37 protein-coding genes, 1 tRNA gene and 2 pseudogenes are annotated in these 41491 nt (G+C 72.0%); 22 read left to right on the forward strand and 18 right to left on the reverse strand.

The window, feature by feature from the left end; all coding sequences use genetic code 11:
- Window positions 1-80: 80 nt before the first annotated feature.
- The 3 genes from pfkB to EBH09_RS15205 all read right to left on the reverse strand — a co-directional run bounded on the left by pfkB (window position 81) and on the right by EBH09_RS15205 (window position 3492).
- Window positions 81-1028: a 1-phosphofructokinase gene (pfkB, locus tag EBH09_RS15195; protein WP_121747542.1), complete on the reverse strand. Its 948-nt coding sequence runs from the start codon at window positions 1026-1028 to the stop codon at window positions 81-83.
- Entirely contained in the window at window positions 1025-1786 is a 762-nt protein-coding gene (locus EBH09_RS15200) for a DeoR/GlpR family DNA-binding transcription regulator (RefSeq protein WP_121747543.1), read from the reverse strand. The genes pfkB and EBH09_RS15200 overlap by 4 nt, the downstream gene beginning before the upstream one ends.
- A 188-nt stretch (window positions 1787-1974) precedes the next feature.
- A complete protein-coding gene (locus tag EBH09_RS15205) occupies window positions 1975-3492 on the reverse strand; it encodes an MFS transporter (RefSeq protein ID WP_121747544.1) in 1518 nt (505 codons plus the stop codon).
- A gap of 62 nt (window positions 3493-3554) precedes the next feature.
- Between EBH09_RS15205 and EBH09_RS15210 the strand changes: the two genes are divergently transcribed.
- Window positions 3555-4526, forward strand: a complete 972-nt coding sequence (locus tag EBH09_RS15210) for a YafY family protein (RefSeq protein WP_121747545.1) — start codon at window positions 3555-3557, stop codon at window positions 4524-4526.
- Between the two features lie 116 nt (window positions 4527-4642).
- Here the strand turns inward: EBH09_RS15210 and EBH09_RS15215 are convergent, their stop codons facing one another.
- Window positions 4643-5320, reverse strand: a complete 678-nt coding sequence (locus tag EBH09_RS15215; RefSeq protein WP_121747546.1) for a TetR family transcriptional regulator — start codon at window positions 5318-5320, stop codon at window positions 4643-4645.
- 559 nt (window positions 5321-5879) lie between these two features.
- The gene (locus EBH09_RS15220; RefSeq protein WP_121747547.1) at window positions 5880-6878 is read right to left on the reverse strand and encodes a sigma-70 family RNA polymerase sigma factor; all 999 of its coding nucleotides are present in this window, start codon (window positions 6876-6878) and stop codon (window positions 5880-5882) included.
- Between the two features lie 234 nt (window positions 6879-7112).
- Between EBH09_RS15220 and EBH09_RS15225 the strand changes: the two genes are divergently transcribed.
- Window positions 7113-7631, forward strand: coding sequence for a GNAT family N-acetyltransferase (locus EBH09_RS15225; protein ID WP_121747548.1), 519 nt, complete (start codon window positions 7113-7115; stop codon window positions 7629-7631).
- 97 nt (window positions 7632-7728) lie between these two features.
- Here the strand turns inward: EBH09_RS15225 and EBH09_RS15230 are convergent, their stop codons facing one another.
- Window positions 7729-8514, reverse strand: a complete 786-nt coding sequence (locus EBH09_RS15230; RefSeq protein WP_238697320.1) for a class III extradiol ring-cleavage dioxygenase — start codon at window positions 8512-8514, stop codon at window positions 7729-7731.
- A gap of 99 nt (window positions 8515-8613) precedes the next feature.
- On the opposite strand from EBH09_RS15230, the gene EBH09_RS15235 reads away from it, so the two are divergent.
- Entirely contained in the window at window positions 8614-9132 is a 519-nt protein-coding gene (locus tag EBH09_RS15235; RefSeq protein WP_121747549.1) for a MarR family transcriptional regulator, read from the forward strand.
- 106 nt (window positions 9133-9238) lie between these two features.
- On the opposite strand, the gene EBH09_RS15240 is transcribed toward EBH09_RS15235, so the two are convergent.
- On the reverse strand, window positions 9239-10780 hold the full coding sequence (locus tag EBH09_RS15240) for an MFS transporter (protein WP_121747818.1): 1542 nt from the start codon (window positions 10778-10780) through the stop codon (window positions 9239-9241).
- A 116-nt stretch (window positions 10781-10896) separates the two neighbouring features.
- Window positions 10897-11550, reverse strand: coding sequence for a TetR/AcrR family transcriptional regulator (locus EBH09_RS15245; protein ID WP_121747550.1), 654 nt, complete (start codon window positions 11548-11550; stop codon window positions 10897-10899).
- Window positions 11551-11863: 313 nt separating this feature from the next.
- Between EBH09_RS15245 and EBH09_RS15250 the strand changes: the two genes are divergently transcribed.
- From EBH09_RS15250 to EBH09_RS15285, 8 genes and pseudogenes are all read left to right on the forward strand, one after another.
- Window positions 11864-13156 carry a M6 family metalloprotease domain-containing protein gene (locus EBH09_RS15250; protein WP_121747551.1) on the forward strand — a complete coding sequence of 431 codons (1293 nt, stop codon included), beginning with the start codon at window positions 11864-11866 and terminating at the stop codon, window positions 13154-13156.
- Window positions 13157-13421: 265 nt separating this feature from the next.
- Window positions 13422-15101 carry an IclR family transcriptional regulator C-terminal domain-containing protein gene (locus tag EBH09_RS15255; RefSeq protein ID WP_121747552.1) on the forward strand — a complete coding sequence of 560 codons (1680 nt, stop codon included), beginning with the start codon at window positions 13422-13424 and terminating at the stop codon, window positions 15099-15101.
- A 74-nt stretch (window positions 15102-15175) separates the two neighbouring features.
- Window positions 15176-15248, forward strand: a tRNA-Arg gene (locus tag EBH09_RS15260).
- Window positions 15249-15429: 181 nt separating this feature from the next.
- On the forward strand, window positions 15430-15696 hold the full coding sequence (locus EBH09_RS15265; RefSeq protein ID WP_031016074.1) for a hypothetical protein: 267 nt from the start codon (window positions 15430-15432) through the stop codon (window positions 15694-15696).
- Window positions 15693-16139, forward strand: a complete 447-nt coding sequence (locus EBH09_RS15270; protein WP_121747553.1) for a hypothetical protein — start codon at window positions 15693-15695, stop codon at window positions 16137-16139. Before EBH09_RS15265 ends, EBH09_RS15270 begins: the two co-directional genes overlap by 4 nt.
- 149 nt (window positions 16140-16288) lie before the next feature.
- Window positions 16289-16420: pseudogene (locus EBH09_RS15275) on the forward strand (IS256 family transposase); the annotation flags it as partial.
- Window positions 16421-16460: 40 nt separating this feature from the next.
- A pseudogene (locus EBH09_RS15280) lies at window positions 16461-16694 on the forward strand (serine/threonine protein kinase); the annotation flags it as partial.
- A 307-nt stretch (window positions 16695-17001) separates the two neighbouring features.
- Window positions 17002-17568, forward strand: a complete 567-nt coding sequence (locus EBH09_RS15285; RefSeq protein ID WP_121747554.1) for a Uma2 family endonuclease — start codon at window positions 17002-17004, stop codon at window positions 17566-17568.
- A 254-nt stretch (window positions 17569-17822) separates the two neighbouring features.
- Here EBH09_RS15285 and EBH09_RS15290 read toward each other — a convergent pair whose 3' ends face one another.
- The 3 genes from EBH09_RS15290 to bagM form a co-directional block, all read right to left on the reverse strand.
- Window positions 17823-18908 carry a prephenate dehydrogenase gene (locus EBH09_RS15290; protein ID WP_121747555.1) on the reverse strand — a complete coding sequence of 362 codons (1086 nt, stop codon included), beginning with the start codon at window positions 18906-18908 and terminating at the stop codon, window positions 17823-17825.
- A 137-nt stretch (window positions 18909-19045) separates the two neighbouring features.
- Window positions 19046-20617 (reverse strand): bagremycin/ferroverdin biosynthesis UbiD family decarboxylase BagN/FevL, encoded by a 1572-nt coding sequence (bagN, locus tag EBH09_RS15295; RefSeq protein WP_238697321.1) that lies wholly within the window; start codon window positions 20615-20617, stop codon window positions 19046-19048.
- Window positions 20614-21261, reverse strand: coding sequence for a bagremycin/ferroverdin biosynthesis UbiX family decarboxylase BagM/FevK (bagM, locus tag EBH09_RS15300; RefSeq protein ID WP_121747556.1), 648 nt, complete (start codon window positions 21259-21261; stop codon window positions 20614-20616). Before bagM ends, bagN begins: the two co-directional genes overlap by 4 nt.
- Window positions 21262-21323: 62 nt before the next feature.
- Here bagM and bagL point away from each other — a divergent pair, with 62 nt between their 5' ends.
- The 3 genes from bagL to bagJ all read left to right on the forward strand — a co-directional run bounded on the left by bagL (window position 21324) and on the right by bagJ (window position 24705).
- Window positions 21324-21779: a MarR family transcriptional regulator BagL/FevM gene (gene bagL / locus EBH09_RS15305; RefSeq protein WP_121747557.1), complete on the forward strand. Its 456-nt coding sequence runs from the start codon at window positions 21324-21326 to the stop codon at window positions 21777-21779.
- 124 nt (window positions 21780-21903) lie between these two features.
- Window positions 21904-23280 carry a bagremycin/ferroverdin biosynthesis FAD-dependent oxygenase BagK/FevA1 gene (gene bagK, locus EBH09_RS15310; protein ID WP_121747558.1) on the forward strand — a complete coding sequence of 459 codons (1377 nt, stop codon included), beginning with the start codon at window positions 21904-21906 and terminating at the stop codon, window positions 23278-23280.
- Window positions 23281-23346: 66 nt separating this feature from the next.
- On the forward strand, window positions 23347-24705 hold the full coding sequence (gene bagJ, locus EBH09_RS15315) for a bagremycin/ferroverdin transporter BagJ/FevB (protein ID WP_121747559.1): 1359 nt from the start codon (window positions 23347-23349) through the stop codon (window positions 24703-24705).
- Between the two features lie 142 nt (window positions 24706-24847).
- On the opposite strand, the gene bagI is transcribed toward bagJ, so the two are convergent.
- From bagI to bagA, 7 genes are all read right to left on the reverse strand, one after another.
- Window positions 24848-25834: an AfsR/SARP family transcriptional regulator BagI/FevR gene (bagI, locus tag EBH09_RS15320; protein ID WP_193776326.1), complete on the reverse strand. Its 987-nt coding sequence runs from the start codon at window positions 25832-25834 to the stop codon at window positions 24848-24850.
- A 182-nt stretch (window positions 25835-26016) separates the two neighbouring features.
- Window positions 26017-26940, reverse strand: a complete 924-nt coding sequence (bagH, locus tag EBH09_RS15325; RefSeq protein WP_121747561.1) for a bagremycin/ferroverdin biosynthesis o-aminophenol oxidase BagH/FevF — start codon at window positions 26938-26940, stop codon at window positions 26017-26019.
- Between the two features lie 34 nt (window positions 26941-26974).
- Window positions 26975-27346: a bagremycin/ferroverdin biosynthesis copper chaperon BagZ/FevE gene (bagZ, locus tag EBH09_RS15330; RefSeq protein WP_238697322.1), complete on the reverse strand. Its 372-nt coding sequence runs from the start codon at window positions 27344-27346 to the stop codon at window positions 26975-26977.
- Window positions 27347-27478: 132 nt separating this feature from the next.
- Window positions 27479-28855 (reverse strand): bagremycin/ferroverdin biosynthesis FAD-dependent oxygenase BagG/FevA2, encoded by a 1377-nt coding sequence (gene bagG, locus EBH09_RS15335; protein WP_121747563.1) that lies wholly within the window; start codon window positions 28853-28855, stop codon window positions 27479-27481.
- Window positions 28856-28986: 131 nt separating this feature from the next.
- Window positions 28987-30009, reverse strand: a complete 1023-nt coding sequence (bagF, locus tag EBH09_RS15340; RefSeq protein WP_238697323.1) for a phospho-2-dehydro-3-deoxyheptonate aldolase BagF/FevY — start codon at window positions 30007-30009, stop codon at window positions 28987-28989.
- 15 nt (window positions 30010-30024) lie between these two features.
- The gene (bagE, locus tag EBH09_RS15345) at window positions 30025-31353 is read right to left on the reverse strand and encodes a bagremycin/ferroverdin synthetase BagE/FevW (protein WP_238697324.1); all 1329 of its coding nucleotides are present in this window, start codon (window positions 31351-31353) and stop codon (window positions 30025-30027) included.
- Entirely contained in the window at window positions 31350-32939 is a 1590-nt protein-coding gene (gene bagA / locus EBH09_RS15350; protein ID WP_121747821.1) for a bagremycin/ferroverdin biosynthesis tyrosine ammonia-lyase BagA/FevW, read from the reverse strand. The genes bagE and bagA overlap by 4 nt, the downstream gene beginning before the upstream one ends.
- A gap of 169 nt (window positions 32940-33108) precedes the next feature.
- Here bagA and bagB point away from each other — a divergent pair, with 169 nt between their 5' ends.
- From bagB to EBH09_RS15390, 8 genes are all read left to right on the forward strand, one after another.
- Window positions 33109-33882 carry a bagremycin/ferroverdin biosynthesis DhnA-type aldolase BagB/FevI gene (gene bagB, locus EBH09_RS15355; RefSeq protein ID WP_121747565.1) on the forward strand — a complete coding sequence of 258 codons (774 nt, stop codon included), beginning with the start codon at window positions 33109-33111 and terminating at the stop codon, window positions 33880-33882.
- An 18-nt stretch (window positions 33883-33900) separates the two neighbouring features.
- Window positions 33901-35007: a bagremycin/ferroverdin biosynthesis 3,4-AHBA synthase BagC/FevH gene (gene bagC / locus EBH09_RS15360; RefSeq protein ID WP_121747566.1), complete on the forward strand. Its 1107-nt coding sequence runs from the start codon at window positions 33901-33903 to the stop codon at window positions 35005-35007.
- A 4-nt stretch (window positions 35008-35011) separates the two neighbouring features.
- Window positions 35012-35374, forward strand: coding sequence for an SAV_915 family protein (locus tag EBH09_RS15365; protein ID WP_121747567.1), 363 nt, complete (start codon window positions 35012-35014; stop codon window positions 35372-35374).
- 119 nt (window positions 35375-35493) lie between these two features.
- Entirely contained in the window at window positions 35494-36600 is a 1107-nt protein-coding gene (gene bagY, locus EBH09_RS15370; protein ID WP_121747568.1) for a LuxR family transcriptional regulator BagY/FevT, read from the forward strand.
- 243 nt (window positions 36601-36843) lie between these two features.
- Entirely contained in the window at window positions 36844-37533 is a 690-nt protein-coding gene (locus EBH09_RS15375) for a hypothetical protein (RefSeq protein ID WP_153182664.1), read from the forward strand.
- Between the two features lies 1 nt (window position 37534).
- Window positions 37535-39217, forward strand: a complete 1683-nt coding sequence (locus EBH09_RS15380) for a GH3 auxin-responsive promoter family protein (protein WP_121747570.1) — start codon at window positions 37535-37537, stop codon at window positions 39215-39217.
- A gap of 197 nt (window positions 39218-39414) precedes the next feature.
- The gene (locus EBH09_RS15385; protein WP_121747571.1) at window positions 39415-40281 is read left to right on the forward strand and encodes an SAM-dependent methyltransferase; all 867 of its coding nucleotides are present in this window, start codon (window positions 39415-39417) and stop codon (window positions 40279-40281) included.
- On the forward strand, window positions 40278-41417 hold the full coding sequence (locus EBH09_RS15390) for a hypothetical protein (protein ID WP_121747572.1): 1140 nt from the start codon (window positions 40278-40280) through the stop codon (window positions 41415-41417). The genes EBH09_RS15385 and EBH09_RS15390 overlap by 4 nt, the downstream gene beginning before the upstream one ends.
- The last annotated feature ends 74 nt before the right edge of the window (window positions 41418-41491 follow it).

Here is a 41491-nt window from a genome sequence, read left to right on the forward strand (position 1 = left end):
GTCCGGGACGGGGTGGGGGTCAAGGAGGGAGCCGGGGAGGCAGTCGGGGTGGGAGCCGGGGAGGCAGTCGGGGTGGGAGCTCATGACGCCGGCTCCTTCAGTGCGCGGTCCACCGGCACCTCCGCCGTGACCGTCACCGCCCCCAGGTCCAGGTCGGCCGGCGTCGGCATCACGCTGCCGGGCAGCTGCACGGCGGCGGCGCCGTGCGCGACGGCGGAGGCGAGCGCGCCCGGACCGGCACCGCCGGCGACGAGGAAACCGGCGAGGGAGGCGTCACCGGCGCCGACGTTGCTGCGTACGGCGTCCACGCGGGCGCTGCCGAACCAGGCGCCCGCGTCGTCCACGAGCAGCTGGCCGTCGGCGCCGAGGCTGGCGAGCACGGACCGGGCGCCCAGCTCCCGCAGTTCCTCGGCGGCCTTCACGGCGTCGCCGACGGTGGCCAGGGGGCGCCCGACGGCTTCCGCGAGCTCCTCGGCGTTCGGCTTGACCACGTCGGGCCGCTCACGCAGCGCCTGGAGCAGGGCGGGCCCGGAGGTGTCCAGGGCGATGCGGACGCCGGCGGCGTGCGCCCGGGCGACCAGGTCGGCGTACCAGGAGGGGGCGAGTCCGCGGGGCAGGCTGCCGCAGCAGGCGATCCAGTCCGCGCCGCGCGACTGCCGCCGTACGGTCTCCAGGAGCAGTTCCCGTTCGGCCGCCGACAGCTCGGGGCCCGGCGCGTTGATCTTCGTCAGAACGCCGTCGGCCTCGGCGAGGGCGATGTTGGCCCGGGTGACCCCGGCGATCGGCACCGGTGCGACCTCGATGCCCTGGGCGTCGAGCAGTTCGGTGACGAGCGCGCCGGACGGGCCGCCGAGCGGCAGCACCGCGACGGTGCGCCGGCCGGCCGCCGTCACCGCGCGCGAGACGTTCACGCCCTTGCCGCCCGGGTCCACGCGCTCGCCCGTGGCGCGGACGACCTCGCCGCGGTCGAGGGAGGGAACCTCGTAGGTGCGGTCCAGAGACGGGTTGGGGGTGACGGTGAGGATCATGCGCGTACTACTTCCGTGCCGGCGCGCTCGATGGCGGTGGCGTCTTCGGGGCTCATCCCGCTGTCGGTGATCAGCAGGTCCACATCGCTCAGGGCACCGAAGCGGGCGAAGTGCTCCTGGCCGTGCTTGGAGGAGTCGGCGAGCAGCACCACGCGACGGGCGGCGGCGACCGCGGCCCGCTTCACGGCGGCCTCGGCGAGGTCCGGGGTAGTCAGACCGTGCTCCACGGAGAAGCCGTTGGCCGCCACCACCAGCACGTCCGCGCGGATCTCGCCGTACGCGCGCAGCGCCCAGGCGTCCACGGCGGCGCGCGTACGGTGCCGCACGCGCCCTCCGACCAGGTGGAGCTGGATGCCGGGGTGGTCGGCGAGCCGGGCCGCGATGGGCAGGCTGTGGGTGACGACGGTCAGCGAGGTCTCCGGCGGGAGCGCGGCGGCCACGCGGGCCACCGTCGAACCGGCGTCGAGGATCATCGTGCCCTCGGTCGGCAGTTCCGCCAGGGCCGCCTTCGCGATCCGGTCCTTCTCGTCGGCGGCCGTCGACTCACGTTCGGCGAGGTCCGGCTCGAAGTCCAGCCTCCCGGCGGGGATCGCGCCGCCGTGCACCCGGCGGAGCAGACCGGCGCGGTCGAGCGCCTTGAGGTCGCGGCGGATGGTCTCCGCCGTCACCTGGAACTCCTCGGCCAGCGACACCACGTCCACCCGGCCGCCGTCCCGGGCGAGCCGGAGGATCTCCTGCTGCCGCTCCGGTGCGTACATCACCGATCGCCTCCGACCTGTGCCCGAACCTGTGGTTTCACACGGAGATTACGCCCGGTATTCCAGAAAGTAAACAGGAAACCGGAAGTGCTCGGGCCCAAACAGACACGAACAGACATCGTGGAAGAAGGGGCGGGCCCGACACCGAAGTACCGGACCCGCCCCTCCGTCCCCGGACCAGCGTGGGCTCAGACCAGCGTGGGTTCCCTCTCCTCCGCCCGCGCCTCCTCCTGGGCACCCTCCACGTGCTGGGCCGGCCGCCTGGGCAGCGCGAACATCAGCAGGAAGATGACGCCCATCACCCCGGCCACCCAGCCCAGCGCGTTCTGGAAGCCGTCCGCGTAGGCCGCGCCGATCCGCGCCGGTGCCAGGTGGTCGCTCATCGTGCCGAAGAAGACCACCGAGACCAGCCCCAGCCCCAGCGCGTTGCCCATCTGCTGGACCGTGTTGATGAGCCCCGACGCCGCTCCGGCGTGCTCACGCGGCACCTGGGACAGCACCGCGTCCGTCAGCGGGGCGACGATCAGCCCCATGCCGACGCCCATGACGACGAGCGGCAGCGCCATCTGCCAGGGCGTGATGCCGAGCCCGTACCGCTCCGACCCCCAGATGTAGAGCAGTACTCCGGCCGCCATCACCAGCGCCCCCGCCTGAAGTACCTTGCGCCCGAAGCGGGGGACCAGCTTCTGCACCGACACCCCGGCCGCCACGGAGACGGCTATCGAGAACGGTACGCCGGTCAGCCCGGCCCGCAGCGGGCTCCAGCCGAGCCCTTCCTGCATGTACAGCGTCCAGACCAGGAAGAAGATGCCCAGCGCGACCCCGAAGACGGTCTGCACCGCGATGCCCGCCGCGAAGCTCTTCACCTTGAACAGCGACAGCTCGACCAGCGGCGAACCGTCCCGGGCGGTCTTCCGCCTCTCGTACGCCACCAGCACCGCGAGGACGACGACCGAGCCGGCCATCGACAGATGTCCCCACAGCGGCCAGTCCAGCTCGCGGCCCCGAGTGAGCGGGTAGACCAGCATCAGCAGACCGAGGGTGACCAGGACGACCCCGACCAGGTCCAGCTTGAGGGCGCGCGGCGCCTTGGACTCCGTGATGAAGCGGCTGCCGAGGACGAGTCCCGCGATGCCGACCGGCAGGTTGATGAGGAAGATGGGCCGCCACTCGAGGCCGAAGAGGTTCCACTCGGTGAGCAGGGCGCCCAGCAGCGGTCCGGAGACGGCCCCCAGTCCGACGATCGCGCCGAACAGCCCGAACACCTTGCCGCGTTCGTGCGCCGGGAACGTCGCGTGCACGATCGACAGCACCTGCGGCACCATCAGCGCCGCCATGGCGCCCTGGAGGATGCGGGAGGCGACCAGCATCTCCGGGTTCACGGCGAGGCCGCACAGCGCGGACGCGACGGTGAAGCCGCCGATGCCGATGAGGAACACCCGCTTGCGGCCGTGGATGTCGCCGAGCCGCCCGCCGGTGATCAGGCCGGCGGCGAAGGCGAGGGCGTAACCGGCGGTGATCCACTGGATCTGGCTGAAGGTGGCGCCCTCGTCCTGCCGGATCGACGGGATCGCGATGTTGACGATGGTGACGTCGACCAGGTCCATGAAGGCCGCGGTCATCACGATCGCGAGGGCGAACCAGCGACGTCGGTCGCCCGCGGCGGGCCGGGCTGGTGACGGGTCCGGGGTGTGCGTGAAGGTCATGGAGCGAAGCTATGACCCCAGTAGGACAGGTCTCGTCCTAGATCTGCGGCATCCTCGAACGCATGACGACGGACACTCCGGCCCGGCTCCTGACGCTCCTCTCCCTCCTCCAGACGCCCCGCGAATGGCCCGGCGGCGAGCTCGCCGACCGGCTCGGGGTCTCCCGCCGCACGGTCCGGCGGGACATCGACCGGCTGCGCGAGCTGGGTTACCCCGTGCAGGCGACCATGGGTTCCGACGGCGGCTACCGGCTGGTGGCCGGCAAGGCGATGCCGCCGCTCGTCCTCGACGACGAGGAGGCGGTGGCCATCGCGGTCGGGCTGCGCGCCGGCGCCGGTCACGCGGTCGAGGGCGTGGACGAGGCGTCGGTACGGGCGCTGGCCAAGCTGGAGCAGGTGCTGCCGGGCCGGCTCCGTCACCGCGTCGCCACCCTCCAGGCCGCGACGACGCCGCTGACCAGCGGGGACGGCCCGAGTATCGCGCCCGAGACGCTGACCGTCATGGCGTCGACGGTGGCCGGGCGGGAGCGGCTGCGGTTCGCCTACCGCGCGGGGGACGGCGTCGAGTCGCGGCGCGTGACGGAGCCGTACCGGCTGGTGTCGACGGGCCGCCGCTGGTACCTGGTCGCCTACGACCTCGACCGGGACGACTGGCGGACCTTCCGGGTCGACCGGGTCAGCGAGCCGTTCGCGACCGGTGCGCGGTTCGCTCCGCGGGAGTTGCCGACGGGGAGCGCGGCGGAGTACCTGCGGCGCTCGATGCAGCGGCGCGGCGACTCGTACGAGATCGTGGTCGCCTTCGACGCACCGGTCGAGGTGGTCGCGGCACGGCTGCCGCAATGGCTCGGCACACCGGAACCGGCGGACGACGGCGCGTCGTGCGTCCTGCGGGCGACCGTGTCCGACGCGGTGGAGTGGATGGCGGTACGTCTCGCGATGCTGGGGGTGGACTTCCGGGTGCGGGAGCCGGCGGAACTGGTGGAGTGCGTAAGGGGGCTGGGGACGAGGCTGGTGAGGGCGGCAGCGGACCGGTGACCGGCCCCCGCCATACTCCGGCCGCGATGGCCCCCACCGCCGTGCTCTGTCCCTGCCATGCCCTCACCGCCACGCTCCGGCCCCGGGAAACGGCGGCCCCGAAGCGCGGCCGACCCCTACCCCGTAGGACCGCCAGGGCCGCCGGTACCGCTGGTCCCGCTTGTAGCGCCGGTACCGTCGGTACCGCCCGTACCGCCCTCCCAAGGGACCTCCCGCAACACCTGAAGGTTCCGCAACGCCAGTTCCAGAGGGCCGTGCGCCCCCTCGGCCGAGAGGGCCTCCGCGGAGGCCGCCCAGTACTCCACCGCCACGCGCACCGCCGCACCCGCCACGGCTGCCGCGAAGTGCAGCCCGGGAGAGCCCCGCAGCCGCGCGGCAACGTTGTCGTCCCCGTACGCCGCCCGCGCGGCCAGCGCCTCCACGAGCCCCCGCTCCGACGTCTGGCAGACCTCCGCCCACACCTTCCGCAGCGCCGGACTGGTCTCGGCCAGGCGGATGAGCGTGCGGGCCCATTCCCAGGAGGGCGCCGACACCCCGGCACCCGGCGTCAGCGTGTGCCGTACGGCGTACTCCAGGGCCTCGGGCTGGGACAGCTCGGCCGGGGCCTCGCGCACCGCCTGCGCCCAGCGCTCGGCGCCCAGGGCGTAGAGCGGGGCGACGGCCTCCTCCTTCGTCGCGAAGTAGCGGTAGAAGGTTCGCGGGGCGATGCCGGCGGCCCGGGCGATGTCCTCGGCGCGGGTGGCCCGCAGGCCCTGGCCGACGAAGAGCCGGGCCGCCGCGCGGGCGATCTCCATCCGTGTCTCGGCCTTGCGCCGCTCGGTCAGGGAGACGGAGGCCGGACCGGGCGCGGGGGCCGACGACGATGCTGGGGTGGTGCTGCTCACTTCGGCAGGCTATGCCGCTGTGGCACAATCTGCCATTCGGCGGGCCACCCCGGGGTTCAGGTTCGGGGTGCCCCGCCTCCCACGATCCGCTCCGGCCGGTGAAGCCCCACTTCGCCGTCGGCCGCGGAGCGCGGCCGGCTCGCGCTCCCGACGCGGAAGGAGCCGGGCTGCGGCGCCCCGGGGGGAGAGGCGCCGAGCCCGGCTCGGGAGTGTCCCGGCACCGGGGGGAGTGCGTCGGGACGTGGTCCAAAGGGCGGAGGGAACGGTTCGGGGGCCCGTGTCCCGGGCCCGAACTGCTGGGCCCGGAGTTCTTGTTCCCGAACCCCCGCCGGTTGAAGCAGCGTTGTACGGCCATGTTTGCGCGGGGTTCGGCCACCGGCGTACGCCCCACGCGTCACGTCACGCCCCCGCATCACGGCCTCCGCCGGCGACCGGCCCCTGCCGTGCCCCCGGCTGTCCCGCCACTCGCTTACGCCGCCGCCTCGAAACCGGTGTCGCGGGCCAGCTTCTTCAGCTCCAGCAGCGCGTGCTTCTCGATCTGCCGGATCCGCTCGCGGGTGAGCCCGTGCTCCTTTCCGACCTCGGTCAGCGTACGCTCGCGGCCGTCGTCGATGCCGTACCGCATCTTGATGATGGAGGCCGTGCGCGGGTCCAGGCGGCCGATGAGGTCGTCGAGCTCCTCGCTGCGCAGCAGCGTCATCACCGACTGCTCGGGCGACACGGCGGAGGTGTCCTCCAGCAGGTCGCCGAACTGGGTCTCGCCCTCGTCGTCCACCGACATGTTCAGCGATACGGGGTCGCGGGCCCAGTCGAGTACGTCGGTGACGCGCTCGGGCGTCGAACCGAGCTCGGCGGCGATCTCGACGGGCTCCGGCTCGCGGCCGTGCTCGCGGTTGAACTCCCGCTGCACGCGCCGGATCCGGCCCAGCTCCTCCACCAGGTGGACGGGCAGCCGGATGGTGCGCGACTGGTCGGCGATCGACCGGGTGATGGCCTGGCGAATCCACCAGGTCGCGTACGTCGAGAACTTGAAGCCCTTGCGGTAGTCGAACTTCTCGACCGCGCGGACCAGGCCGGCGTTGCCCTCCTGGATGAGGTCGAGCAGGGGCAGACCACTGCGGGGGTAGCGGCGGGCGACCGCGACGACCAGGCGGAGGTTGGAACGGATGAAGACGTCCTTCGCCCGCTCGCTCTCCTCGATCAGGGCCTCCAGCTCCTCCCGGGTGGCGTCCGCCCCGGTCTCCTCGTAGCCTTCGAGGACCTGCCGCGCGAACACACCCGCCTCGATGGCTTGGGACAGCTCGACCTCCTTGGCGGCGTCGAGCAGAGGCGTCCGTGCGATCTCGTCGAGGTACATGCCGACCAGATCGCGGTCGGCGAGCTCGCCGCCGGCTGCGCGGACGCTGGTTGCCGCGTCGGAGGTCCCGCCGGTGGCGGACTTACGACGGGCGACGGCACGGGTTGCCATGCGTGCTCCCTTGCGATGGTGGTTCAGCGGGTCGTCCTGTGGACGCCGGGCACCGTGTGGGGTTGTCGTCTCCGGTGTTCTCGGTCCCGGATCCGGTCTCCGGTCCCTCTCGGGACTCTCCTCGGGTGCCCTGCATCCGATGGAAACAACGACTGGAATCCGGACAGAATTCCCAACCCGCCCCCCGATTTTTCTGATCATGCAGTACCCTGTGCCGCCACGTAAGGAGGCACGATGGCGCCGGGACGGGCAGAGGTCCAGGTCAGGCCGGGAGTCGAGGAGGATCTCAAGGCCCTCACCGACCTCTACAACCACTACGTACGTGAGACGCCCATCACGTTCGACACCGCCACCTTCACCCCGGAAGAGCGCCGCCCTTGGCTGCTCTCCCACCCTGAAGACGGCCCGCACCGGCTGAGGGTTGCCACGGACGCCGACTCACAGGAGATTCTGGGCTACGCCACATCCGGCCCTTATCGCGCCAAGCCCGCGTACGGGACCTCGGTGGAGACGACCGTCTACGTCGCCCCGCGGGCCGGCGGCCGGGGCATCGGCACGCTTCTCTACGCGTCCCTCTTCGAGGCCTTGGCCGGCGAGGACGTGCACCGCGCCTACGCGGGCGTCGCGCAGCCCAACGCCGCCTCCGCCCGACTGCACGAGCGCTTCGGCTTCCGGTACGTCGGCACGTACCGCGAGGTGGGCCGGAAGTTCGGCCGGTACTGGGACGTGGCCTGGTACGAGAAGCCGCTGTAGCCCTCCACGCAGGCGCGGGCCCGCCCCGCCGGGCGCGAATCCTCCCCGGGGGCGCTAGCCTTCCCCGCCGGGCGCGAGTCCTCCCCGTGGGGCGCGCTCAGCCGAACTGCACCGAACGCTTGGCCAGCCCCATCCAGAACCCGTCGATCACGGATTCACGCAGGTCCAGTTCACCGGCCGCGTCCGCCGCCCCCATCGTCACGAACAGCGGGGCGAAGTGCTCGGTGCGCGGGTGGGCGAGCAGGCCGGCCGGGGACTTGCGGGCGAAGTCGAGCAGCCCGTCCACGTCACCGGCCTCCAGCGCGCGCCGGCCCCAGTCGTCGAACTCGGCGGACCAGGCGGGGATGCCGCCCTGGCGCAGCGCGGCCAGGTTGTGGGTGAAGAAGCCGGAGCCGACGATCAGCACGCCCTCGTCGCGCAGCGGCGCGAGCCTGCGGCCGATCTCCATGAGCCGCGCGGGGTCGAGGGTCGGCATGGAGACCTGGAGGACCGGGATGTCGGCGCCGGGGTACATCTCGACGAGCGGCACGTACGCGCCGTGGTCGAGACCGCGGTCGGGGACGTCCTGCACGGGCGTGCCGGGGGCGCGCAGCAGCTTGCGGACGGACTCGGCTAGCGCGGGAGCGCCGGGGGCCTCGTAGCGCACCCGGTAGTAGTGCTCCGGGAAGCCCCAGAAGTCGTACACCAGGGGGACGGTCCGGGTGGCGCCGAGGGCGAGCGGGGCCTCCTCCCAGTGCGCGGAGACGACGAGGATCGCCTTGGGGCGCGGCAGGGCGGCGGCCCACGCGGCGAGTTCGCCGGGCCAGACGGGGTCGTCGGCGAGCGGCGGGGCGCCGTGACTGAGGTAGAGGGCCGGCATGCGCTCCCGGGTGACGGCGGACATGAGGGCGGCTCCCAGTACTTGAACTCTCAATCTCTCTTGCTCACGAATCTACGCCCGATTTGTTTAAAGTTCAAGAAGTGGTTGCGTACGATGGGTTACATGAACACGGCACCCATCCCGGCCGCCCCCGCCGAAGAGCCCCGCTGGCTCACCGCCGATGAACAGCGCGTCTGGCGCTCCTACATCGAGGCCGCGACCCTCCTGGAGGACCACCTCGACCGTCAGCTCCAGCGCGACGCGGGCATGCCGCACGTCTACTACGGCCTGCTGGTCAAGCTCGCCGAGTCACCGCGGCGGCGGCTGCGGATGACGGAGCTGGCCCGGTACGCGAAGATCACCCGCTCCCGCCTCTCGCACGCGATCGCCCGCCTGGAGAAGAACGGCTGGGTGCGCCGCGAGGACTGCCCCTCCGACAAGCGGGGCCAGTTCGCCATCCTCACGGACGAGGGGTACGAGGTGCTGGGCGAGACCGCGCCGGGCCATGTGGAGGCCGTACGCCAGGCCGTGTTCGACCGGCTCACGCCCGAACAGCAGAAGTCCCTCGGCGAGATCATGCGGATCGTCGCCGAGGGACTTCAGCCGAGCGAAGCGGGTGCGGACCTGCCCTGGCTGCGCTGAGCGCGCGGCCGGGGCAGGTCCTGGGAACCGTGCGCGAGGGGGCGTCCCCTCCCCCTGCGCACGGATGGAACAGGTGTCCCGAAGGGGTACCGCGTCCGGCGTCGCGTCAGTGGGCGACGACCGGCACCGGCAGCTCGTCCTCGACCGCGTCGCCCGAACCGGAGCCCGAACCCGTGACGGCGGTGCCGCCCGGGCGGCCGGCGTTGACGAAGGTCAGGGCGATCACGGCCGCCGCGACCAGGATGCCGACGGCGAACCAGATGGCGCTGGTGTAGCCCTGCACCTGACCCTCCAGCTGGACCAGCTGCTGCTGGGACCGGGAGGTCGCGCCGCCGATGTGGTCGGCGATGTAGGACGTGGTCGCCGAGGCGGCGATCGTGTTCAGCAGCGCCGTACCGATCGCACCGCCCACCTGCTGCGAGGTGTTGACCATCGCGGAGGCGACACCGGAGTCCCGCGGCTCCACGCCCATGGTGGCCATGGACATGGCCGGCATGAACGCCGTACCCATGCCGAGGCCGAGCAGGAGCATGCCGGGCAGCAGCACGGCCGCGTAGGAGGTGTCGATCTCCAGCTGGGTCAGCAGCAGCATGCCGACGGCGGCGACGAGGAAGCCGGGGCCCATTAGCAGCCGGGGTGCGACCCGGGTCATCAGACGGGTGCCGATCTGCGTGGAGCCCGTGATCATGCCCGCGATCATCGGCAGGAAGGCGAAACCGGTCTTCACCGGCGAGTAGCCCTTCACGATCTGCAGGTAGTAGGTCAGGAAGAGGAACAGACCGAACATCGCGATGATCGCGAGGCCCAGCGAGAGGTAGATCCCGCCCCGGTTGCGCTCGGTGATCACGCGCAGCGGCAGCAGCGGCGCCTTGACCCTCGACTCGACCAGCACGAAGGCGAGGAGCAGCACGGCGGAACCGACGAACATGCCGACCGTCACCGGGTCGCTCCAGCCGTCGGACTCGGCGCGGGTGAAGCCGTAGACGAGCGCGACCAGACCGAGGGTGGACAGGATCACGCCGGGGATGTCGAGCGGCGAGCGGTTGCGGCTGCCCTGCGGCTCGCGGATGACGAGGTACGCACCGGCCGCGGCGACGATCGCGAACGGGATGTTGACGAAGAACGTCCAGCGCCAGTTCAGGTACTCGGTGAGGAATCCGCCGAGGATCAGACCCACGGCGCCGCCACCACCGGCGATCGCACCGTAGATGCCGAAGGCCTTGGCACGCTCCTTGGCGTCCGTGAACATCACGGCGAGCAGGGAGAGCGCGGCGGGCGCGAGCAGCGCTCCGAAGACGCCCTGGAGGGCGCGGGAGCCGAACATCATCGCCTCGTTGGTGGCCGCACCGCCGAGCGCGGAGGCGACGGCGAAGCCGCCCAGCCCAAGGACGAAGGTGCGCTTGCGGCCCCACAGGTCGGCTATCCGGCCGCCGAACAGCAGCAGACCGCCGAAGGCGAGGGCGTAGGCCGTGACGACCCACTGCCGGTTGCCGTCGGAGATGCCGAGGTCCTGCTGGGCCGAGGGCAGGGCGATGTTCACGATGGTGGCGTCGAGGACGACCATCAGCTGGGCGAGCGCGATGAAGACGAGCGCTTTCCAGCGTCCGGCGTCCGGGACGCCGGGAGCCTTGACGGCTGTTTCAGACATGGCGATACCCACTTCGGGACTTCGTGACGGAAAAAGCTGAGTAAAGGGACGACTGGGCCGGGGTCGACGGCTACGGGAGCCGTCGTCCTCCGGTCAGACGGTGAGACTTCGCGTGACTACTGGTCGCAGGGCCGGCGCAGGTCCTCCATGGTCACGGCCGCGCCCGGCAGGGCGGAGCGGGCGGGAGCCCGCAGCCCGTCCAGGAACAGCTGCAGGTGGCGGTGGACGAACCGGTCGGCGCTCAGACACCCCGTACCGGCCGGGGGCCGGCTGAGCTGGGCCGCGGCGATCATCAGGTCACCCACGCCCACGTCGGTACGGAGCTGACCGGCCGCCTTCGCCCGGTCCATGACCTCGGCGACGAGTCGCTCGACCCGTTCGCGCGCCGCTTCCAGGTCGGGGTGGTGCTGGTCGAACGTGCTGGACACCATGGGGCACAGGGCACTGATCCGCTCGTCGACGGAGGCGTGCACGAAGCGCTCCAGCGCTTCGAAGGCGTCTCCGGTCTCCGCGAGAGCGAGCTCGGCCGCCCGTGCCGTACGGTCCATGACCGAGCAGACGACCTCGCGGACGAGGGCGTCGCGGTCGGGGAAGTTGCGGTACACCGTGGCGTTGCCGACGCCGGCCCGGCGGGCGACGTCGTCGAGCGGCACGTCGGGCCCGTACTCGACGAACATCTCCCGGGCGGCGGTGACGATCCGCTCCCGATTGCGCAGGGCGTCGGCGCGCGGCCGGGTCACCTTGTGCTGCTCGGGGGTTGCGGTCTGCACGGCGTACTCCTCGGACGGCTTGGCTGGCGATCCGGGGAGGGAATCCCCGTTTCGCTCGGACACAGGGCTAAACGGGGAAACGATCCCCGGTTATTTCCCGAACCCGATCCAACCTACTGTGACCTGCGTCACATCCCAGGACCTGTCACTTCCGGATGCCGCGCCCCGGGTGGCACCTCCCGTCCCCCGGTCGGCGGCTACCGGCGAGAAACCCACGATCGGCTCCTCCAGCGCGCGCCCTCCCACCCCTCGGCACAGGGTGATCGCAGGGTGCAGCCGGTGTCCGGCGGCTGCCGTGGTCCGGGAGGTCTGCATGCAGCCGCAGCCGCAGCCGCCGAGCCGTCGGATACGCCCGCGCCGGCTGGCGGCGATCGCGACCGTCACCATCGTGACCTTCGCGGTCAGCACCTCGGCCGGCACCGGCCGGCTCGCGCCGGGCACCACGGCGTCCGGCCCCGGCCCGGCCGCCCTCTCCCGCTCCTCCGCGCACGGCCCCTGCATGATCAGCGGCGGCTCCGAGATCCAGATGTCCGAGGGCGTCCCGACCTCCGCCGGCTACGCCCGCCCGACCGGCACCGTACGCGCCCTCACCCTGATGATCGACTTCTCGGACGCGCCCGGCGAGGGCAAGGCGCTCGACCGTTACGCGGAGTTCTTCCCGCAGACCGAGGAATGGTTCCGCACCAGCTCCTACGGCCGCCTCGACTACCGGCCCGAGACCCCGATCCGGGACTGGCTGCGCATGCCGAAGTCGTTCGCCGAGTACGGCATAGAGCGCGGCGCCCCCTTCGACCCCGGCTACCGGAACCTGGTCCAGGACCTGGTGGCGGCGGCCGACGCGAAGGTGGACTTCCGGTCGTACGACCTCCTGAACGTGCTGGTCACCCCGAACGCGGGCCCCTCCGCCCTGGACACGGTCCTGTCCGTCACCTTCGCCGGCAACACCGAGGCCCCGGTCGCCGACGGCGTCCCGGTGGCCAACGCGTCCTTCGTCTACTCCCGCCAGGACGACGGCTCCGGCTCCTACGACGAGACCGGCTACCGGGTCCTGCCCCACGAGAACGGCCACGTCTTCGGCCTCCCCGACCTCTACACCCAGGAGGGCGGAGGCGCCGTCGGCCACTGGGACATCATGAGCGAGGACTGGGGCGCCAACAACGACCTCCTCGGCTGGCACAAGTGGAAACTGGGCTGGCTGGACCCCTCCCAGGTGCACTGCGCCGCGGCGCCCGGAACGACGGAGTACACACTGACCCCGCTGGCCCGCAAGGGCGGCGACAAGCTGGTGGTCGTCCCGCTGGACGGCAAGTCCGGCTACGCCGTGGAACTGCGCACCCGCGCGGGCAACGACGAGACGGTGTGCCGCCCGGGAGTACTGATCTACAAGGTCGACGCCGACGTCGACACGGGCATGGGCCCGGTGACGGTCTACGACTCCCGCCGGGACAGCGGCGGCTGCACCCGCAGCCCGAACGTCCACGCCGAACTCTCGGACGCCGCCTTCACCCCGGGCGAGACCTTCAAGGACCCGCGCCGGAACATCACGATCGCGGTCTCCGGGGCAGACCTGAAGGGCGACCACCAGGTGCGGGTCACCCGCGGATGACGAGGTGACGACCGGCCCACCCGGTGCCGGCACTACGGTAGCCATCGCCCTGCCGCGACCGCAGTACCGCCGTACCGGAGAACCGATACCCGCCCCGCCCACCCGGTGACGGCCGACCCCGCCCGGCGACGGCATTACCGTGGGCCCGCCGCGACCGCCGCACCGGAGAAACCCGAGAACCGATACCCGCCCACACGGTGACGGCCGACCCCGTCCTCCGGCGGCATTACGGTAGCCCTGCCGCGACCGCCGTACCGGAGAGCCGATGCCCGCCCACACCACGAACGACGCCGCCCGCAGGCAGGCCGCCGCCGCACCCGGCACCGGGAACGCCGAACCACGGCCCGCGCACGCACCCCCTCCATCCGCTCCATCCGCTCCGTCCGCCCCGTCCGCCCCGCCGGCCGAGGCGGTCGCGCCGCTGCTGCGCGGTATCGCCGTACTGCGGCGGCTGACCGAGGCGGACGGCGGCACCCTCAGCCTCAGCGGCCTGGAGAAGGCCACCGGCCTGGCCCGCTCCACGGTCGACCGCGTCACGGCGACCCTCGCCCGCATGGGATACGTCCGCCTGGACGGCCGCGACGTCACCCTCGCCCCCCGCCTGACGGAACTGGGCAACGCCTACCTGGCCGCCCTCCGCCTCCCCGCCCTGCTCTCCTCCCGTGCCGACGCCCTGGCCGGCGAACTGGACGAGTCGGTCTCCCTCGCGGTCGGCGACCGGGACGGCATCCGCTTCATCCACCAGGCCACCCGACGCCGCGCGATGTCCCTGAGCTTCCGCATCGGCGACCTCCTCCCCGCCGAACGCACCGCGCCGGGCCCGCTGTTCGCCACGGAGTGGACGGAGTCCGACTGGCACCACTGGCACGAACGCCGGGCCGCGGACCCGGAGGACCGCACCTTCCCCGCCGTACCCCCACGCGAGCACACCGCCCAGGACGACGACTTCGAGCAGCGCACCACCGCCGCGGCGGCCACCGACTGCGCCCTGGACGACCAGCTGATCGAACCCGGCCTGGTCGCGGTCTCGGCCCCGGTACGGGACCCCGGCACCGGCCGGGTGGCGTGCGTGGCGAGCGTGGTGAGCCACACCAGCCGCCACACGGCCGAGGACCTGCGCACCACCCTGCTCCCCCGCCTGCGCGCGGCGGTCACCGCGATGGAGAACGACCTGCGCACCGCCCCACCACCCGAACCGGGCACCCCCCGGTCCGGCCTGGCCACCTGGACGACCGCGTCGAAACACGAACTGGGCCGGGAGTTCATCGAATCCCTGGCCCGCGGCCTGACGGTACTGACGGCGTTCGGCGAAGGCCGCAGCGCGCTGACCCTCACGGAGGTCGCGAAGGCGACGGGTCTGGCCCGCGCGACAGCCCGCCGGGCCCTGATCACCCACGAACACGCGGGCCTGGTACGGCAGACCCCCGACCACCGCTTCAGCCTCACCCCCCGAGTCCTCTCCCTCGGCTTCCCGCCCCTCTCCCGCACCTCCCTCCCCCAGATCGTCCAGCCCCACCTGACCGCCCTCGCCGACCGCGTCCACGAGTCGGCCTCGCTGGCCGTCCTGTCGGACTCGGGCGAGGAGATCCAGTACACGGCCCGAGCATCGACGAGCCGCGTCATGAGCGCCCACATCACCCTCGGCACCCGCCTCCCGGCCCGGTCGACGGCCCTGGGCCACGTCCTCCTCTCCCTCCCGGAGGCCCGCTCCCTGGGCTACGCCCTGGTCGACGAGGAACTGGAGGCCGGCCTGCGCTCCCTCGCCGTCCCGGTACGCGACCGCGAGGGCCGCACGGTGGCCGCCGTGAACATCGCCATGCACGCAGCCCGCCGCACGGCAGCGGACTGTGTGAAGGACGTCCTGCCGTTCCTGAAGGAAACGGCCGCACACATCGAGGCCGACCTACGTGAGGCGGGCCGCTTCCGCCGGGTCCCCCTCACCTGACCAGCCCGCCGCCCTCCGACCCACCCGCTACACTGTCGGCGGTGGCACATCCGCACCTCACCGTGCCGCCACCGGCCTTCGTAGCTCAGGGGATAGAGCACCGCTCTCCTAAAGCGGGTGTCGCAGGTTCGAATCCTGCCGGGGGCACAGCGCGTTACCGCTCTGGCCTGGGGTTTCTTCCCCAGGAAGGGCCCCTACGCGGCCTCGGACTCCTCGTCCGGGGCCGTTTTGCGTGAGCGGACGGAGAGTTGATCTCCCGAACATCTCCCAAAGGATCTGCATCATCCGGCACGGCCTCCGAGCCGGGCGAACATGGCATACTTGGAGTATGGCAACCCGGAAGATCACCATCACCGTGCCGGAAGAGCTGGTGGAATCGATCAAGGAGCGCGTCGACGCACGCGGAGTGTCCGGCTATATCGCGGCCGCCGCCGCTCATCAGGACGCCATGGACCGACTGCGCGAGCTGGCCGGGCGCCTCGAGGAAGAGCACGGCGCCGTGACGGACGACGAGCAGCAGGCAGCGCTGGACCGCATCGCCGCCATTGACGGCTGGCATGACGAGCAGCGATCACATTCGGACAAGGCCGCGTGAGCCGCACCGCCCGGGCGAGGCTGCATCGGCCGCGACAGCGCGTCTTCGTGTTCGACTCCGAGGCTCTCTCCAAGGCGGTCCAGGGCGATCGGGAGATGGCAGCGCTGATCAAGACGGCTCCACGGCTCGACATCCCGATCGTCACCTCGGCGCTCACGACCTTGGAGGCATGGGACCCTCGCGAAGCGTCGAGGCAGGCACTGTGGAACTGGACGCTGTCCCGGATCCGCGTCGTGCACACGGACGACCAGGTGATCGCCATGGCGCGCGACATGCTGAAGACAGCCGGCCTGCATGGGCACAAGTACGCCATCGACGCAATTCTGGCGGCCGTGGCCGGGCAGGAAGCCGCGCAGGGAGCTGAGGCAACCGTCTTCACCTCCGACACCGACGACATGAATCAGCTCCTCGCCGGACACTCCGTGCGAGTCGAGAAGGTCTGACGAGACGCCGCCCAGACTTCACTCCGACGACTCGCCGGCTCCCCCGACTGCCCGCTGGCCGTACACCGACAGGGACCCTCCGATACGGGTGTCAAGCCGACCGCCGGGACGGAAAAGCCCAAGCGCGCTCTACAAGTTGCGGAGGTACGTGCGTCTACATGGCGATCATGTCCCTCGATCCCACAGGCAAGGGCCAGGCCCGCTGGACCATGCGCTGGAAGACCGCGCTGAACGCCTTCGACATCACCTTCGACGGCCGCCTGTCGGCGGCCCGTCAGTAACCTCAACCACCCCAGATACACCGAACGTTTGACAGACCCTGTGCTGAACGTCGTGCGGGCCGTCGACAGCGACGTGAGCGAGGAAGCCGTGGAGCTGCGGCACAACATCGGGATGCTGCTGCTCGCCCAGGGCCGGACCGCCGAGGCGCGGCAGGTTCTCGAACCGCTCCACCAGGACATGTGCATGGTGTCCGGCCCGGAGGACGAGATGACCGTCGAGATCGCCGAGGCGCTCGCCCTGATCCGCCTCGACCTCGACGGTTCGGCTTCCTGACCCGGTTCCTCCAGAAGCGGCATCACCAAAACCATGCCGCTCTGCGGCCGAGGGTTTCGCGACGGTCACGTCGCCGGGTGGTTCAGCGCTCACCGGTGTGGCCGCCAGGTCAGTGGTGCCGCCGGCGGTGTTCCGATCCTCCGGCGACGAGTCCACCGCGCCGGTTTCCCACTTGTCGTGGGCTTGCCGCTCGGATTCCGGCAGGCGGGGAGGGGCGTGAGCGAGATCAGCATGCCGTACGGACGGCAGACAGTACGCTGAAACCCAGCGGGATCGGGCCCGCAGCACAGTGTCCGGGAGGTGCTTCATGACGGCCGAGATGGTGGCCCCGGCGTGGATGCATGAGCAGATCACGGCGGAGGAGTACGAGTCCTGGTCCGAGGAGCAGTGCGCCGGCATCGAGATCGTGGACGGGATGGTCGTCGTGAGTCCGAGCGCGTCCAAGCGGCACAACCGACTGGCGCGGATTCTCGCGAACGCCCTGGATGCCGCCGCGGGCCCGGAGTGGAACGCCGACACGGACTTCGACGTCCGGCTTCAGGACGTCCCGCTCACCAATCGCCGCCCGGACGTCGTCGTGTACCGCGCGGACACGATCGACATCACCCCCACCCGCCCTGAGCACGTGCTGCTGGTCGCGGAGGTGGTGTCGCCGGGCTCGGAGACCACCGACCGGATCGTGAAGGTCGACCAGTACGCCAAGGCAGGCATCGGCTTCTACTGGCGGATCGAGCAGGCCGTGACAGGCGTTGCTCTCGTGTACACCTACGTTCTCGACCCCGCGACGAAGACTTACAAGGACGGAGATGTGTTCACCGGCGTCCTCAAGGTAGCGGCCCCCTTCCCGGTGGAGATCGACCTCGGCCAGATCTGATCACGCACTGTTCAACAGTCGGCGACGCGTGAGCGATGCGTGAGCGGACTGCCCGATACAGGGCGACATGAGCCGGATCAAGCGGCTCGCCGCGCGGTTCTGACCAGGAAAAGCAGCATCGTACGGCAGCGCCAGGCAGCCCTCGGCAGGGGTTGGATCCCACTCCTGAAGCGCGTGTCGCAGGTTCGAATCCCCAGAACGGGCTCGGCACTCATGAGGTCGGGACCCCGGCTCCGCTGTCCGGGCTCGTGTCGTCAGCGGTGGATCGACCAGCCGCGTTCTCTGAGGGCTGTGCTCAGGGCGGGGGCCGCTGTGGGGCTCACCATCAGTTGGACCAGACCCGCTTGGCGGCCGGTCGCGTGGTCGATGTGTATGTCCTCGATGTTGACGCCCGCGCGGCCGGCGTCCGCGAAGATGCGGGCCAGTTCGCCCGGCTGGTCGCTGATGGGGACGGCCACCGTCTCGTAGGAGGCGGGTGCCTCGCCGTGCTTGCCGGGCACTCTGGCGCGGCCCGCGTTGCCCCGGCGCAGGACGTCCTCGATGCCCGCCGCGCCGCCGCGCCGCTTGGCCTCGTCGGCGGACTGCAGGGCGCGCAGCGACTCCACGGTGTCCTCCAGGTCGGCCGCCACCCCCGCGAGCACCTCCGCGACGGGGCCCGGGTTGGCCGCGAGGATCTCGGCCCACATCCGCGGGTCGGACGCGGCGATCCGGGTGACGTCGCGGATGCCCTGGCCGCACAGTCGCACCGCTGTCTCGTCGGCGGTCTGGAGTCGTGCGGCGACCATGGACGAGACGAGCTGCGGGGTGTGCGAGACGAGGGCGACGGCCCGGTCGTGGGCGGCGGCGTCCATGATCACGGGTACGGCGCGGCAGAGCGCGACCAGTTCCAGGGCGAGGTTCAGCACCTCCGTGTCGGTGTCCGGCATCGGGGTGAGCACCCAGGGCCGGCCCTCGAACAGGTCGGCGCTCGCCGCGAGCGGGCCGGAGCTCTCCTTGCCCGCCATGGGGTGGGTGCCGATGTACGAGCCGAGAGGGAGGCCCAGGTCCTCCAGCTCGCGCCGGGGGCCGCCCTTGACGCCGGCGACGTCGGCGTAGCCGCGCGCCACCCCCGCGCGCATCGCCCCCGCCAGCACGGCGGCGGTGTGCGCGGGCGGCACGGCGACGAGCGCCAGGTCCACGGGGCCGGGGGGCGGCTCGTCGCTGCCGGCGCCGAGGGCCGCCGCCGTCCGGGCCCGGTCCGGGTCGTTGTCGGCCAGATGTACCCTGACGCCGCGTCCGGCGAGCGTCAGGGCCGCGGACGTGCCGATCAGGCCGGCTCCTATGACCAGGGCGGTCCTCATCGGACGCCGCCCTCGTGCCGGGCCGCCGCGCGGCGGAGGAGGGGCGCGAGCGCTTGGTGCTGCTGCTCAGTGTTCACGTGCTCCGTCCATGTGAGGAAGGGGCCCCTTCACCAGGGCCGCACCGGTCCCGTTGACCGTCAGTCGTGCCAGTGTTCGAGGACCCTGCGGCGGATCCGCTCCGGGTATGCCTGGGCGAAGGAACTGTGCGGGAGCCGGCCCTCGCCGGGGGCGGGCAGCAGCCCGTCGTGGAAGACGATCGGGCCGGACTGGGCGGCGCGCTCCTCGTGGGTGTAGCAGTTCAGCAGCGGGTGGACGAAGCCGTACCACGCCTCCGCCCGGTCCAGGGGGTGGATCCGGGTGGCCAGCGCCCACAGCAGGTCGGTGTCGTCGGCCGGGTCGACGTCGTCGTCCAGGACGAAGGTGGCCGCCGTGGCGCGGCCCGAGTGGGACTCGGAGAGCACCTTGCCGATCCGGTGCGTGAGTTGGGCGGAGTCGACGCCGGGCAGCCGCTCCCGCCAGTCCCGCGGGACGGTGACCACCATCCAGTGCGACGCGGCGCGCAGCGGCGACCAGGCCGTGGTGACCGGCAGGCCGGCGGCGCGCAGCTCCGCCAGGACCTCGGCCGCCTGACCGACGCCCGTCACGGTGTGGAACTCGTCCACCGGCCGGCCCTCGGCCACCAGCGGCCAGATCGGGTCGTCGCGGTGGGTGATGGCCTCGACCGTGTACACCGGCTGCATCGACGTCTCGGTGGAGCCGTATCCGGCGAACTCGCCGAACGGTCCCTCCCGCGCGTCGCGGCCGACGGACAGGTGCCCCTCGATGACGATCTCCGCGCCCGCGGGCACGTCCAGGTCCACCGTCTCGCACCGTACGACGTCGACCGGCTCGCCGTGCAGCGCCCCGATGTAGCCGGCCTCGTCGACCCCCGGCGGCAGCGGAACGCCCCCTACGAACGGGACGGCCGGGTCGCCGCCCTGCACCAGCGCGTACGGCATCGGCTCGCCGATCTTCACCCACTCCGACCAGATCATGCCGATGTGCTGCGCCGGGATCACCAGGCCGGTCATGTGCTTGCCGTCGATCAGCATGATCCGGGCGATCGACCAGTTGGTCCACCGGCCGTCCGGCGTCCTGGCGACGATGATGCCCCAGGTGTTGGCGTAGGGGCCGCCGTCGAACTCGTGGACCCGGGGCACCGGGAAGCGGTCGAGGGTGGCGTCGTCGCCCAGCAGCACGTTCTGCTTGCAGGGCGCGTCCTCCCGCGCGACCGGCCGAGGGGGGACGGGCTTCGCGTCGCGGGTACGGGCCAGGTGGTCGACCAGTTCGGCGGCGGTGGTCCCGGCGGGCAGGCCGACGGACAGCGCGACCCGGGCCAGCGGCTTGCCGGGGGCGGAACTGAGCGCGGCGGGCGCCCCGAGCAGCCGGAAGCCCGGCGCGACGCCCTCCACGTTCTCGAACAGCGGGGCCGGTGCCTGTCGTTCGCAGGACAGGCGGCTGATAGCGGCGGCCTCCAGGTCGGCGCTCACCGGCCGCGTGACGCGCCGCAGGTCGCCGAGCGCCTCCAGCGCGTCGAGGTAACCGCGCAGCTCACCGAATCGGATCAGCGGCCTGGGGGCGAGCGTCGGGCTGGTCGTGGGGTCGGTCGCCGGGCTCGCCGTGGAATCGGTCGCCGCCCCGCTCGTAGGCTCGGTCATAGGCCTGCTCATGAACGCGCGCTCCTCTGTTGCGTACCGTTGTGGCGTATCTGGGGGGCGTCGGCCGCCAGGCCCGTCCGGCCGGCCTGCGGCCGCGGGAAGCCTTCCCAGCGGCGGGCGCCGGTGGCCTCGAGACCGAACTGGTCGAGAACCCGCATGACGATGTGGTCGACGATGTCGTCGACCGACTCCGGCCGGTTGTAGAAGGCGGGCATGGGCGGCACGATCGAGACGCCCATGCGGGCGAGTTCCAGCATGTTCGCCAGGTGGATCTCGTTGAGCGGCGTCTCCCGCGGCACCAGCACCATCCGGCGCCGCTCCTTGAGCGTCACGTCGGCGGCGCGGCCCATCAGCCCTTCGGCGTACCCGGCCCGGATGCCGGCCAGCGTCTTCATGCTGCACGGGATGATCACCATGCCGTCGGTGGGGAACGAGCCGGAGGAGACCGCCGCCCCTTGGTCGTCGGGCGAGTAGGTGACGTCGGCCAGCGCGGCCACCTCGCGGGCGCTCAGCCCGGTCTCCAGCTCCACCGTCGCGCGCGCCCAGCGGCTGAGCACCAGGTGTGTCTCCACCTGCGGGTTCCGCTGCAACTCGGTGAGCAGTCGGACGCCCAGCACCGCGCCGGTGGCGCCGGTCATTCCCACGATCAGCCGCATCCTGGCCCCCCACCGCAATCTTCCGTGTACGGAATATCCTTGTACTGAATATACTGGCCGGCATGACGAACACAAGCCCTCGGCAGCGGCCACAACTGGAAGAGGCGCTGCCGCATCAGCTGCGCCGGGCCGGACAGGCGTGGACGGCGCTGTGGCAGCAGCGCCTGCCCGACCTGACCAGTCCTCAGTTCGCGGTGCTGCTCGCCCTGGACGACCACGGCAGCCTGGACCAGTCCGCGCTGGGGGCCCTGACCGCGGTCGACCGCTCCACGCTCACCGTCCTGCTGGACCGCCTGGAGGCGCGCGGCCTGGTGACCAAGGAGATGGACCCGGCGAACCGCAGGCGCCGCATCGTCGCCCTCACCGACGCCGGCCGCCGGCGTCTGGCCGAGGGGGTCGGGGAGGCCGCGCAACTGCACGCACGGGTGGAGGAGTTGCTGGGCGAGGAGCGGACGAGGCAGCTGGTCGAGATGCTCCGTGTCATGGGCGACATGCCGCAGCCCGCTTCCCCTCGATAGTCCGCAGCCCACTCCCCCTCGATGGGCCGCGGCCCACTTCCCCTCAATAGAGGGATGGGCCCTCCGAGCCGGCGCTGGAAGTGTGATCAGCGAACCGACTGGCTCCGCCTGGGAGGGCTGACGCATGTACAGACCGGCAACCGCGCAACGGCTTGCCGGGCGCCTTTCCGGTCCGGTGCTGGGGCCCGGGGACGAGGGATACGCGGCCGAGGTCACCGGGTTCAACCGGGTCCTGCGGCACCGGCCCGCGATGGTCCTCGGCGCACGGGACGCCACGGAGGTGCGCAAGGCCGTCGCCTTCGCGGCCGAGACCGGACTGCCGACGGCGGTCCAGGCGACAGGCCACGGTCCCTCGCGCGTCACCGAGGGGACCGGGCTGCTCGTCAACACCCGCCGGATGACGGGCGTGACCGTCGACCCCGCCGCCCGGGTCGCCCGGGCCGAGGCCGGCGCGCGCTGGCGGCAGGTCGTCGACGCGGCCGCCGTCCACGGGCTCGCCCCGCTCAACGGCTCATCGCCGCTGGTGGGGGTGGTCGGCTACACCCTGGGCGGCGGACTGGCGCTGCTGTCCCGCGCGTACGGTTTCGCCGCCGACCACGTCACCGCGGTGGACATCGTCACCCCCGACGGACTCCCCCGCACCGCCACCGCGCGGCGGCACCCGGACCTCTTCTGGGCGCTGCGCGGCGGCAAGGGCAACTTCGGCGTGGTGACTGCCCTGGAGTTCGGGCTCGTGCCCGTCACCCGGCTCTACGGCGGCGGCCTCTTCTTCCCCGGCGACAGTGCCGCCGAGGTGCTGCACGCCTGGCGGTCGTGGACGGAGTCCGTGCCGGAGCGGACCGCCTCCTCGCTGGCGCTGCTGCGGATGCCCGACCAGAGGCCGATCCCGCCCTTCCCGCGGGGCGGGCTCCTGGTGCACGTCCGCGTCGCCCACCTCGGCCCGGGCGACGAGGGGGAGCGACTGGTCAGGCCCCTGCGCGCCGTCGCCCCGACGCTCGCGGACACGCTGGGGGAGATGCCGTACACCCGCTTCGCGGACATCCACAACGCCCCGGCCTTCCCCATCGCCTACGACGAACGCTCCGCCATGCTGCGCGCGCTGGGCCCGGACGCGGTCGACGACCTGCTCCGCCTCGCCGGCCCGGGCAGCGGCTGCACGGACGCCGTGGTCGAGTTACGGCACATGGGCGGCGCGCTCGGCCGGCCGGCCGCGGTGCCGGGCGCGGTCGACCACCGTGACGCCCTGTACTGCCTGACCACGCTCGGACCGCCCGGCGGGCGCCCGGAACACGTCGTGGACGGCATGGCGCGTCGCGGGACGGGCCGCGCCCATCTCAACTTCCTCGCCGGACCGGGCACCGCCCGGCTGGCCCACCGGGGTCACTCGTCCGCCGACTACGCGCGGCTGGGCGAGATCAAGGCGCGGTACGACCCGGAGAACCTCTTCCGGTTCAACCACAACATCTCGCCGCGCGCACGGGCTCCCCGACGCCCCGCGTGAGAACCCCCGACCACACGAAGACGCCGACTCGGCACACCTCACGAATCCTGGAAGGGACGACTCTCGATGACCACCAACAGCGCGGTGCAGGCTCCGCCGCGAACCGCCCCCGGTGCGGGCTTGACCGGGCTCAGGCTCGGAGCTCTCTTCGGCCCCGTGATCTTCGGAGTGACCGCCGCGGGCGTGGCGCTGCCCGACGTCGCCATGGAGATGGAGGTCCGCCCGGCGGTCGCCGGCTGGGTGCTGACGGCGCACGCACTCGCGCTCGGCGTGGGCACCGCGTTCTTCGGGCGGCTCTCCGAGAAGTGGGGCGTGCGCAACACCCTCCTCACCGGGGCCCTGTTCCTCGCCGTGGGCGCGGTGCTGTGCCTGGTCGCACAGGACTTCGGCACCTTGATCGCCGGCCGGTTCGTGCAGGCGGCGGGCTCCGGCGCCATGACCTCCAGCGCCCTCACGCTCGCCTCGGGAGCGGCGGCCGAACACCGGACGAAGATCCTGGCCATCTTCGGCGCGTCCATGGCGCTGTTCTCCTCCACCGCCACCCTGATGGGCGGCATGGTGACGGACTGGCTGGACTGGCGGCTGACCCTGGTGCTGCCGGCGCTCTCCCTGCTGCTGGTGCCCTTCTGCCTGGAGCTCGCGGCCTCCCGCCCCGGCTACGGCAAGGCCGTCGACGTGACCGGCGGCGTCCTGCTGGGTGCCGGCGCGACCTCCCTGCTGCTCCTCATCCAGGCGTCCTCCCTCGACCTCGGCACCCCGCTGGTGATCGGGCTGGCGGTGCTCCTCGTGGTGTCGGTGGCCGGCCTGTTGACGCGGATCGGCAAGCGGCCCGACGGGTTCCTCCCGCGTGACCTGGCCACCGACCGGACCTTCCTGACCTCGGCGATGATCGGCGTGGGCGGTTACGCCGGCCTGTTCGCCGCGATGTACGCGGTGCCGCAGATCCTCACCGTGCAGTACGGCTGGGGTGTGTTCAAGATCGGCGCCTGGTTGCTTCCGGGCGCGGTCGTCGGCGCCGTGGCCGCCCGCGTGGCCAGCAAGCTCACCGTCGGAAAGGGCGGCAGCCTGCTGCTCGCCGGGACCGCCGTCAGCTGCTCGGTGTTCCTCGGCATCGTCGGCGTCGTCGACGGCGGCATCGTCGTCATGCTCATCGGCACCTCCATGGGCATGGCGACGTTCGCCGCCACTCAGGTGCTCACCACCGCCGTGCTCTCCAGCCGTCTCGCGCCCGCACAGCGCGGTGGCGCCATGGGCGTGCTCAACCTGCTGTTCTTCGTCGGCGGCGGCATCGGCTCGGCCGCGGCCGGGACCCTCTCCGAGCACATGGACCTCACCAGCGCGCTCGCCGTCGTCGCGGCGCTCCCGCTGCTGGCCGGGCTGATCGCCCTGACGCTCCCGCCCGCCCGGGCGCAGCAGGAGGTCTGACGCGTACGGGGCAGAGGCCCGAAGGCAGAGGCCCGGGAGCACAGGCCCTGAAGCAGCGGCCCTGAAGGTGAAGACGCAGCGCGCCCCTCCCCCTGGTCCTGTCCATCGAGGAGCAGAGGGAGGGGCGTTGCCGTGAGCCGGTTCAGTAGGCCGCGGCGCCCTGGTCGGCGTCGCTCAGGTCCAGCCAGAGGGACAGGATCCGGCGCAGACCGTCGCGTTCCGTGCGGAGCAGGTCGTTCTCCAGCCGCAGTTGCTCCAACGGGTCGGCCGTGGCGGTGTTCGGAGAGGTCCGGGAGAGCAGCGCCACGCCGGCCGGGCGGCGGCCCTGGTGACCGTCAGGGCGAGGGACGGCGTAGGCCGGCGGGTCCGCGGGAGGTGAGCCCGCCGGGGAGAGCCGCCCCACCAGGATCGACTGGTGCAGGACGTGCAGGTCCCGGGCCGGCTCGATGCCGAGGTCCTCGGAGAACCGCGCCCTGACGGCGCGGAAGGTCTTCAGGGCGTCCGCCTGACGGCCCGAGTGGTACAGCGCCAGCATCAGTTGGGCGCAGGCTCGCTCCCGGAAGGGGTTCTCGGAGACGAAACCGGTCAGATCGCCGATGATCCGCTGGTGGTACCCAAGCTTCAGCGCCACGTCGAAGTACTCCTCCTGCACGGTCAGCCGGTCCTCGTGCAGTCTGACGACGAGCGCGCCCAGCGCCGGGCTGTCGAGGCCGGCCGCGACCGGTCCGCGCCACAGCGCGAGCGCCGACTTCAGCAGCCTCTCGGCGCGCTCCAACTGATCGTCGCGGACCATGGCCCGCCCCTGGGAGACGAGCCGCTCGAAAGTGAACAGGTCCACGGCGTCCTCGCCGTGGACGCTGATCCGGTAGCAGGAGGGGTGCGTCTCGATCACGCTGTCGCGCTCGCCGCCCCTGAGCAGGCGGCGGAGGCCGGAGACGCAGATGCGGATCTGTCCGTGGGCGGACGCGGGCGGCCTGTCGTCCCACATGACGTCGACGAGCCGGTCGAGGCTGACCATCTGATTCGGCTGCAGAAGCAGCGCGGCGAGTAATTTCTGCCTGCGGATACCGCTTATTTCTATTGGCTCCCCGCCGCTCGTCACGAGTAGCGGGCCAAGTATGTGGAACACGTGGTCGGCGCACATATCTATACCCCCGGTAATGATGTGCGAGAAAATGACGCACGGGCGCGTGAAGACCCGTAATTATGCCAATACAGTTGCCATCGGCATCACGTGAATGTCGATGGCAACTGTCGTCGGCGGCACAGGACTACGGTCGTGCGAGATGTTTCCTGGACCTCTGAAGAACCCTATTCGTAGCGGTAGAACTTCGTGTGATCGAGCAGATCGGCCGGTGTCATCGTGTACCAGGGCGCGAGCTTGGTGTGCAGCGAGGGCACATCCGGGTGCTCTTCCACCGGAAGGTACTGAGGAACGTCCGGGTGCTGCTTCTGCCAGATCGACCAGGCCTTGTCGAGGAAGGAGTGGTGCATGAAGAAGATGGGGTCGTTCGGCGACCCGATGTACAGCATGTGGCCGCCCACCCAGGTGTGGCCGGCGCCGTGCAGCTTGCCCAGATTGGCCTCGTGCGGGAACTTCGCGTACCCCTCCAGGTGGTTGCGCAGGGACTGCGTCTCGGTGCCGTACCCCGAGGTGTAGTTGTAGGGCGGCGTGTCGTACGTCGGGAGGGCGAGGGTGTCCTCCAGCTCCTTCGCCGTCGGCAGGACGGGGTTGGTGGTGCCGAAGTCGCGGACCAGGTAGTCCCGGTCGTCCGCGGTGTAGTTGCCGTTGAACGCCGGGTGCTCGTCGCCGACCGGGACGACGCTGACGTTCAGCTTCCAGCCGTTGCAGCGGGCGAACGGGCCGGTCATGACCCTGCCGTCGCCGGGCCGGCCGTTGCCGCCCATGAAGTCGTCGGCCCACAGGGGCGAGTCGGGACTCTGGTCCCTGGTCCAGTCCCAGTACGGGATGGTGACGGTGGGGTCGAACCGCTGCATAGCCCGCTCCAGGACCAGCAGGTACTGGCGGTGCCACGGGAACAGGCCCGGACCCATGTGACCCCAGCGCTTGCCGACACCGCCGTCCTTGTCCAGGTAGTCGCCCGAGTTGATCTTTATGTGTATTCGGACCAGCTCGTCGTAGACGCCTGTCTCCTTGACCCGGAGCAGGGCACGGATGAAGCGTCTCTTCTCCGCGCGGGTCATGTCGAGGTGGTTCTTGCGAACGGGAACCATGGGCTTCTTCCTTCTCGGTTCTCTCGTCTCCGGATCAGGCATGGTGGTGGCCGCCGGAGGGCAGCAGGTTCGCCCCCCGCAGCTCGTCGACGGCCTGACGTCCGGCGGCCAGCGGAGTGGCCTCGAACCGGTAGTGGCACATCGAGCTGAGGTACGCGCCCTCGCCCAGCTTCATCAGGTGCAGTTCCCGGCCGTCTATCCGCACCTTCTCGGTGCTCTTCGACACGGTGATCGTGCGGCCCTTGTACTGCTCGGTGTACAGGTCCCCCGGCTCCGCGGCCGCCCCGGGGGCAGCCGCGTCCTCGTTCGAGGCGGCCCAGGTGTTGCCCGCGTGGATGACGGCGGCGGGCGCCGCCGCGACCGCGACGGCGCCCGCCATGCCCTTCATCACGTCACGTCGTTTCACTGCTGTCCTCCTGATTGAACAATCCACCAAACAGTGGTAAGCGTCCCGGCCAGCCTTGCAATGGGATGTATCGGCGGCATATCGCGCCGGTCGTACCGCGCCCGCGGGTGCGCCGCGCGGCTCCTCACGAGATCAGGCCTGTCGCGGACGCGGTGCGATGTTGTGGTTGAACCGGAAGAGATTGTCCGGATCGACCCGGCCCTTGATCTCTGCCAGCCTGGCGAAAGTGGCCGGTTCGTAGCCGCTCTCGGTGAGGTCCGCCGCGTCGGGACTGGCCAGGAAGTTGAGGTAGCGGCGCCCGGTGCCCCACGCCGCCATGCCGTCCACCACGAGCGGGGGCCGGTTGTCGGGCAGCGAGAGGGTCGACAGCGCGAAGGCGGCGTCCCGGTGGTCGACGGCGTTGGGCGTCTTCGGCGGCCGGCCGACCGCGCCGCCCAGCTGCCGCAGCTCCACCGCCAGGTCGATGCAGTCGGCGCCCGGACCGGCCAGCTCCAGCAGCGCGCCCACGGCCGCCTCGTCCAGCTCGCGGAGCATCATCGACCGCTCGCTGTAGGGGATCGGCTCGGTGGGGTCGTTGTGGATCTCTCCGCACCTCGTGTACGGCATGTCGGCCAGCGTGTCGACGACCAGCGGACCGGCGGCGCGCAGCGGCCCGACCAGCTTGTCGCCGTCCTCGGCCGAGCCCAGGTAGGCGATCCGGACGTGCACGGTCAGCCGGCCGCGCAGGAAGGGCGGGATCGACTCGACGTCCGGCAGCCGCAGCAGCGCCAGCGAGGAGGTGAGGTCCTCCGGCACGGTCGCGGTCCACTCGCGCCAGGCGTGCAGCACCTCCGCGGCGGCCTCGCCGGCGAAGAACAGCCCGCCGCCGTACAGCCGCTCCACCGGGACGAGGCCGAACTCCAGGGCGGTGACGACGCCGAAGTTGCCCTTGCCGCCGCGCACGGCCCAGAAGAGGTCGGTGTCCTGGTCGGCGGTGGCCCGGTGCGACTGGCCGTCGGGCGTGACGATCTCCAGGGCGGTGACGTGGTCGGCGGCGTAGCCGTACTTGCGGGCCATCAGCCCGAGGCCGCCGCCGAGCGTGTAGCCGATCACCCCGGTCAGCGGGGACGAGCCGTTGAGCGGGGCGAGGCCGTGCTCGGCGGCCGCCTCGACCACCTCGAACCACTGCGTGCCGCCCTCGACCCGGGCCGTCCGCGTGGCCGGGTCGACGCGCACGCCCCGCATCCCGCGGGTGCTGATCAGCAGTCCGCCGTCCGCCGCGGTGGACGGGCCGTGGCCGGTGGCCTGGACGGCGACCGGCAACCCGCGGGCGGCGGCGAAGGACACGGCCTCGCGCACGTCCTCGGCTCCCGCCACGACCGCCACCAGGTCCGGGGAGTGCTCGCTGATCTGGTTGAACCCGTCCAGCTCCGGGGCGAAGTCGTCGTCCCCCGGCAGCAGGACCCGGCCCCGGATTCGTTCGGAGAGATCCGCCGCGGCCGGCTTCTCGATGCTCTTGCCTGTCGTCATCCTCAGTCCTCCCGGACCCGGTTGTGTGGCGGGACGGAAAGGACTCTGCCAACGGCGGGGGCCGCGTCCCATCCCCCGTTTGAGGAGGATGCGGCGACCGGCCGCCGGACCGGGCCCGGCGGCCGTCGCCGTTACGGGAGGGAGGCGGCCCCGTCGAGGACCCGGTGCCCTGCGGGCAGCTCGCCGCGCATCGCCGCGCCGAGTTCCTCCAGATCCTCGTGGACGAGCGCCTGGGGCCCGTCGCACAGCGCCGTCGCCGGGTCGGGGTGCACGTCGATGATGACCCCGTCGGCCCCGACGGCCAGCGCCGCCCGGGTCAGCGGAAGCACCAGGTCGCGCCGCCCGCCCGAGTGCGAGGGATCGACGATGACGGGAAGGTGCGACAGCCGCTGGACGATGGGCACGGCGGAGATGTCCAGGGTGTTGCGGGTGGCCGTCTCGAACGTCCGGATGCCGCGTTCGCACAGCACGATGTCGAGGTTGCCGCGCTGCGCGACGTACTCGGCGGCCATCAGCCACTCCTCGATGGTCCCGGACATCCCCCGCTTGAGCATGACCGGCTTGTCCACGTCGCCGACGGCCTGCAGCAGCGCGAAGTTCTGCGCGTTGCGGGTGCCGATCTGCAGCATGTCGGCGTACGAGGCGACCAGTTCGACGTCGTGGGCGTCGACCACCTCGGTGACGACGGGCAGGCCGGTCTCGGCGCGCACGTCGGCGAGGATCTTCAGCCCGGCCTCGCCCAGGCCCTGGAAGGCGTAGGGAGAGGTCCTGGGCTTGAAGGCACCGCCCCGCAGGACGGTCGCGCCGGCCGCCCGGGCCATCAGCGCCGCCCGCAGCGTCTGCTCCGGCGTCTCCACCGCGCAGGGCCCGGCGATCAGCGCCGGCGCGCCGGGGCCGATCGCCGCCCCGCCCACACGGACCACCGAACGGTCCGGGTGGCTCTCCCTGCTGATCAGCTTGTACGGCACCGAGATGCGCACCACCTCGGCGACCCCGCGCAGGGCGCCGAGGCTGAGCGTGCCGAACTGCTCGATGTCGCCGACCAGTCCGACGACGGTACGGCTCGTCCCGCGGCTGACGAAGGCCTCGCCGCCCGCCGACTCGACCCGCGCGACGACCGCGGCGACGTCCGACGCCGTGGCGTGTGCGGCCATCACGATCACCATGTCTCAACCCCGGACAACGGCCTGCCCCCAGTCCTCGTCGGGCCCGAACAGCTTGCGCGGCTTCATGGCGTCCAGTTGCTCCGCCAGCAGCGCGGTCGGCACCAGCGTGCCCTCGGGCACCGCGCCGGCCACACAGGGCACCCCGAGTTCCGCCTCGACGGAAGCGGCGAGCGACGCGGCGGCCTCCGCGCCGTCCGGGCCGGGTGCCTCGAACTCGACGACCAGACGGTCCCGTTCGGCCCTGGCCCGCCAGAACAGCACGCCGTGGGAGGCGGGCAGCCGGTAGACCATCTCCTCCACCTGGATCTGCCCGAGGCGCCGCCCGGCGACCGTGTAGCCCTGGCCGAGCCGCCCCATGACCCGCACGGTGGGGAGTTGCCACCCGCAGGGGCAGTCCTCGTACCGCAGTTCCACCAGGTCTTCGAGGTTGTAGCGCACCAGCGGCATCGCCTCGCGGTACAGCGGGGTGATGACCAGCTGACCGGCGCCCTCGGCGGTGATCCGTCCGGTCTGCGGGTCGTAGATCTCCGGCAGCACCCGGTCGGCCCAGAAGTGCATCCGGCCGTACGGGCAGTCGCTGCCCAGCGGGCCGACCTCGGTGCAGCCGTACTCCTCGATGACCGGGGCGCCCCAGATCTCCTCGATCCGGCGGCGGCGCGCGTTGCTCATCGGTTCGCCCGCCACGTACAGCGCCCGCAGCGACTTGAAGGAGCCGGCGGGGCAGCCGGCGGCCTTGGCCGCCGCGACCCACAGCAGGCACTCGCTCGGCGTCGACCAGGTCAGCGTCACCTCCAGGTCGCGCAGCACGCGCACGACCCGCGAGTAGGGCACCGCGAGCGAGCGGCAGTCGCCGGGGACGACGGTCGCGCCGCCGCGCATGGCGGCCCAGTGGGCCATGTGCCCGGCGAGCACCAGCCCGTAGGGGATGCGCACCAGCATGGTGTCCTCGGGACCGAGCGGGACGGTCTTGCGGACGAACCGGTCGGCCAGGTCGGCCCACTCCGCCTCGGTGAAGTAGGCGGGGGTCGGGTTGCCGGTGCTGCCGCTGGACTCGTGGTAGGACGCCAGGCGCTCCCTGGGCACGGCGAGCATGCCGAAGGGGTAGCTGTCGCGCAGGTCCGACTTCCCGGTGAGGCCCACCGTGGACAGCTCCTGCCCGGTCCCCAGCCGCTCGGCGTAGAACGGCGAGTCGAGAGCGTGCCGCAGCGTCGGCCCGATCCGTTCCCTCTGGAGCGCCCGCAGTTCGTCGAAGGTCTTCCAGTCACCGATGGCCGGCAGCGCCCCGGAGGCCGGACCGGAGGCGGCCGCCTCGGTGTTCAGGGCGACGGTCACGGATTGCCTCCCGCCCGGGCGGCCTCGGTGATGGCGCCGGAGGCGATCATCTCCACGACCGCGGTGATGTCGCCGTCCATCTGCCGGTCCTTGGCGGCGAACGGGACCTCCTTGCGGATGCGCGCGTGCACGGCCCTGGTGCGCGGGCTCATCTCGTCGACGCCGCGCAGCTCCACGGCCTGGCAGGCGGCGAGGAGATGGATGGCCGCGACCTCACGGGTCAGTTCGATCACGTTGCGCGCGTCGCGCGCCGCGATCGGGGCCATGCTGACCTTGTCCTGGTTGTGGGCCTCGGTGGAGCGGGAGAACGTGGAGGCCGGACCCGCGTGCTTGAGCGCCTCGGCGGTGAGCGCCGAGCACGCGATCTGCATGCCCTTGAAGCCGTGCTGGAGCCCGGCCTCGGTGTCGTCGTCGTCCACCCGGGCGATCAGGTTCGGGGTGAGACCGTTGTTGAACTTCTCGTCGACCAGGAGCGCGAGCTGCCGGTCGAGCAGGTCGGCGACGCCGGCGACGGCCGTCTTCAGCGAGTCCATCGCGGTGACGACGTGCCCGCCGTAGAAGTTGCCGCCGCTGTACACGGCGCCCGTGGAGGGGTCGAACAGCGGGTTGTCGCTGGAGGAGTTGATCTCCACGGTCATCCAGGTGCGGACCCAGTCGAGCATGTCCCGCAGCACGCCGTTGACGTGCGGGGCGCAGCGCAGCGAGTAGCGGTCCTGGATGCTGCGGGCGAGCTTCTGGTAGTGCCGGCCGTCCAGCGGGACGTTCAGGTCCACGACCTGGTCGTACGTCATCGCCAGCGAGGAGCCTTCGAGCATCTCGTGGATGAACGCGGCGCTGGCGCCCTGGCCGCTGTGCGGCTTCTCGTTGTGGATGAACGGCGCGTAGTGGCCCCGGTTGCCGAGCATCCCCTCGCCGGCCAGCGCGGTGCAGATGTCGGCGACGTCGGCGAGTTCGGCCGCCGCCTCGGTGTTCAGGACGGCGTACGCCGAGCTGAACGAGGTGCCGTTGATCAGCGCCAGCCCGTCCTTGGCCTCCAGCGTCACCGGTTCGAGGCCCAGCTCGGCCAGCACCTCCGCGGTCTGGCGGGTCTCGCCGCGGTGGCGCACCCTGCCCTGGCCGGTCAGGGCGTTGGCGAGGTAGCAGAGCGGGACCAGGTCACCGCTGGCGCCGACCGAGCCGCGCTCGGGGACGGCCGGCAGGATGTCGTACCGGAGGAAGTCCAGCAGCAGGTCCACGACGGGGAGGCTGACGCCGGAGTTGCCCCGGGCCAGGCAGTTGGCGCGAATCAGCACGGTGGCGCGCACGACCTCGTCGGAGGCCAGCGGACCGGTTCCGTTCAGGTGGTAGCGGATCAGCTCGTTCTGCAGTCGTGCGGTCTTCTCCGGTGATATCTGCCGGTTGACGCTGTCACCGAAACCCGTCGTCACCCCGTAAATGGGCTTGCCGGTCGCGAGGATCTCCAGCTTCAGGTTCCGGGACGCGTTCATCGCCCGCAACGCGTCCTCGGAGACCGCGAATTCCGAGCCTTCGCGGGATGCGGCGGCCACGGTCTGGGCGATGCTCAGGCCGTGCCCGTCAATCTTCATGGTCGTCACTTTGTGGACACCTTTCTCGCCGGTTGCCCACGAGTCTTGACCGCTGATGTTTCCCGTCGATATCGGAAAGGCGCCGCACGCGATATGCGGATGAGACGCCGAAGATACCCGCCCTCTTCAGGGTTGATCCAAGACCGGCACGGAGAAATGAGGAACCCCCATGATCTCCAATGGCGCGTTCGGCAGGCGGCTACGCCTGCGGCGCCTCTACCGAAACGACTCCGAACGGCTGCTGATCGTGCCGATGGACCATTCGGTGAGCCAGGGACCGATCACCGGCGGCGAAGGGCTCGACGCACTCGTGGGCCGGCTGGCCACCAACCGGGTGGACGCGATCGTCCTGCACAAGGGCAGTCTCCGGCACGTCGATCCCGCCTGGTTCGGCAGCACCTCGCTCATCGTCCATCTGAGCGCCAGTACCGTGCACGCTCCCGACCCGGACGCCAAGTACCTGGTGGCCGGCGTCGCGGAGAGCCTGCGGCTGGGCGCGGACGCGGTGAGCGTGCACGTCAACCTGGGCTCGGACGGCGAGCAGCAGCAGGTGTCCGACCTGGCGGCGGTCGCCGAGGCGTGCGACCGCTGGAACGTACCGCTGCTGGCGATGATGTACCCCCGCGGCCCCCGGATCAGCGATCCGCGCGACCCCGCGCTGGTGGCGCACGCGGTGACCCTGGCCGCCGATCTCGGCGCGGACCTGGTGAAGGCCCCGTACGTCGGCTCGGTGACGGAGATGAAGGAGATCGTCGCCCGCTCTCCCGTCCCGGTCATCACCGTCGGCGGCCCGCGCAACGACGACGAAGGCCAGGTCCTTGCCCACGTCGGCGAGGCGCTGAGCGCCGGGGTCGCGGGCGTGGCCATGGGCCGCAACGTTTTCGAGGCGCCCGATCCCGGCGTCATGGCCGGGAAGCTGGCCGACCTCATCCACAGTGAGTGACCACTAGGAGCCCTGCACATGAAGCTCAGTTGGCTGGACATCCGAGGCGTCGACGAGGCGCGGGACGCCATCGTCCAGGAAGCGCTGCACCAGCGGGTCGACGGCATCGTCGCGGCGGACCCGGCATCCCTGGAGGGCCTGCCCCCGACCGTCACCAAGGTGCTGTTCCCCCGCGGCAAGACCCTCCCGGAGGACTTCGGCGAGGCCACCGTCGTCATCGTGGACCCCGACTTCCACAAGATCACCCCTGCCGAGCTGCGGCTCGCGCACCCGGGGCTGGAGTTCGGCCGGTTCGTGGAGATCGTCGACGCGAAGACGCTGGAGGACGCCTGTCAGTCGGCGCGCACCGAGCAGTGGAGCCTGCTGCTGTTCCGCGACCCGACCAAGATCCCGCTGGAGATCGTCATCGCGGCGTCCGCCGCCGCCCGGGGCAGCCTGATCACGGTCGCGGCCGACGTCGAGGAGGCCGAGATCATCTTCGGCGTGCTGGAGCACGGCTCCGACGGCGTCATGATGGCGCCCCGCAAGGTCGGCGACGCCACCGCCCTGAAGGCCGTGGTCAACGCCGAGACCCCCGACCTGGTCCTGACCGAGCTGGAGGTCGTCGGCACGGAGCACGTCGGCATGGGCGAGCGTGCCTGCGTCGACACCTGCACCTACTTCCGCGAGGACGAGGGCATCCTGGTCGGGTCGCACTCCAAGGGCATGATCCTCTGCGTCAGCGAGACGCACCCGCTGCCGTACATGCCGACCCGCCCGTTCCGGGTGAACGCCGGCGCCATCCACTCGTACACGCTGTCCAAGGACGGCCGGACCAACTACCTCAGCGAGCTGAAGGCCGGCAGCAAGGTCGTGGCGTCCGACGTCGAGGGCCGCACCCGGCTCGTCACCGTCGGCCGGGTCAAGATCGAGACCAGGCCGCTGATCTCGGTGAACGCGGTCTCCACCGACGGCCGCGAGGTCAATCTGATCCTCCAGGACGACTGGCACGTGCGGGTGCTCGGCCCGGGCGGCAAGGTCCTCAACAGCACCGAGCTGAAGCCCGGTGACAAGGTGCTCGGCTTCCTGCCGACGGAGGACCGGCACGTCGGCTACCCGCTCGACGAGTTCTGCCTCGAGACGTGACGTAGTGAACGCGCTCCTGTACGTCCCGGTCCGGGTCGGCGACCTCGACGGCGCGGTGGCCGTCGTGCGCACGGCCCGGCCGGGCGCCGGTACGGAACGGGTCGGCCTCGCCTTCACCCGCGAGGAACGGCTCCGCGCCGCGCTGGGCCCCACCCAGCGCTGGATCCGGCTGTCCCGGCCCGCGCTCCTGACGCTGCTCGGACCACTGGGCATCGAGCACGTCCGGATCGACCCGCTCTACGTCGGACCGGAGATACCGAGGATGCCGGAGGCGGCCGGCCTGCCGACCGTGGACATCCGCGGGGACGGGGCCGTCCTGACCGGCCCGCGGCGGTACGCGCAGTGGCTCCCGGACGACGTGTGGTGACGGCCGGCTCCGGCCGGTGTCACCACCCCGGGGCCGCCAAGTGGCGTACGGTGGGGCCAGGTTGTGACAGGCAAGGCTGACTCTTCATCCGTAGACCACCCCGGAACGGAGTGCCGGAGATGCCCACTGCTCTCGGTCGCGACGAACTCCTCCTGCGCGCCGGACGCGCGGACAGCCCGCACACGCTGTTCAGCACGCTGGCGACACAACTGCGCAGGGCGGTCCCGTACGACGCCGCCGTCTGGCGGGCCACCGACCCGGAGACCGGCATGATCACTTCGCCGATCTTCGCGGAGAACATCGAGGATCACAGCTGTGCCGTCTACTGGCAGTACGAGCTGTTCACGGAGAAGATCAACCTGTTCCGGGACCTCGCGCTGGCGCCGGTACCGGTGGCGAGCCTGTGGGAGACCACGGGGGGCGAGCCCGAGCGCAGTTCCCTGTACCGGGGTTTTCTGGCGCCGCGCGGGGTGCACGACGAGTTGCGGGCCGTGCTGCGGGTGGACGGCCGGCCCCACGGGTACATCAGCCTGTTCCGGGAGAAGGGACGGGCCGAGTTCTCCACCGGGGAGCGCAGGTTCATGGAGGACCTGGGCACGCCCGTCGCCCGCCTGCTCAGGGCGTACGCCAAACAGCGCCCCGAGCCCTCCGGTGATGCTCTGACCGGCACCGGGCTGCTGCTGTTCGACGCCGAGGGCGCCCTCGTCTCGGTCAACGACGAGGCACGGCGCTATCTGGAGGAGATGCCGAAGGGTCCCGCCTCGCTCACCGCGCTCGGTCTGCGCGTGCCCCTGTGGGTGCACGGCACCGCGATGCGGGCCAGGGCGATCGCCGAGGAGCGCGGCGGGGACACCGCGCGGATCAGGATGCGCACCCGCACCGGCCGCTGGCTGGTGTGCCACGCGTCCTGCCTGCGCGGGGCCGACGGGCGCCCGGGCGCCTCCGCGGTGATCATCGAACGCGCCCCGGTCTCCGACGTCACGCCGCTCGTCGTGCAGGCCTACGAGTTGTCGGAACGGGAGCTGGAGGTCACCCGGCGGGTGGCGCGCGGCCTGTCCACCAGCGGGATCTCCGAGGAGCTGCACCTGTCGCCGCACACGGTGCGCGACCACATCAAGGCGATCTTCGAGAAGCTCGGCGTGTCCAGCCGCGGCGAGTTGGTGGGCCGGCTGTTCACCGAGTACTACGAGCCCGTGGATTCGTCCCCCACCGGCCGGCGGAGCTAGCACCCGGCCCGCCGCCGCGGATCAGGCGGCGGGCCCCGGGCCCGGCACGCGCGCCGAGAACCGGCACAACCCGAAGAACCGACCGCGGCGCGGCCCCGCGCGGGCCGCCGTACGAGCGGCCGTGCCCACGCGCGCCCGCGGCCGTGCGCAGGGCCGGCATGTGCTCCGAGCGGCACGTGCTCGAACCGGCACGTGCTCGGACCGGCATCGGACCGGCCACGGATCAGCTACCAGGAAGTGAAGATGCCGACCTCACCCATGCCGTACGGCGCACCTCCGTACGCGCCGCCCCGGGCCGACGGCCCGGAATTCACCGTCCTGCTCGGTCCGGACTACTCGGGGAAGTCGTCGGTGCTGCGGCGTCTCGCCGACAGCGGTCGCTGGACGGTGGTCACCTGCGACCAGGCACCACTCGACACCGACTACGCGCTGATCGGCCGGGCCCGCCGGGAACTGCTGTCCGAGGCGCTGAGGGCTCCGGCCGGACGCTACTCGCCGGACATCCTCCTCACCCTGCTGCAGCTGGCCGTGGTGCACATGCGCGACCGCGTGACCGGCGCACCGCCCGGACGCCCGGTGATCGTGGACTCCTACTACCTGAAGATCATGGCCAAGTGCACGCTGCTCGGGTACGCCAATCCGTCGTTGTTCTCCTGGTGGCGGTCGTTCCCGCAGCCCGCCCGGGTCGTCTACCTCGACGTTCCGTCCGCCGTCGCCTGGGAGCGCAGCGGGCGGGGAGCGGCGCTGAACCCGATGGAGCACTACGGCGACACACCCACCGAGGAAGCGTTCACCCGGTTCCAGGACGATCTGCGCGACTTGCTGCACGCGGAGGTGGCGGGCATGGAAGTGACCACCCTCGAACCGGGCTCCGGCATCGACCGTGCCGTCGACGCCGTCGCGCACGCGACGGGACACCGGGCCGGTGTCTGACATGGAAGCAGAACTGTTCCCCGCGTACCGGGAAAGGGTGCTGGCCGAGCGGGCCGGGCTGCGGACGGCTCTCGGCGACGTGCGTGCGGCACAGGACGGCGCACTGCGGCACCTGCTGAGCGCGAACGCCGACACCGAGTTCGGGCGGCGGCACGGCTTCGCCCGCTGCCGGAACGTCGACGACTTCCGCGCGGCCGTCCCCATCGCCGACTACGAGGCCCTCCGCCCCTGGATGGAGGCCGCCGCGGCCGGCCGGGCGAACGTGCTGAGCGCCGATCTCCCCGTGGTCTTCTTCAAGAGCAGCGGCAGCACCGGCGACAGCAAACGGATACCGGTCACCCGGGAGTTCATGCGGACCTCCTTCTTCCCGCCCTACTACGCGGCCTGGGCGAACATCGTCGAACACCACCCGGAGGCCGTCCGCAGGCCCGACGCCACGCTCAACCTCAAGCACGACCCCGCGCCCGCCGCGGACGCGACCCGCTCCGGACGCCCCCATCTCGGCGCCAGCCAGGTCGACTTCGGCCGGGCCTTCGGTGAGCGGCTGTCGGCGGAACCGGGCAGCCGCGCCCCCTGGAGCACCCTGCCGTCGTTCGTGGACCCGGCCGACCACCCGCGGCGCGACTACGTACGGCTGCGCACCGCCATGGCGCACGACGTGCGGTGTGTCATCGGCATCAACCCCGCCGTGGTGGCCGCGCTGCCCCACCAACTGGTCCAGTGGTGGCCGCGCCTGGTCAAGGACGTGTACGACGGCACGGTCGACGGCCGTCCGGGACCCGCCCCCGACCCGGAGCGCGCCCGGCTGCTGGACCGGCTCGCCGAACGCGCGGGCACCCCGCTGCCCGCCCATGTCTGGCCGCGCATGGAAGTGCTGTTCTGCTGGACCACCGGACTGGCCTCCCTCTATCTCCCCCGGCTGCGTGAGGTGTTCGGGCCCGGGGTGAGCGCGCTGCCCGCCCCCGCGGCGGCGTCGGAGGGCTTCGTCGCCGTGGCGCTGGACCGGCATCCCACGGCCGGCTCGCCCGCGGTCACCGGCGGGCTGCTGGAGTTCGTCGACGCCGACGAGGAACTGTCGCCCGGCAGCGACACGCTGCTCTGCGACGAACTGGCGGCAGGCGGCGAGTACCACGTCGTCCTCAGCCATGTCGGCGGCCTCTACCGGTACGCCCTCGGTGACGTGGTGCGCGTCGTGGACCGGGCCGGGGGCGTGCCCCGGCTCGAGTACGCCGGCCGGCGCACCCTTTCCGACGCCGCCGGTGAGCGGCTGCGCGAGGGGCACGTGGTGAGCGCCCTGCACGGCGCGACGCGTGCCACCGGTCTGGAGATCCGCAACGCCACCTGCCGGGTGACCGGGCGCCCCGCGCGGCCGGGCGCGCCGGAGTCCGGTGCGGACGGCCCACGGGGGTACGCCTTCGCCGTGGAGCCGTTCGGCCGCTGGTCGCGCGAGGAGACCGGGGCCTTCGCCCGGGCCCTGGACGGCGCGCTCGCCGGGCGGTCCGACGGCTACCGGGCGGCTCGCGCGAGCGCCCGCCTCGGCGCTGTCGACGTGCACCGCGTGGCGCCGGGCGGCTTCGCCGCCGACTGGCAGGCCAGGGTCGCCCGGGGCACGCGGCCGGCGCAGGTGAAGGACCGGGTCTTCCAGAACGACGACGCGGCGTGGCGCCGGCTGCTGGGCACCTGAACGGCCCCCCGCACCCGCCGGGCGCCGCCAGAACAGGGGGGCGGGCCCTTCCCGGCAGCAGAACGAGCACCCGCGCCCGCCGGGCGCCGAAGAACAGGCGGGCGGGCCCTTCCCGACACCAGAGCAGGCGCCCCCGGGCGCCGTCAGAACCGGCGGCCGACGCCCGACCGGCATCTTCCCCTCTTCAAGGAGCAAGCGTGGAAACCCTCGACGCGGTCGCCAGGACCTCCCTCCTCACGGCGGCACTGCGGGCCCAGGAGAGCCGGCGCCCGGACCGGTTGTTCCGCGATCCGTTCGCCGCCCGGCTGGCCGGCGTCCTCGGCACCGACCTGTTCGGCCGGATCGGCGACGCCACCCGGCCGAACCGCGCCGGCCCCGCGGAGCCCGTACCGAGCACGTTCGCCTACAACGCGATCAGGACCCGGTACTTCGACGATCTCCTGCTCGCCCGCGTCGCTGAGGCCGACCGGCCCCAGGTCGTGATCGCCGCGGCCGGCATGGACACCCGGGCCCACCGGCTGCCCTGGCCGCGCCCGGTCGACGTCTTCGAACTCGATCGCGCGGACGTCCTCGCCGCCAAGGAGTCGGTGCTGCGCGCCGAACCGGCGCCCCCGCCGGCGACCCGGCACCGGGTCGGCGCCGACCTGCTCGGCCCGGACTGGAGCGCCGCGCTCACCGAGGCCGGCTACGACCCTGGCCGGCCTTCCATCTGGCTGCTCGAAGGATTCCTCTACTACCTCACGCGGGAACAGGTCGGCCAGGTACTGAGCCGGGTGCGGGACGCCACCGCCCCCGGCAGCACGGTCGCCGCGGACCTGGTGAGCGCCACCGCCCTCACCGCGCCCGCCGTCGCGCCGCTGCTCGCGGTGTTCGAGAGCTGGGGCTGCCCGTGGCTGTCCGGGCACGACAAGCCGGAGGCGCTCTTCGCCGAGTACGGCGTCGCGGCGACGGTCCGGCAACCCGGCGAGCCCGGCGCCGACTTCGGCCGCTGGCCCGACCCGGTCCCCCCGCGGGGCGTCCCCGGGGTCGGGCGCGTCTTCCTCGTCCACGGCCGGCGCCTGTGACCGCGCCCCGCCCCAGGGTGCTGATCGCGCCGGTCACCGTCACGCCCACCAAGGCGCTCGGCCTCAGCCACCTCAAGGGACTGCTGTGGGTGGACGTGATGTACCGCGCCACGCGGATGCTGGACGACCACGACGTCGACTACCTCTACAGCAACACGGCCTTCAACGGCACCCGGCAGACCGCCGGCTTCTGGGAGTACCTCGACCGCGTCCACGGCGACGCCGACCTGAGCACCGCCACCGAGGACGAAGTGGGCCTGCTCTACACGGAGTTCCAGACCCGCGGCGACCCGCCCGGCGACGCTGCCCTGCTGCCGTACGTCCGCGCCGTCGAGCAGACCGGCTGGACCCACCCGGTGAGCCGGCGGCTGCTGGAGCTGTGGCGCGGCCACTTCGCCTGGCTGGGCATGCACGACCCGGGGCTCACCGCCACGCGGCGGCCGGGGCTCGGGTTCGAGGAGACGGTCGAACGGCTCGCCAAGCACGGACTCTGCCTGGACACGCGCGACGACGGCGGCCCCGTCTACCTGGACGCCACCGCCCAGGGGCTGCCCCTGCGCCCCGCCACGTCCGCCACGGGCCTCCCCAACTACCTGGGCTGCGCCCTGCGGGACCTGCTGCCGGCGGCGGAGGAGTACGACGAGATCGTCCTGCTCCACGACCGCGAGCTGACGGAGGACTACGTCCTGCTGCAGAAACTCCTCGGTGCGCTCGGCGGCGCCCGTGCGCACCGGGTCTGTCTGGACCGGGTTCCGCTGGACGGCGCGGTGCGCTCCAGTCGGCACGGCGTCGCCCACGCGCACACCGTCGCCGGGCTGGCCGGCGCGCTGCGGGACCACGCGTCACCGGAGGCCGTCCGGCTCGGCACGAGGCTGTACTTCGTCGCCGGCCTCGGCAAGGGCGTGAACGGGCAGTCCTACCGCGAGGACCTCCTGCGCCAGACCGTCGAGCGCGCCGCCGGACTGCTCGCCCGCGAGGACCCGGCGTCCGCCACGGAGGCTCCGGACGCCCCGGAGTTCGTGCGCCGGCAGACCGGCGGGCGGGCCCACGTGGATCCCTACCGGCTCACCTCCGCGCTGCTGCGCAGGCACCAGCGGGTGCCGTTGCGCGCCGTGGCCGACGCCGTCTACCTCTGACCGCCCGGCAGAAGGAGCACCACCCGTGTTCACCCAGCAGTACCTCCGGGAGCACGCCGAACGCCGTGTCCGGG

It is taken from the genome of Streptomyces sp. E2N166 (assembly GCF_003671715.1).
GTDB classification, from domain to species: domain Bacteria; phylum Actinomycetota; class Actinomycetes; order Streptomycetales; family Streptomycetaceae; genus Streptomyces; species Streptomyces thinghirensis.

What these genes read in the sequence shown, in the direction of transcription:
- bagH (WP_121747561.1), bottom strand. Translation starts at nt 26,940, where the DNA reads ATGGTTCCCGTTCGCAAGAACCACCTCGACATGACCCGCGCGGAGAAG.
- bagM (WP_121747556.1), bottom strand. Translation starts at nt 21,261, where the DNA reads ATGCGGCTGATCGTGGGAATGACCGGCGCCACCGGCGCGGTGCTGGGC.
- EBH09_RS15230 (WP_238697320.1), bottom strand. Translation starts at nt 8,514, where the DNA reads ATGTCCGCCGTCACCCGGGAGCGCATGCCGGCCCTCTACCTCAGTCAC.
- EBH09_RS15215 (WP_121747546.1), bottom strand. Translation starts at nt 5,320, where the DNA reads ATGGAGATCGCCCGCGCGGCGGCCCGGCTCTTCGTCGGCCAGGGCCTG.
- EBH09_RS15285 (WP_121747554.1), top strand. Translation starts at nt 17,002, where the DNA reads ATGACGGCCGAGATGGTGGCCCCGGCGTGGATGCATGAGCAGATCACG.
- EBH09_RS15220 (WP_121747547.1), bottom strand. Translation starts at nt 6,878, where the DNA reads ATGGCAACCCGTGCCGTCGCCCGTCGTAAGTCCGCCACCGGCGGGACC.
- EBH09_RS15235 (WP_121747549.1), top strand. Translation starts at nt 8,614, where the DNA reads ATGAACACGGCACCCATCCCGGCCGCCCCCGCCGAAGAGCCCCGCTGG.
- EBH09_RS15290 (WP_121747555.1), bottom strand. Translation starts at nt 18,908, where the DNA reads ATGAGGACCGCCCTGGTCATAGGAGCCGGCCTGATCGGCACGTCCGCG.
- EBH09_RS15250 (WP_121747551.1), top strand. Translation starts at nt 11,864, where the DNA reads ATGCAGCCGCAGCCGCAGCCGCCGAGCCGTCGGATACGCCCGCGCCGG.
- EBH09_RS15200 (WP_121747543.1), bottom strand. Translation starts at nt 1,786, where the DNA reads ATGTACGCACCGGAGCGGCAGCAGGAGATCCTCCGGCTCGCCCGGGAC.
- EBH09_RS15265 (WP_031016074.1), top strand. Translation starts at nt 15,430, where the DNA reads ATGGCAACCCGGAAGATCACCATCACCGTGCCGGAAGAGCTGGTGGAA.
- bagK (WP_121747558.1), top strand. Translation starts at nt 21,904, where the DNA reads ATGTACAGACCGGCAACCGCGCAACGGCTTGCCGGGCGCCTTTCCGGT.
- EBH09_RS15205 (WP_121747544.1), bottom strand. Translation starts at nt 3,492, where the DNA reads ATGACCTTCACGCACACCCCGGACCCGTCACCAGCCCGGCCCGCCGCG.
- EBH09_RS15210 (WP_121747545.1), top strand. Translation starts at nt 3,555, where the DNA reads ATGACGACGGACACTCCGGCCCGGCTCCTGACGCTCCTCTCCCTCCTC.
- bagA (WP_121747821.1), bottom strand. Translation starts at nt 32,939, where the DNA reads ATGAAGATTGACGGGCACGGCCTGAGCATCGCCCAGACCGTGGCCGCC.
- pfkB (WP_121747542.1), bottom strand. Translation starts at nt 1,028, where the DNA reads ATGATCCTCACCGTCACCCCCAACCCGTCTCTGGACCGCACCTACGAG.
- EBH09_RS15225 (WP_121747548.1), top strand. Translation starts at nt 7,113, where the DNA reads ATGGCGCCGGGACGGGCAGAGGTCCAGGTCAGGCCGGGAGTCGAGGAG.
- bagB (WP_121747565.1), top strand. Translation starts at nt 33,109, where the DNA reads ATGATCTCCAATGGCGCGTTCGGCAGGCGGCTACGCCTGCGGCGCCTC.
- bagJ (WP_121747559.1), top strand. Translation starts at nt 23,347, where the DNA reads ATGACCACCAACAGCGCGGTGCAGGCTCCGCCGCGAACCGCCCCCGGT.
- bagC (WP_121747566.1), top strand. Translation starts at nt 33,901, where the DNA reads ATGAAGCTCAGTTGGCTGGACATCCGAGGCGTCGACGAGGCGCGGGAC.
- bagY (WP_121747568.1), top strand. Translation starts at nt 35,494, where the DNA reads ATGCCCACTGCTCTCGGTCGCGACGAACTCCTCCTGCGCGCCGGACGC.
- bagN (WP_238697321.1), bottom strand. Translation starts at nt 20,617, where the DNA reads ATGAGCAGGCCTATGACCGAGCCTACGAGCGGGGCGGCGACCGATTCC.
- bagF (WP_238697323.1), bottom strand. Translation starts at nt 30,009, where the DNA reads ATGGCCGCACACGCCACGGCGTCGGACGTCGCCGCGGTCGTCGCGCGG.
- EBH09_RS15255 (WP_121747552.1), top strand. Translation starts at nt 13,422, where the DNA reads ATGCCCGCCCACACCACGAACGACGCCGCCCGCAGGCAGGCCGCCGCC.
- EBH09_RS15380 (WP_121747570.1), top strand. Translation starts at nt 37,535, where the DNA reads ATGGAAGCAGAACTGTTCCCCGCGTACCGGGAAAGGGTGCTGGCCGAG.
- EBH09_RS15375 (WP_153182664.1), top strand. Translation starts at nt 36,844, where the DNA reads ATGCCGACCTCACCCATGCCGTACGGCGCACCTCCGTACGCGCCGCCC.
- EBH09_RS15240 (WP_121747818.1), bottom strand. Translation starts at nt 10,780, where the DNA reads ATGTCTGAAACAGCCGTCAAGGCTCCCGGCGTCCCGGACGCCGGACGC.
- bagG (WP_121747563.1), bottom strand. Translation starts at nt 28,855, where the DNA reads ATGACGACAGGCAAGAGCATCGAGAAGCCGGCCGCGGCGGATCTCTCC.
- bagL (WP_121747557.1), top strand. Translation starts at nt 21,324, where the DNA reads ATGACGAACACAAGCCCTCGGCAGCGGCCACAACTGGAAGAGGCGCTG.